Genomic DNA, 55,971 nt, shown 5'->3' on the forward strand with positions numbered 1-55,971 from the left:
GCGCGGCGCCGTGGCCCGAGCGGCCCGGTGCGAAGCACCGAGAGCGGAAATAATGGAGATGCTGCGCTTTGCCACGGCAGGCTCCGTCGACGACGGCAAGAGCACGCTCATCGGCCGTCTGCTGCTCGAGACCAAGCAGATCTTCGAGGACCAGCTCGAAGCGGTCGAGCGCACGAGCCGCGACAAGGGCTTCGACTACACGAATCTCGCGTTGCTCACCGACGGCCTGCGCGCCGAACGCGAGCAGGGCATCACCATCGACGTCGCTTACCGCTACTTCGCGACACCGCGCCGCAAGTTCATCATCGCCGACACTCCGGGCCACGTGCAGTACACGCGCAACATGGTCACGGGCGCGTCCACCGCCGATCTCGCGCTCGTGCTCATCGACGCGCGGAAGGGCGTGCTCGAGCAGTCGCGGCGCCACGCGGTGATCGCGTCGCTGCTGCAGGTGAAGCACCTCGTGCTGTGCGTCAACAAGATGGACCTCGTCGACTACGCGCAGGAGCGCTTCGACGAGATCTGCGACGACTTCACGGAGTTCGCCGGGAAGCTCGAGATCGACGACCTCACGTTCATTCCGATCTCGGCGCTGCACGGCGACAACGTCACGCAGCACTCGCCGAACACGCCCTGGTACGAGGGCCCGACGCTGCTGCACCACCTCGAGCACCTCTACATCGGATCCGACCGCAACCTGATCGACGTCCGCTTCCCGGTGCAATACGTGATCCGCCCGATGAGCCACGAGTATCACGACTACCGGGGCTACGCGGGCCAGGTGGCGAGCGGCATGCTCAGGCCCGGCGACGAGGTCGTCGTGCTCCCGAGCGGGTTCACCACGACCATCGCGGGCATCGACGAGTTCGGCGGGCCGATCGAGCAGGCCGCCCCGCCGATGTCGGTGAGCGTGCGCCTCGCCGACGACGTCGACGTGAGCCGCGGCGACATGATCTGCCGCCCGCACAACATGCCCATCGTCACCCAAGACGTCGACGCGATGCTGTGCTGGTTCCACGAGCAGCCGCTCCGCGAAGGCGCGACCTACGCGGTGAAACACACCACTCGCACCGCGCGCGCGCGCGTGCAGAAGCTCAAGTACCGGCTCGACGTGAACACGTTGCACCGCGACGAGAGCGCGGGCGCGCTCGCGCTCAACGACGTCGGGCGCATCACGCTCCGCACCGCCGTGCCGCTCTTCGTCGACGAGTACCGGCGCAACCGGGCCACCGGGAGCTTCATCCTGATCGACGAAGCCACGTTCGAGACCGTGGGCGCGGGGATGGTCCTCGGCGGCACGGCCGCATGAGCTCGTCGAGCCCCGACGTCGTCTGGCACGACAGCGGAGTGTCACGCGCCGACCGTTGGCGTACGCGTGGTGTGCGCGGCGCGACCGTGTGGTTCACCGGATTGTCGGGTTCGGGGAAGTCGACGATCGCGTCGGCCGTCGCCGTGGACCTCACCCGGCGAGGCGTGCTCACCTACACGCTCGACGGCGACAACCTGCGCCACGGCCTCAACGCTGACCTCGGGTTCTCGGCCGACGACCGCACCGAGAACGTCCGTCGGGTGGCGGAGGTGGCCCGGCTGTTCGCCGACGCGGGTGTGGTGGGCCTGGTGCCACTGATCAGCCCATACCGTGCCGGTCGTGAGCACGCCCGCGCGTTGCACGAGGCGGCCGGCCTCGTGTTCCTCGAGGTGTTCGTGGACGCGCCGCTCGACGTGTGCGAGGCGCGAGACCCGAAGGGCCTCTACGCCAAGGCGCGGGCCGGCGAGCTCACCGGCTTCACGGGGATCGACGACCCCTACGAGCCACCGGCGGCGCCCGATGTCGTGATCGCGGCCGACGTGGTGCCTCCCGATGCCGCGGCGGCCCTGGTGATCGCGCGCCTGGACACCTGAAGGTCGTCGAGGCCCCGAGCTTGGTCCCAGAGGGCGATGACCATCGGCACGATCACGATCACGTTGTAGGCGAAGTGGAGGTAGGGCCGCCCCAGGGGTGAGCCGATGATCCCGCCCGACCCCATGATCCCCGCGAAACCACCCGACGCGTAGACCGCTTGGTGCGCGTGGTAGATCCAGAAGAGATACAGGTGCTCGACCTCATGCAGGCCGGCGGCCGCGAACGCTATCCACAGCCATCGGTTCGCACCCCGGAAGACGACCAGGAACACTCCGAGGCTGAGCCACACCATGGTGTCAGCCACGAAATGAACCAGCTCGAAGTCGAGCTGCCCGAAAACCCCGTGTGATCGGGCGAGGTTCCCGTCCGTCGCCAGCAGTTGCAAGACCTGGACCGTGTGTTCTCCCATGTGGAGCGTCTGGAAGAACACGACGGCGAGGAAAACGGCGAACGCGCCGTAGTGCTCGTGTTTCCAGGCCGCTTCGAACACGAGCAGCGGGAGCCAGGGCAGGAGAGCCCCGAGGCCGACGATCCACAGCGGGTAGTCGCTCAGCAGGGCTCCCGCGCCCAGCAAGAACGAGACCCCGACGGTGATGAGGACCACTCGACGGGGAACCCGCTGCCAAACCAGCGCTCGTGGCAGGTGGAATCCTGCGCGCGGCGCCGCGTGGTCGGAAGCGACGAGCGGCGCGCGTCGGCGGCGCAGGACAGCACCGCTCACGACGGCGACGACACCGGTGACGATCAGCGCCCCGATCGCCGCAGCCGGCCAGTAGCGCACGGCCTCCGATCGGGGAAGCCTCGGTGCCACGATCGGGACGTTCCGAACCATGTAGCCGAGGAAGATGCCGACCGCGACCACCACAACCAGCAGCCCGGCGGCTCGCGAGCCGACGACCGCTTGGCTGCGCCCCGCGACCTCGCCGGGCCGCGTCGCGACCGGCAGATCCGCCCGGGCCTCCCCGCCCCAATCGCTCGAAACGGCACCGGTTCCCACCGTTGCGCCGCCTTCCTGGTTCTTGTTCAGCGGAGCCTACGCCGCGATCTCCGGAACCGGTGCCCGTGTCGACGCGCGCGCGGCGTTCTTGAGAGCATGACGCTCGTGATCCGGACCCGCGCTGTTCTCGATCAGATCCCCGCCTACGTACCTGGCCGCTCCGTCGAAGCCGTGGCGGCCGAGCACGGGATCACCGACGTGGTGAAGCTGGCGTCGAACGAGGCGCCCTTCGGCCCGCTGCCGGCGGCGCGTGCCGCGGTTGCCGACGCGATCGCGGGCGTCAACCGGTATCCCGACGACCGCAACGCGGCGCTCACCGACGCGCTCGCGGCGCGCTACGAGGTGGACCCGTCGCAGGTGCTCATCGGCGCGGGCTCGGTCGACCTGTGCCGGCTCGCGTTCGCGGCCACGATCGATGCGGGCGACGAAGTGGTGTTCGCGTGGCCGTCGTTCGAGATGTACCCGATCCTGGCGCAGCAGGTGGGCGCCGTTGCCGTGCGCGTCCCGTTGCGCGACCAGACCCACGACCTCGACGCAATGACCGATGCGCTCAGCGAGCGCACACGGCTCGTGTTCGTGTGTAACCCGAACAACCCCACCGGTACGGCTGTGGATCGTGCAGCGATGACGCGCTTTCTCGAGCGCGTTCCGTCGGACTGCTTCGTCGTGCTCGACGAGGCATATCGGGAGTTCGTGACGGCTGCCGACTTTCCCGACGGTCTCGACATGCTCGCGGCGCACGACAACGTCGCCGTGCTGCGCACGTTCTCGAAGGCATACGGGCTGGCGGCGCTGCGCGTGGGCTACGCCATCGCGCATCCCGATGTGATCGGCGTGCTGCGGAAGGTCGCGATGCCGTTCCGGGTGAACGGGCTCGCACAGGTTGCCGCGCTCGCGTCGCTCGGCGCGCACGACGAGATGCGCGAGCGCGTCGACGGCGTGATCGCGGAGCGAGCGCGGCTCGCGCGCACGCTGGCGCACCTGGGGTTGACGGCGTCGCCGTCGGAAGCGAACTTCCTGTGGTTGGACGTTCCCGAACAGGCCGCCGCGCTCGGCGAGTTCTCGGAACGGCGGGGCGTGGTGTTGCGCGTGTTCGCCGGGGTGGGCGTGCGCATCACCGTGGGAACGCCAGCCGAGGACGACCGTGTGGTGAAGGTGCTCGAAGGGGCCATTGCGGAGGGTGTTGTCTGATATTGCGTGTGGAAATTGTCTCGGCACCCTGGGGGCACCGGCGCAACGGGCAGTGGCGTGCCCTCCGTTCGGTGCTCAATCGACACACGAGGTGGCAGGCATGAAACGGGTTCGAGGAACTCGAGGCTCACGGCGAACACCGCGAACAACAATGTTCCGAACGACGCGTCATTCCTGAACGGCGGGATCGTCGTGATCTCCGGGGCGACCTTCGGCGGCGCGGACCCGACCTACCTGCAGATCGACAACAACGCGGCCACCGGCAACTTCCCCGTCGACCTGCTGTGGGACGGGACCGGCCACCACGTCACGTTCTTCCACAACACGTGCGGCACGTCGGCGCCGCCCGGGTTCTGCTGACGCCTTCCGAACCGCGGTCAGGGCATCTCGGGGACGCAGGAGTTGACGAGCTCCCCAATGCCCTCGATCGCGGTGCGCACCACCTCGCCGGCGTGCAGGTACACGGGTGGGTCCATCGCGTTGCCCACTCCGCCGGGTGTGCCGGTGAGCACGAGGTCGCCGGGCCTGAGCGACACGACGTTGCTCAGGTAGGCGACGACCGCGGCAGGGCCGAACACGAGTTGTGAGGTTCGGCTCCGTTGACGGACGACGCCGTCGACCTCGCAGGTGAGCTCGAGGTCGGGCGCGGTGCCGCCTACCTCGTCGGGCGTGACCATCCACGGGCCGACCGGCGTGGCGTGCTCGAAGGTCTTGCCCTGGAGCCACTGGAGGGTGCGGTTCTGGAAGTCGCGCATGGAGATGTCGTTGGCCACCGTGAAGCCGGCGATCGCGGCTGCGGCTTCGTCGGGTGACGCGTGGCGCACCGTGCGGCCGATCACGACCGCGAGCTCGACTTCCCAGTCGACCATGTCGGACACACCCGGCAGGACGATCGCGTCGCGAGCGCCGATCAGCGCATCGGTGAACTTGGCAAAGAGCGTCGGGAACTCCGGCGCCTCGCGTCCCATCTCCGCGATGTGGTCGGCGTAGTTCACGCCCACGCACACGATCTTTCCGGGATCGAGCACGACCGGCGCGAAGTCGGCACCGGCGAGCGGATGCTCCGCGCCCGTGACGTGCTCGCCGCGCTCGGCGCGCTCGAGCGGATCGTGACCCGACCGTAAGAGAGCGCCGACGTCGGGGTACTCGAGTTCGACCAGCGTGTTCCCGTCGACACGAGCGGCGTGCGTCCCGTCGCCCGTCCGGATCGTCGCCAGTCGCATCCGGGCATGTTGGCACACCACTTGGTTAGTGTTCGGGCGATGCGGATGGGACTCGATGTCGCGCAACAGCGGATGCCGTTCGCCGAGGTGGTGTCACGGGCGCAGTTCGCCGAGGGCCTCGGCTTCGACGGCGTGTGGGGTTTCGATCACTTCAAGCCGATGTACGGCGAGGGCGTGGGTGAGTGCTTCGAGGGCATGAGCACGCTTGCCGCGCTGTCGGGTGTGACCGAGAGGGTGCGCCTCGGCTTGCTGGTGGCCGGTTTCACATACCGACCGATCGGATTGTTCGCGGCGCAGGCCCTCACCATCGACCACGCGTCGAACGGCAGGCTCGAGCTCACGCTGGGCGCGGCATGGTTCGAGCAGGAGCACAAGGCGTTGGCGCTGCCGTTCCCGCCGACGGGCGAGCGCGTCGCGATGTTCGACGAGGCGCTGACCGTGCTGCGCGGGCTCCTCACCCAAGAGAACTACTCGTTCGAAGGCGCGTTCTACACGATCGAAGACGCGACGCTGTACCCACACGGCGTGCAGCAACCGCACCCGCCGATCTGGGTGGGCGCGACGCAGCCGCGCATGATCGGCATCGCGGCTCGGCACGCCGACGTGTGGCACTCGTTCGGACCGGCGGAGTGGCTGGCCGACAAGGCGCAGTTGCTCAGCGAGCGAGCAGAGCTTGCGGGACGCGATCCGGCGTCGATCATGCACGCGGGGTCTCTGTCGATCGAAGGCGACTGGGACGACGTACGGAAGGCCGCCGGCGCGTTCCGCGACGGGGGCTTCGGTTACCTCGTGGTGGGCTGGCCGGGCGAAGGCCGTACGCGCGTCGAGGAGTTCGTGCGTGTGGCGATGCCCGACTTCACCAGTTGACGCGCCTCACCAGTTGACGCGCCTCACCTGCAAACCGGCGTCGTTCAGGGTCGCTCTACAGCCTTGAACGACGCAAGTTCGGGTTTGGGGGTGAGAGCGCGTCGATCACGAAGTCGATGCAGCGCGTGAGCGCGGCGACGTCGTCGGGTTCGATCGCCGGGAACAGCGCGATGCGCAGCTGGTTGCGTCCGAGCTTTCGGTAGGACTCGGTGTCGAGGATGCTGTTGTCGCGCAGTGCGACGGCCACGGCCGCGGCGTCGACGGTGTCGACGAAGTCGATGCACGCGATCGTGCGGCTTCGCTCCGACGGCTTCGCCACGTAAGGGGTGGCGTGCGCGCTCGCCTCGGCCCAGCCGTACACGATCTCGGCAGACTGGTCACAGCGCGACGTTGTCCACTCGAGGCCGCCGTTGTCGAGCATCCAGCGCACCGAGTCGGCGAGCAGGAAGATCGAAGCGAGCGGCGGCGTGTTGTAGGTCTGGTCGAGGCGCGAGTTCTCGAGCGCGATCGGGAGACTGAGCGACGGCGGCACCCAACGCCCCGTGGCCGCGACGCGCTCGATGCGCTCGATCGCGGCCGGAGAGCAGAGCGCGACCCAGATCCCTGCGTCGGCGGCGAAGGCCTTCTGCGGCGCGAAGTAGTACGCGTCGAACTGCGTGGGGTCGACGCGCAGCCCGGCGGCGCTTGAAGCGCCGTCGACGAGCATGAGCCCCTCGGCCTTGGCCGGGCGGCGTACATCCATCATGACGCCGGTGGACGTCTCGTTGTGCGGGAACGCGTACACGTCGACCGAGCCGTCGACCACCAGATCGGGATGCGTGCCCGGCTCCGACTCGATCACGAACGGGTCGTCGAGGAACGGCGCGCCGGCGGTGACGGCCGCGAACTTCGACGAGAACTCGCCGAACACCAGATGCTCGGCGCGGTGCACGACCAGACCGAACGCGGCCGCGTCCCAGAACAGCGTGCTGCCACCGGTTCCGAGCAGCACCTCGTAGCCGTTCGGAAGCGCGAAGAGCTCGGTGAGCCCTTCGCGCGCCGCGCGCACGACCGCGCGCACGCCCTCACGGCGGTGGCTGGTGCCGAGGTAGCCGGCGCCGGCGTCGGCGAGCGCGCGTACGGCTTCGGTGCGCACCTTCGACGGCCCGGATCCGAACCGGCCGTCGCCGGGAAGCAGCTCGGGCGGGATGCGCACGGTCACCGCGCGAGGTTAGGGCCTGCCCTCTGCTGCCCCGTGTTGTTTGCCGCGAGCTCGGCGAGGAGGTGTATCTCGCTGCGGATGAGAGAGTGCCAGTCGCCGAGGTGGAGGCTCTCGTCCTCGCCGTGGATGCGACTCGACGGGTCGGCCGGGCCGAGCAGCAGCGCGGGGATGCCGCCGAACGCGTCGGCGAACGGGCCGACGAACGGGATGGTTCCGCCGACACCCATGCACACCGGGTCGACACCGAAGCCGGCGCGCAGCGCGCGCGTCGCCGCGTCGAACGCCCAACCGGTGGGATCGCAGTGCCACGCGGGAACGGCTTCGATCGGGGTGACCGAGAGCTCGAGCCCGAGGGGAACGCGTCGCTCGAGGTGCGCGCGCAGCGCGTCGTTGAGCCGGTTCGGGTCTTGGCCGCGCCCGACGCGCACGCTGATGCGGGCCGCGGCAACCGCTGTGATCTGGTTCGACGACCCCGCGATCGGGTGGCCGTCGATCCCGATGACGGTGATCGCCGGGCGCAGCCACAGGCGTTCGAACACATGCGTGTCGGGATCGCCCGCGAGCTCGACGCTGTCGCGCACGCCCCAGTCGGCGCGCAGCCGGTCGATGTTGTGGGGGAGGGCGTCGAGGCGCGCGCGTTCGGCGCGGCTCGGTGGCTCGTAGTCGTCCCAGCAGCCGTCGAACGCGGGATCGCCGCGCTCGTCGGCGAGCGTCGCGAGCATGCGCGCGAGCGCGAGGATCGGGTCGGGGACGAGCCCGCCGGCCATGCCGCTGTGCACCGGACCGTCGAGCGCGCGCACCCGCACGTCGACCCCGGCCAGGCCCCGCAACGAGTAGGTGAGCCCCGGGACACCCACCTTCCAGTTGCCCGCGTCGGCGAGCAGCAGCACGTCGGACTGCAGCTCGGCGACGTGGTCGGCGAGGAACCGGCCGAGGCCGGGTGAGCCGATCTCCTCCTCACCCTCGGCGAGCACCTTCACGTTGCACGGCAGCGCGCCGGTCGCGCCGAGCCAGCCGCGCACCACGGCGAGGTGCGCGACCACGCCTGCCTTGTCGTCGGCGGTGCCACGCCCGAACAGGCGGCCGTCGATCTCGCGGGGCTCGAACGGATCGCCGGTCCAGCGGTCGACGTAGCCCGGAGGCTGGACGTCGTGGTGCGCGTACAACAGCACGGTCGGGGCGCCGGGTTGGTTGGTCCACTCGCCGACGACGTACGGATGCCCACCGTCGACCACGATCTGGCGCACGGACTCGAGCCCCGATTCCTCCATGAGCACCTCGACCGCGTCGGCGCTCGCGCGCACGTCAGCCGCGTGCGCGGGATCGGCGCTGATGCTCGGGATTCGTACGAGGTGGTCGAGCTCGCGGCGCGCGCGCTCGACGTCGACGTCGGCGTCGGCGTCGGGGATCATCGGGTGAGCTCCTCGTACCAGAGCGGTGCCTTCTTGCGCGCCCACTTGGCGGAGATCTCGCCGCCGAGCATGGCTTCGAGCGAGTCCTGGTCGCGGAGCGCGAAGAAGATGTGGCCGAGCACCGCGACCCAGATGCCGAGCGCGAACCAGTCGTGCGCGAACGTCGCGCCCGTGCGCCAGTCGAGCGGGAACGCGTCGAACCAGTGCATGATCGAACCGGTGCCCAACATCACGACCCCGGCGCCGACGACGAACGCGGTGTTGAGCTTCTGCCCGGGGTTGAACTTGCCGAGCCGCACATCGTGTCGCCGCTTGCGACGCAACCATCGTGCGTCGTCGCGACTCCATCGGTTCAGACGGCCGAGGTCGGTGCGCAGGCGCGCGCCGCGCCGTCCGGCGATCGCCATGAGGACCGGGATCGGGAGGAACAGCCCCGAGTACACGTGCACGTTGCGGACGAACTCGCGGTGTCCCACCAACGTGGAGATCGGCCCGGCGTAGAGCGCCGCACCGGTGAGCATGAGGATGCCGAACAGCGCTGCGTTCACCCAGTGGAGCGTGCGCTCGACGCGATCGAAGCGCAGGAGTGTGGTGGGCGGCGGTCGCTCGACCACGATGCCCGCGATCTCGATGTCGGGATTGGCGTCAGGTGGCATCGTCGTCGCGCCCGTTGGACTTGCCGACCCAGGCGTCGACGGCGTAGCCGCGCGTCTCCCAGTAGCCCTCTTGGACGTGTTTCGTGAGCACGATGGTGTCGAGCCACTTCAAGGACTTGTAGCCGTACATCGGCGCGACGTAGAGGCGAACGGGGCCGCCGTGCTCGTCGGAGAGTGGTGATCCTTCGAGCTCGTACGCGACGAGCACGTCGCGGCGGCGTGCCTGTTCCATCGTGAGGCTCTCGGAGTAGGCGCCGTCGAACGACGTGAAGTGCACGGCGCGGGCCTCGGGTTGCACACCCGCGCGGTCGAGCACGTCGCCGAGCCGCACGCCCTTCCAGGCGACGTCGTGCACGCGCCAGCCGGTGACGCACTGGAAGTCGCGGGTGAACGCCGTGGGTTCCATGGCGGTGATATCGGCGTAGGAGAGGGTGATCTCCTCGTCGACGAGGCCCTTCACCCGGAGCCGGTACCGGTCTCGCGAGCGGGAGGGCAGGTCGCCCGTCACCGTGTAGATACGGAACCGCCCGATGGGGAGGAGCGAGGCGAGGCCGGTGCCGTCCTTGGCGATCAGGGGGCCCACCGCCCGTTCGAGCCAGTCCTGCGCTCGAGCTCCGAGCAGCACCCCCACGGCACCGAGGCCCACCAGGCCGACGAACACCCGCCGCCCGACTGGGGTGCCGCCTGTCTCACTCATCACACTGAGGATACGGAGCAGAGTGGCTCCGAGATGATACGCGGCAGGAAAGCCTGCGAAGATACGCCGGAAGCGCCCCCACCAGAGTGGAGGACCATGGCGACGACCGGTACTGCGACCTACGAGCTCCCGGGTTTCCAGGGCGAGCTCTTCTACCCCGGTGATGCGGGCTACGACGACGCCCGCGCTCTGTTCAACGGGATGATCGACCGATCACCGGCGCTGATTGCCCGCTGCTCGTCGGATGACGACGTGGTTGCAGCCGTGAATCTGGCGCGCACCCAGGGCATCGCGCTGTCGGTGTTCGGCGGTGGTCACGGCGTGACGGGTTCCGCGATGGTCGACGGTGGGATCTGCGTGGACTTGCGCGGGATGAAGGGCATCAGCGTGGACCCGAAGGCGCAGACGGTGCGGGCCGAGGGCGGCCTCACCTGGGGCGAGTTCGACGCTGCGACCGCGGAGCACGGGCTCGTGGTCACCGGAGGGCGGGCGACCACCACCGGTATCGCCGGTCTCGCGCTCGGCAGTGGGAGTGGCTGGATCGAGCGCAAGTTCGGGTTCGCGTGCGACAACCTGATCGAGGTGGAGCTCGTCACCGCCGACGGCCGCAAAGTGCGGGCGTCGGAAACCGAGAACGCCGAGCTGTTCTGGGGCCTGCGCGGTGGGGGCGGCAACTTCGGCGTTGTCACCGCGTTCCACTTCCAGCTTCACCCGCTGCCGCCCCTGATCCTTGGGGGCATGTTGATCTACCCCGCGGCGGTCGGAAACGACCTGCTCCGCTTCTATCGCGCTTTCATGCTCGCGGCACCCGACGAAGTCGGAGGCGGCGTGGCCTTCATCACCGCGCCGCCCGCGCCCTTCGTCCCGCCAGAAGTGCAAGGCCATCCCGTCATCGGAATCGTGGTGTCGTACGCGGGCGACGTCGACGAAGGCGCGCGCGTGTTCGCACCGTTGCGCGAGTGGGGCCCGCCGGCGATCGACCTCGTGGAGCCCATGCCCTACGTCGCCGTGCAGCAGCTCGTCGAGGCCGGGTTCCCGAAGGGTTTGCGGAACTACTGGACGGCCGACTTCTACGACACGCTCCCCGACAAGGCAATCGACGTGCTCGTCGAGCACGCGACGAATCCGGTGTCACCGCACAGTCAGATGTTGCTCATACCCGGCGGCGGCGCGATCTCGCGCGTGCCGGAGGACGCCATGGCGTTCGGCCAGCGTCACGCGGAGTGGAACATCCACTACCTGTCGATGTGGGAGCAGCCCGCCGACGACACCAAGAACATCGAGTACACGCGCGCGATCTCCGGAGCGATGAAGCCGTGGGCGTCGGGGCGCGTGTACCTCAACTTCATCGGCGACGAAGGTCAGGAGCGGGTCGAGTCGGGGTTCGGACCCGAGACGTATCCGCGCCTCCAAGCCCTCAAGAAGCAGTGGGACCCCGACAACCTGTTCCGCCACAACCAGAACATCAAACCCGCGTAGCCCTCAGTGCGAACTTGCGTCGTCTGTGGGCGCTCTACGACCTCGAACGACGCAGGTTCGGTGGTGGATTAGGCGCCGTACTTGGCGAGGCGGCCCGCGTTGGCGAGCATCAAGGCCATCAGGTCTTTGGTGGGGCGGATGCCGAGCATGCCGTGACGGCACCAGCGCTCGCCGAAGCGGTCGGTGTCGTCGCGACCGCAGCGCTCGCTCCACAGCAGTGTGGGTACCGGGTGCCACGAGTGCGCGGCCATCTGCGACGGCGTGGAGTGGTCGCCGCTGACGACGATCACATCGGGGCCGAGCGCGCGCAGCTCGGGTACGACCGCGTCGAACGTCTCGATCGCGGCGATCTTGCGCGCGCGGTCGCCGTCTTCACCGGCGGAGTCGGTGTACTTATAGTGCAGGAAGAAGTAGTCGTAGCTGCTCCACGCGTCGAGCAGCAGCCCGAGCTGCGCAGCGAGATCCGCGGGCCGACCGAGCACGTCCATGCCGAGCAGGTGCGCGATCCCGCGGTACATCGGGTATACGGCGACCGCGGCCGCGTGGAGTCCGTAGCGCTCCTCGAAGCTCGGGAGCTCCCGGTGCGTGTCGAAGCCGCGCAGCAGCACGACGTTGGCGCTGGCGTCGCTCGCGAGTGTGTCGCGGATTTGCGCGTCGAGCTCGACGACCAGATCGGCGGTGCGTTTCGCTTCGGGCGCGAGCGACGACGGCGCGAGCGGCGGCACGCCGGTCTGCTGCGGGTCGGTGTCGCCCAGGCGCGCGTCGAGCCCGTCGCCGCGCAGCACGACCAGCAGCCGGTGCTCGCGCTCGTGCCGGAAGAACACCTCGACTCCCGGGAGGTGCACCGCGGCCTGCAGCCGAGCGACGACGGCCTGCGCTTCCGCGTCGGGGATGCGCCCGGCGCGCCGGTCGGTGACGACGCCGCCGGGCCCGAGCGTGGCGAGATTGCCGCGCGCCGCGACGTCGCCCGCCTCGAGCTCGAAGTCGAGACCGGCGGCCGAGAGCGCGCCGCGCCCGAGCTCGAACTGCTCCGGGTCGTAGCCGAAGAGGCCGAGGTGGCCGGGCCCCGAGCCGGGCGTGATCCCGGGGCCGACGGGCTCGCAGAGCCCGGTGATCCCCTCGGCCGCGAGCCGGTCGAGGTTGGGGGTGACGGCCTCCTCGAGCTCGGTGCCGTGCTCCGCGTCGGCGTAGCCGCCGAGGCCGTCCATCACGATGAGCAGGATCTTGGTGTCGGCGGGCTGGATCAGATCGGACGGGTCCATTCGCTCCACGCTACTTTCCACGCCGTGCCCGACACTCTGCCCGAGTCGATCTTCCATCTCGACGGCGACGTCGCCGTCCCGACCGAGCTCGCGCGCGGTCCCTGGTCGCCGCACGCACAGCACGGCGGTGCGCCGTCGGCGCTGCTCGCGGGCGTGCTCGAACGCGTCGACGCGGGTCCGCCGGCGTTCACCGTCCGCCTCACGGTCGACCTCATGCGTCCGGTGCCACTTGCGCCGTTGCGCATCGCGACGCGCGTCGTGCGTCCGGGCAAGAAGCTGCAGATCGTCGAAGCCTCGCTCTACGACGGCGACATCGAGGTTGCGCGCGCGACCGCGCTCAGGTTGCGCACGTTGGACGACGAGCTCGACACGAGCTGGCAGGCGCCCGACGTGGCGGTGCTCGCGCCTCCGAGCGGACCGTCGGCGTTCCCGCGGATGGAGAGCGGGCAGCTCGGGTACTGGAACGCGGTCGAGATGAGCCCGATCGTCGGCGAGCTCTTCGTGCCCGGGCCGGCAGCCGTGTGGTTCCGCCTGCGTGTACCCGTGGTGGCGGGCGAGGAGCCGTCGCCGCTGCAGCGGGTGGCCGCGGTGGCGGACTTCGGGAATGGCGTGGGATCGGGCATCGACCGCAGCCGGCTCTCGTTCATCAACGCCGACGTCACCATCACGCTGCACCGGCTCCCGGTAGGCGAGTGGGTGGCGCTCGACGGCGTGATGTTCGCCGAGCCGACCGGGATCGGCGTTGCCGAGACCGTGCTGCACGACCAGCGTGGCCGAATCGGGCGTGGCGTGCAGGCCGTGATCCTCGAGGAACTGAGGGGCGCCTGACTCTGGGTCGCTCGCTTTCGAATCGGGGATACCCCGATTCGCGGCCGCTTGCTCCCGGCTAGCGACGGCCGGAGTTGGGCCGTTTGCCGTGGTTGGCCTTGTTGCGCCGTGAGCGCAGCTTGCGCTTGGTGGTCTTCTTGCTCATGTGCGAGTGACTCCCCGGTGTCGGCCGATGCAGGGTAGCGGATCGATTCGGATCGGGGGTCGCCGCGTAGGCTCGACCCCCTTGGAACGTCTCGGGCTCGTCGGCCTCCCCAACAGCGGCAAGTCGAGCCTCTTCAACGCGCTCACGGGTGCATCGTCGGTGGTTGCCGCGCACCCCTTCTCGACCACCGAGACCACCGTGGGGATCGCGCACGTGTCCGACGAGCGGGTCGATCTGCTGGGCGAGATGTCGCACTCGAAGAAGCTCGTGTACACGAGCTTCGAGATCCTCGACATCGCCGCGCTCGTGAAGGGATCGAGCGGCGGGGAGGGGCTCGGAAACTCCTTCCTCGGCTCGCTGCGCGACTGCGACGCCATCCTGTTCGTGCTGCGGGCCTTCGAGGACGACGCCGTCCCCGGCGACACCGATCCGGCGGCGGCGCTCGACACGCTCGAGCTCGAGCTCGTGCTCGCCGACCTCGCGTCGGCTGAGGGCCGGCTCTCCCGGCAACAGCGGGCGGCCAAGGGCGACAAGACGCTGGCGGGCGAGGTCGCGGCACTGGCGCGGGCCGTGGCCGTGCTCGGCGACGGCGTGCCGATCTACCGGTCGGATCTCACGGGCGACGAGCGGGAACACCTTGCCGCCGCGTTCCTGCTCACCGACAAGCCGGTGCTCGTGGTGGTGAACATCGGCGAGGACCAGCTCGACCGGGCTGACGAAGTCGCGTCGAGCGTGTCGAGGGGTGACGACGTACTCGCAGTGTGCCTGCAGCTCGAAGCCGAGGCTGGGGCACTCGACCCGGATTCGCGCGCCGAGATGCTCGAGGGGCTCGGGCTCGGCATCGGTGTCCTCCCGCGCGTCGCGCGGGCGGCGTATCACCTGCTCGGCCGGCGCACCTTCCTGACCACCGGCGACAAGGAGACGCGCGCGTGGACGTTCCGCGCCGGTTCCAAGGCACCCGAATGCGCAGGGGTGATCCACTCCGATCTGCAACGCGGCTTCATCCGCGCGGAGGTGATCGAGTGGCGCGAGCTGCTCGAGATCGGGTCGTGGGCGAAGGCCAAGGAGCAGGGTCGGCTCCGCGTCGAGGGGAAGGACTACATCGTCCTGGACGGCGACGTACTCGAGATCCGCTTCAACGTGTGACCCCCTGCTATGTGGCTCGTGCGTGAGGGTGACGTGCTCGCAACCGCCGAGGTGACGCGCGACTCGCGCGCGCGCCGTCGCGGCCTACTCGGCCGCCGTCGAAGGTGTCCTCGTGCTGCGGCCGTGTCGACACGTGCACACGTTCGGCATGCGGTTTCCGATCGATGTCGCCTTCTGCGCGGTGACCGGGGTCGTGCTGCGCACGTGCACGCTGCCTCCGCGTCGACTCTCGCCCGTCGTGCCTCGCGCCGCGTTCGCGATCGAGGCGGCGGCGGGAGCATTCGACAGGTGGAAGCTCCGGGCCGGCGACCGGGTCGAGCTCCGCGGATGACCGACGCACCGCACGATCCATTGGGCGGCGCGCTGATCCTCGTTGCCACGCCGATCGGGAACCTGGGCGACCTCCCGCCGCGCGCGGTCGAGGCCTTGCGCGCCGCGGATGTGATCGCGGCCGAAGACACGCGACGCGCACGCGCGTTGCTCACCCACGCGGGCGTGCCGGCAGCCGGCCGTCTGCGCGCAGTGCACGCGCACAACGAACGTGAGAGCGCGCTCGTCGTCGTCGACGCGGTGATGTCCGGTCAGCGAGTCGCGTACGTGACCGACGCCGGCATGCCCGGAATCTCGGATCCCGGCGAGCGACTCGTGCGCGCGTGCCTCGACGCGGGACTCGCGGTGGAAGTGGTCCCGGGCCCGAGCGCGGTGCTCACGGCGCTCGTGCTGTCGGGCTTGCCCACCGACCGTTTCGTGTTCGAGGGCTTCCTGCCCCGGCGCGGCCCCGTGCGCCGCGAGCGCATCGCGGCGCTCGCGGGCGAGCGACGAACGTCCGTGCTGTTCGAAGCTCCGGGCCGAGTCCTGGGCACCTTGTCGGACCTGCTGGCCGCGTGCGGGCCGTTCCGCGAGGTGGCCGTCGCCCGTGAGCTCACGAAGATCTACGAGGAGGTGTGGCGCGGCGCGCTGTCCGAGGCGGTGGCGCACGCAGCGTCGACCGAGGCCCGCGGGGAGCATGTGATCGTGCTCGCACCCGCGCCGGAGCCGCCCGCCGCGAGCGACGACGAGGTCGATGCCCATGTGGAGGCCGCGCTCGCCGAGGGACTGTCGACGCGCGACGCCGCGGCGCGGGTGGCGCGCGACCTCGGTGTGTCGCGGCGACGCGGCTACGACACCGCGACCCGTCTGCGCCAGAAGAAGAAGGACCGGTCGCAGAAGGAAGAGAAAGAGAGCCAATAGATAGAGTTGGCTGCCATGCCGCGCCCGTTCTACGTGACAACACCGATCTACTACCCGAACGACGCGCCCCACATCGGTCACGCGTACACGTCGGTTGCGGCCGACACGCTGGCCCGCTGGCGGCGCCTGTGGGGCGACGATGTCGTGTTTCTCACCGGCACCGACGAGCACGGCACCAAGATCCAGCGGGCGGCCGAGGCGCAGGGCATCACTCCCCAAGAGATGGTCGACCGCACGAGCGCGCAGTTCCGTGAGCTCACGCCACTGCTCGACCTCACGAACACCGACTTCATCCGCACCACCGAGCCGCGGCACGAGCGCGCGGTGCAGCAGTTCCTCCAGGCGGTCTACGACGCCGGCGCCATCGAGCTCGGTACCTACGAAGGGCTCTACTGCGTCGCGTGCGAGGCGTACTACACCGAGGACGAGTTGGTCGACGGCATGTGCCCGGTGCACGGCACGCCGGTCGAGCGCGTCACCGAGGAGAACTACTTCTTCAAGCTGTCCCAGTACGAGCAGCGACTGCTCGATCACTACGACGCGCATCCCGGGGCGGTGCAGCCCGCGACGCGGCGCAACGAAGTGCTGGGCTTCATCCGTCAGGGCCTCACCGACTTCTCGATGAGCCGCAAGTCGGTGTCGTGGGGGATCCCGCTGCCGTGGGATCCGAACCACACGTGTTACGTGTGGTTCGACGCGCTGTTCAACTATTGCAGCGCGATCGGGTACGGCAGCGATCCCGAGCGGTTCAATCGCTACTGGCCGGTCGACTACCACCTGGTGGGCAAGGACATCCTGCGGTTCCACGCGGTCTACTGGCCCGCGATGTTGATGGCGGCCGACCTCGCGCCACCGAAGTGTGTGTTCGCGCACGGGTGGCTGCTCGTCGGTGGCGAGAAGATGTCGAAGACGCGCGCCAACCAAATCGCGCCGGCGGAACTCGTTACCGAGTTCGGTGTCGACGGGTTCCGTTATCACTTCCTGCGCGACCAGCACTTTGGTCCCGACGGCGACATCAGCTACGAAGCCGCGGTCACGCGCTACAACGCCGACCTCGCAAACAACTTCGGCAACCTCGCCAGCCGCGTGCTCAACATGGCGATGAGCTACTGCGACGGTGTCGTCCCCGGTACGCGCGACGACGGCCCGCTGATGCCGTCGGCCGAGAGCGCGTTTGCACGCCTGTCCTCGAGTATGGAGAAGCTCGACTACTCCAACGGTTTCGGCGCGGTGTGGGACCTCATCCGCGACACGAACTCGTACATCGAGGACCGTCAACCGTGGGCACTCAACAAGGCGGGTGACTCCGCGACGGCAGCTGCGGTGCTCGGCGACTGCCTCGAGGCGCTGCGCGTGGTGGCCCTGCTGTCGTCGCCGTTGATCCCGCGTGCGTCGGCCGAGCTGTGGCGGCGGCTCGGGCTGCCCGGCCACCCCGCCGACCAGCGGCTCCCCGACGCGGCGGCGTGGGGGCTCCTTCCCGCGGGGTCCCCGCTGGAGAAGGGCGCGCCGCTGTTTCCCCGCATCGAGACGTGACCTGGGTCGACAGCCACTGCCATCTTCCGTCGCTCAGCGGCGGAGCCGACGCCGCGCTCGAGCGCGCCCGGGCCGCAGGCGTGGAAGCGGTTGTGTGCGTGGGCACTGATCTCGTGGCGTCGCGGGCTTCGATCGAGGTCGCCGCTCACCACGACGACGTGGTGGCCACCGTTGGCCTGCACCCCCACGTTGCGTCGAAGCTCGCAGTCGTTTGGGACGAGCTCGAGGAACTGGCGCGCACGCGGTCGGTCGTCGCGGTCGGTGAGACCGGGTTCGACTTCTATTACGGGCACTCGCCGGCCGAAGACCAGGAGGCCGCGTTCCGGGCGCAGATCGCGCTGGCCCATCGGCTCGGACTCGCGCTCGTGATCCACACACGCGACGCGTGGGACGACACGTTCCGCGTGCTCGCCGACGAGGGCGTGCCCGACCGCACCGTGTTCCACTGCTTCACGGGTGGTCCCGACGAGGCTCGCCGTGCGCTGGCGCTCGGCGCGTACCTCTCGTTCAGCGGGATCGTGTCGTTCAAGAATGCGGACGACGTGCGCGCCGCCGCCGCGCTCACGCCGCTCGACCGCATGCTCGTCGAGACCGATGCGCCCTACCTCGCGCCGGTCCCACACCGCGGACGCGAGAACGAACCCGCGTGGGTGGCGGACGTCGGCGCCGCGCTCGCGGCCGCCACGGGCCGTTCGGCTGACGAAACCGCGGCCTCGACCCGGGAGACCGCGGCCGCGGTGTTCGGGCATCCTCGGGCGCCGGCGCACCCCGTCTGACCTGCCCGGATGCGGAGGGTGTTGGCCGAGCCGAGACCCGTTGGCTACGTTCCCAGTGTCCCCACGCCTCGCCGGGAGGGCGGACCCGATCGCCGAGCACGCCAGCCGCCACGCGAGCCGGACACCCGGTTCGCGTCCACATCGTCAGCAGGTCCGCCGCACGCGGATGCCGCGCTTGGGCGCGCATTCCGTCCGGCCGTCACCTGCGCGCGCCGTGCCGTACGACCCCGATTCGTGGCTTCCGGTCCCTGATCCGTCGGCTTTGCCGTCGCTCGAGGACCTCTCGCTCGACGCGTTGGTATCGCCATCGCCGGCCCGGGCCGAACCTCACGACCCCGCCGCGTGGCTGCCCCTCCCCGACGACCTCGGGGCGCTGCCATCGTTGGACGAGCTGCTCGCGCCGTCACCCGAAGTCCGTGCCGCTGTCATCGAAGACGCCGAAGCCGTCGTGCGCGAGGCCGCGGCGGCGGCCGAAGCGGTGGTGGCGCCGTCTCCCGCGCGCGCCGAGCCGCACGACGCCGCGGCGTGGCTGCCCGTGCCCGATCCTCACACGCTCGTCACCATCCCGGAGCTCGCAGCCGGGTTCGGCCCGCCGGCGCGGCCCCGCGAGCGCCGTCGCGTGGCCCGAAACTTGGCGAGCCTGCGCTCGCTGCTGCTCGTCCTGCTCGTAGCCGCGACCATCGCGGTGGGAGTACAAGTGGTCAACGGCAACGGTGCTCCGGCCGTGCGCGCCGCGTCCTTCCGGATCACCGTCGACGTCGACGGTGTGGTCCGCACCGTGAGTACCACCGAGCGGAGCGCGCAGGGTCTCATGCGCACCCTGCACGTCGGCAAGCTGGTCGCGGTGCGGAACATCCCGGGGCGTCTGCACGTGGGGTCGGAGGTCGTGCTCCGCACGCGTCACAACGGCGTCCTTGCGGTCGACGGCCAGATGCTGCGCTTCGACTCCGCGTCGCGCACCGTCGACGAACTGCTCGCTTCGTACAAGGTCGTGCTGTCCGGTGACGACTACATCCAGCCCGCGCACGACGCGCTGCTCGCCAACGGGCAGACGATCACGGTCACGCGCGTCGGCGACGACACGAAGCAGCGGTTCGAGAAGATCCCGTTCACCGAAGAACAGCAGCCCGATCCGAACATCAACATCGGCGAGACGAGTCTACTGCGCGCCGGTGTGAACGGAACGACGACGATCACATACCGCGAGCGGATCGAGAACGGTGTCGCGGTGGCCACCACCATTCTCTCCAAGGTTCGGTCGCGCGAGCCGGTGTCGCGGATCGTCGGCTACGGCACCAAGGCCGACTGGCACTGGGACGCGCTCGCCGCGTGCGAGTCGGGCGGGAGGTGGAGCACCATCGACGGTGCCCCGGGCGGCTACGACGGCGGGCTCGGTATCGCGCGCAGCACATGGGCCGTGTTCGGCGGGCGCGAGTTCGCGCCGATCGCGGGTCAGGCCACCCGCGAGGAACAGATCACCGTGGGGGAGCGGATCTACGCCGCCCACGGCTGGTCCGCGTGGGGCTGCGCACGCAACGCGTTGCACTGGTAGTTCGCGGGTGAGGGTGTTCGGGCTCCGATAGCTTGTGCGCCCCATGGACATGCTCACGCCGGCGACAGTCCGCGCGCTGCTGACGGAGCACGGGATCCGTCCGAAGAAGAGCCTCGGACAGCACTTCCTCGCCGATCCCAACACCGCGCGGCGGGTGACGACCCTCGCCGCGGTGCAGCCCGGCGATGCCGTCCTCGAGATCGGCCCCGGCCTCGGCTCGCTGACCCTCGCGCTCCTCGAGCGCGGCGCGCGCGTACTCGCGCTCGAGGTGGATGCCACGCTCGCACGCGTGCTCGAGTCGGTGCTCGATCGGGCAGGGGTCGGGCGTGACACGGTCGAGGTGCGAGTGGCCGATGCGGCGTCCGTCGACTGGTCGGCGGTGTTGATGGACGGCTCCGAGTGGTCGTGCGTGTCGAATCTCCCCTACAACGTGGCGGTACCCGTAGTGGTGCGGCTGCTCGAGGGGGCGCCGGCCGTCACTCGGATCGTGGTGATGGTGCAGCGAGAGGTGGGGGAACGACTTGCGGCGGGGCCCGGCGATCCTGAATACGGAGCGGTGTCGGTGAAGGTTGCCTACTACGCCGCTGCCTCGTTGCTCGGCACCGTGCCGCCGACGGTGTTCGTCCCGCGACCGAAGGTGGAGTCTGCGCTCGTGGGCCTGCGCCGGCGGGAGGCACCGCCGGTGTCGGTGCCGTCGGAGGCCGAACTGTTCGCGCTCGTCCGCAGCGGGTTCGCGCAGCGGCGCAAGATGCTCCGCAGCTCGCTGCGTCCGGTGCTCGGCGCGCAGGCCGCGCAGGTGCTCGAAGCTGCCGGTGTGGCGCCCACTGCGCGTGCAGAGACGCTCGGCCTGGAGGAGTGGGCGGCGCTCGCTCGGAGCGCGGCAGCAGCATGAGGCTCGCACGCGTGCGCGCCACCGCGTACCCGAAGCTCACGCTCTCGTTGCGGGTCCTCGGGCGGCGTCCTGATGGCTTCCACGACCTCGACGCGCTGGTCGTGTCGCTCGGCCAGCCGCACGACGTGCTCGAGGCGTACGCGGTACCGGCGCCGGGTGGCGTGCAGGTGGAAGTGGTCGGCGACGACGCGGCGAAGGACGTGCCCACCGACCATCGAAATCTCGCGTTCATCGCGGCGGAGAAGCTCCTGGTGCGCGCGGGTCGCTCGGGGCACGGCGTCCGCCTCGTCGTGCGAAAGCAGATTCCTCCGGGCGCCGGGCTCGGCGGTGCGTCGGCGGACGCCGCGGCCGCGCTGCTCACGGTTCGCCGGCTCCTCGACGTCGACGTCGACGACGCGGGCATCGCCGAGCTCGCGGCCGAGATCGGTTCCGACGTGTCGTTCTGCGTGTGGGGTGGCGCGGCCTGGATGCGCGGGCGCGGCGAAGTGATCGAGGACGTGTCGCTGCCGCACGGTATTGGTTTCGTCGTCGCGATCCCCCCGTTCCGCCTGTCGACGCAGGAGGTGTACCGCACGTGGGACGATATGGGCGGCCCGCGCGCCACGCGCACCGTGCCCGCACCGCGTCGGGTGAGCGCGCTCCTGCCCGAGCTTGCGAACGATCTCGAGCCGGCGGCCGAGGCGCTCGAGCCACGCCTGGTGGAGTTCCGCACCGCGCTCGAGGCAACCACCGAGCGTCCCGCGTTGCTCGCCGGGAGCGGATCGGCCTATGTGGTGCCGGTGCAGGACGCACGCGCGCTCCCGCGCCTGGCCGAGGAAGTGAGCCGTCGCCTGCGTGTCCCCGTGGTCGGCACCACGACCGTCTCGCGCGGCGTGCGCCTCGCCTGATCTCGCAACGAACCTGCGTCAGCAGAGGGCGTATAGCGCCCACAGCTGACGCAAGTTGGAGGTCGGGTGCCTCAGCGGCCCTGCTGGCGGCGCTGCCAGCGCGTGCGCTTGAGAAGCTTCTTGTGCTTCTTCTTCCGCATTCGCTTGCGGCGCTTCTTGATCAGGGAGCCCATGGCGGCGTGAACGCTAGTCGCGCAACGGCTTTGCGCCACAACCGTGTCCAAAACTCCGGCCGGTCGAGAGTAGGGTCGAGGGAACGATCGGGGGTGGTGTAACGGCAGCACGGGGTCCTTTGGAGTCCCAAGTCGAGGTTCGAGACCTCGCCCCCGAGCCACGACCACCTCGTGAGGGAAAGCGCAACGAGCGAGCCAGAACGAGTGAGAAGGGGAAGGAAAGCACGAGAGATGCCCGGTCAGCACCGTCGCCCGCTCTCTGCTGTCGTGCCCGCCGCAGGCGAGGGCACGCGCATGCGGTCCGGCACGCCCAAGATGCTGCACCCGCTGTGCGGCCGTCCCATGGTCCTGCACGTGCTCGACTCCCTCGCCGCGCTCCCGCTCGACCGAATCGTGGTCGTCGTCGGTCACGGCGCCGAAGACGTGGCGAAGACCATCCAGGAGAACCTCGTCACCGACGTGCCGGTCGAGTTCGTCGAGCAGACCGTCCAGCGCGGCACCGGCGACGCGGTCGCGGTGGGACTCACGGCGTTCGCGGACGAGCTCGACGGCGAGGACGACGTACTCGTCGTGTTCGCCGATGCACCGCTGCTCCGCCCCGAGACGCTCGCGATGCTCGCTACCGAGCATCGTCTCGGCGACGCGGCAGCAACGCTGCTCACCGCGCGACTCGACGACCCGTCGAGCTACGGGCGTGTGGTGCGTGACGCGAGCGATCACGTCGAGCGCATCGTCGAAGAGCCGGACGCCACGCCCGAAGAGCTCGCGCTCGACGAAGTCAACCCGTCGATCTACTGCTTCCGGCGCGGGCTTCTCGCGCCCGCTTTGCGCCGTCTCGTTCCCGAGAACGCGCAGGGCGAGTACTACCTCACCGACGTCGTCGCCGTGCTGCGCCAGGCCGGGCACGTCGTCGACGGCATCGAGGTCGACGACCCAATGGAGGTCTTGCAGGTCAACGACCGCGCGCAGCTCGCGGTGGCCGAGGCCGAGCTGCGGAGGCGCATCAACGACCGATGGATGCGGGCCGGCGTCACGATGGTCGATCCCAGCCACACCTACATCGACGCATCGGTCGAGCTCGAACCCGACATCCGCTTGCTGCCGGGCACGATCCTCGAGGGGCACACCGTCGTGCACGGCGGCTCGGTGATCGGGCCCGACGTACAGCTCGTCGACACCGTCGTCGGGCGCGACGTCGTGATCCGCCAGTCGGTCGCGTTCGAGTGCGAGATCGGCGACCGGGTTACCTGCGGCCCGTACGCGTCGTTGCGTCCGGGCACCCGAGTGGCCGACGACGCGCATCTCGGGACATTCGTCGAGATCAAGAACAGCGAGATCGGTACCGGCGCCAAAGTGCCGCACCTCTCCTACGTGGGCGACGCCGACGTAGGAGAGCGCACCAATATCGGGGCGGGCAACATCACCGCGAACTACGACGGGCGCCGGAAGCATCGCACGAAGATCGGCAAAGACGTACGCAGCGGGTCGAACACCGTCTTCGTTGCACCGGTCGAGGTAGGCGACGGCGCACACACGGGGGCGGGCGCGGTGGTGAACCGTGACGTGCCGCCGGGTGCGATGGCCAAAGGTGTGCCGGCGAGGATCGAGGAAGAGTGGGTGGCGAAGCGCGACAATGACGAGGCGGACGACGGAGAGAACGGCGAAGGGGCGTAACCCGATGGAGTTGGTCTCGAAGAAGCGGTTGCTGCTCTTCGCGGGTCGTGGCCACACCGCGCTCTCCGAGGAGATCGCCGAGAACCTGAAAGTTCCGCTCGCGCCGGTGACGCTCTCGAGCTTCTCCAACGGCGAGCTGTACTGCCGCTACGACGACAGCATCCGCGGTGCCGACGTGTTCGTGCTCCAGACGCACTGCGAGCCGATCAACGATCGCATCATCGAGCAGCTCATCATGATCGACGCCGCGAAGCGCGCGTCGGCGCGCCGTATCACGGCGGTGTCACCGTTCTACGGCTACGCGCGTCAAGATCGGAAGGCAGAGGGACGCGAGCCGATCACCGCGCGTCTTCTCGCCGACTTGCTCACCGCCTCGGGTGCCGATCGCGTCGTCACCGTCGACCTGCACACGGGGCAGATCCAGGGGTTCTTCGACTTCCCGGTCGACCACCTCACCGCGGTGCCGCTGATCGCCGACTACGTGGGCCGCGAGATCACGGGCGAAGCCGTCACTGTTGTCGCTCCCGACGCGGGTGGCGGCAAGCTCGCCCGCCGGTTCGCGAACTGCCTCGTCGAGACCGGCACCGCCGCCGAGCTCGCGTTCGTCGACAAGCACCGCCCGAAGGGCACGCATAACGTCGCCGTCGCCACCGAGGTGGTCGGCGCGGTCGAGGGGCGCACCTGCGTGCTGATCGACGACATGATCGACACCGGCGGCACGCTCACGAGCGCGGCGCAGCTCCTCGTGGAGCGCGGCGCGGAGTCGATCATCATCGCCGCCACCCACGGCCTGCTGTCCGGCCCCGCCGTCGACAGGCTCAAGAACGCTCCTATCCGCGAGGTCGTCGTCACGAACACGCTGCCGATCCCCGACGACAAGCACTTCGACAGCCTCACGGTGCTCTCGATCGCGCCGATCGTTGCCGAGGCGCTCGACGCCGTGTTCTGCGACACCAGCGTCAGCGAGATCTTCCGGGGCGACAACCTGTAGACTGACGGGCCTTCCGACCGCCCTATCTCCCGGCCCTTCCTCGGCTCCGAAAGGTTCCGCGCGCCATGCCCGACATCACCCTCGCTGCAGTTCCGCGGTCTGACCTCGGCTCCCGCCCTGCCGGGCGGCTGCGCCGCGAGGGCTTTGTGCCGGCCGTCGTGTACGGCCTCGGCAACGACACCGTCACCGTCACCGTGCCGTCGCGCGACCTTGGCCGCATCCTCTCGGGGGAGAGTGGCGCCAACACGTTGATCAACCTCGAGCTGGGTGGCGACTCCATGCTCACTCTCGTCCGGCAGATCCAGCGCCACCCCACGCGGGATGAGCTGGTCCACGTCGACTTCATCCGTATCCGCCGCGACGTCGCGGTGGCCGCCGATGTGCCGCTGCACCTCCTGGGCGAGCCCGCGGGCGTGCGCGACGGCGGACTGCTCGAGCAACTCGTGTTCAGCGTCACCGTGGAAGCCATGCCGGGGAACATTCCGGTGGTGTTCGAGCTCGACGTGTCGGAGCTCGTGATCGGTGACCAGCGCCGTGCGTCCGACCTCTCACTCCCGGCCGACGTCACGACCCAACTCGATCCCGAGACCGTCGTCGCACAGGTCGCGGCACCGCGCGTCGTGGTCGAGGAAGAGGTCGAGGAGGAGCCGGTCGAGGGCGAAGAGGGCGAGGCCGTCGAAGGCGCCGCTGCCGAGGCGCCGAGTGGGGCGCCGTCCGAGGGCGGCGACGGCGGCGAGTAGCTCGCCGTGAGACTGCGGCGGCCCGGTCGCGCGCCGCGCTCGGGCACGCGCGCCGACCTGCTCGTCGTGGGGCTCGGCAATCCGGGCGACGAGTACGCACACACGCGGCACAACGTCGGCGCGGACACGGTCGAGCTGCTCGCCAAGCGTCAGGGCGCGTCGCTGCGCAAGAGCAAAGAGCGGGCGCGGACAGTCGAGGTCACGATCGGCGGCAAGCGCGTCGCGCTCGCGGTGCCGCTCACGTTCATGAACGACTCCGGCCTCGCGGTCGCCGCGTTGGCGCGCCGGTTCGGCGTGGAGCCCACCCAGATCGTGATCGTGCACGACGAGCTCGACCTTCCCACTGCCGTGCTGCGGGTGAAGTCGGGTGGCGGGCTCGCGGGCCACAACGGCCTCCGTTCGATCTCGTCGCACCTGCACTCCGACGACTATCAGCGCGTGCGCATCGGCGTCGACAAGCCGCAGTCGAAGGAGCGTGGGGTCGATCATGTACTGCGCCGGTTCTCGAAGCGGGAGCGCGGCGAGATCGCCGTGACGATCGAACAGGCTGCGGATGCGGTCGAGTGCATCGCGACCGACGGCGTCGATGTCGCGATGAACCGCTTCAACTGACGCCTGATCGACGCGTAACATGGTGCTCTGACCCGGGTACCGCGCGGTATCCGGGCCTTCGTCGCGTCCCTATGCCTTCACCTTCCCCCGCTTCCCTCCCGCTTGCCACGCTCCCGGCGATGCTCGCCGAGGAGCCGGCGGTGCGCGCCGTCATCGCCCGCGCCACCGCGGTGGCGGTACCGGAAGCGGCCCGGGCGCTGTTCGTCGCCGCGCTCGCCGGGGCCACCACGCGCCGGCCGCTGCTCCTGGCCGTCCCGACGGGCGCCGAGGCCGAGCGCCTGGCTCGAGACCTTGCGCAGTTCCTCGGCGCCGAATCCCCGGGATTTGGCGCGGTCGAGCTGTTCCCGGCGTGGGAGACGCTGCCGTTCGAGCGGGTGTCGCCGTCGCTCGAGACGATGGGCCGCCGCCTCCGGGTGCTCTGGCGGCTCCGGTCCGCAGACCACGCACCGACCGTCGTGGTCGCTCCGGTCCGGGCCCTCGTGCAGCGGCTGGGACCTCACGTGGAGGAGGTGGAGCCGGTCGTGGTGTGGCCGGGCGAGCGGCTCGACCGCGACGAGCTCGTCGCCACGCTGGTGGCGAGCGGCTACCGGCGCGAGTACCAGGTGGAGGCGCGCGGTGAGGTTGCCGTGCGCGGGTCGATCGTCGACGTGTATCCCTCCACCGACGACCATCCCGTGCGGATCGACCTGTGGGGCGACGAGGTCGATCGGCTCTCCGCGTTCGCGGTGGCCGACCAGCGCTCCACGCACGACGTCGACGAGGTGTGGATCTTCCCCACGCGTGAGCTGCTCCCGACCGACGCGGTCCGTGAGCGCGCGGCACAGCTCGTGCGCACACATCCCTGGGGACGCGAGCAGTGGGAACGCTTAGCCGAAGGACAGGTGTTCGACGGCATGGAGTCGTGGCTGCCGTGGCTGTCCGAGCGCGAGCACCTCCTCCCCGATCTGCTGGCCGACAGTGCGCTCACGTTGCTCGTCGAGCCGAAGCGCATGCGCGACCGCGCGCAGGAACTGCTCGACGACGAGGCCGCGCTCGCGGCGACACTCTCGGTCACTTGGGACGCAACCGACGACGGTGAGCTCAAGCGCTTGTCGCTCGATTTCGACCGCCTCCTCGCGCACACGAAGGCGGGCGCGGTGTCGTTGCTCGCAACCCCCGAAGGTCCCGACACGCCGAGGGTCGCGGCCACCGCCTTCGACCCCGTCGTGGGTGACACCGACGCGTTGGCGCGCCGGTTGCGCGCGCTCGCGGGCGAGGGATACCGAGTTGTGCTCGCGGCGGAAGGTACCGGTTCTGCGCAACGCCTGCGTGATGTGCTCGCGTCGGAAGGCGTCGACGGTGTGCTCGACCTCGTCGTTGCGCCGATCGGGCGCGGGGTGGTGCTGCCGGGCGCGCGCCTCGCGCTCGTCGCCGAGGCTGACCTCACGGGACGTCGGCGAGTGCACCGTCGCGCGCGCGGCGCGCGGCGCGGCGCCGATTACTACGACGATCTTCATCCCGGCGACTACGTCGTGCACTACGTGCACGGCGTCGGCCGCTATCTCGAGATGAAGCCGCTCACGATGGGCGGCGTCGAGCGCGACTACCTGTCACTGCGGTTCCGCGACGGCATGGTGTACGTGCCCACCGACCAGGTCGGCTTCGTGCGCAAGTACACGGGTGGCGAGTCGCCGTCGCTGAACCGCATGGGCGGCGCCGACTTCGAGCGCCAGCGGGCGAAGGTGCGCAGCGCGGTGCAGGAGATTGCCGAAGAGCTCGTGGTGCTCTACCGGCAGCGGCTCGCCACGCCCGGTCACGCCTTTCCGCCCGACACCCCGTGGCAGCAAGAGGTGGAGGAGGCGTTTCCCTTCGAGGAGACGCCCGACCAGCTCCGCGCCATCGACGACGTGAAGGGTGACATGGAGCAGCCGATCCCGATGGACCGCCTTGTGTGCGGCGACGTCGGGTACGGCAAGACCGAGGTCGCGGTGCGCGCCGCGTTCAAAGCGGTGCAGGACGGCAAGCAGGCGATGGTGCTCGTCCCCACCACGCTCCTGGCGAGCCAGCACGGCCAGACGTTCCGTGACCGCTTCGCCAACTACCCGGTGCGGGTCGAGGTGCTCTCGCGCTTCCTCTCGCCGCGAGAGCAGTCGGCCGTCATCCGCGACCTGGAAGCGGGCTCGGTCGACGTCGTCATCGGCACGCACCGGCTGCTCTCGGACGACGTGAAGGTGCCGAACCTCGGCTTGCTGGTGGTCGACGAGGAACAACGCTTCGGGGTGCAGCACAAGGAACGCATCAAGCACCTGCGCGCCAGCGTCGACGTGCTCACGCTCACCGCCACGCCGATCCCTCGGACCTTGGAGCTGTCACTCACCGGGATCCGCGATCTGTCGCTCGTGAACACGCCACCGGAAGACCGCCAACCGATCCTCACCTACGTCGGTGAGTACGACGACCATGCCGCGGCCGAGGCGATCCGCCGCGAGCTGCTCCGCGAGGGCCAGGCGTTCTACGTGCACAACCGAGTGCGCGACATCCAGCTCGTCGCCGAGAACGTGCGGGCGCTGGTGCCCGAAGCGCGCGTCGCGGTCGCGCACGGCCAGATGGACGAGAGTCGTCTCGAGCGCGTGGTGCAGGACTTCTGGGAACGCGAGTACGACGTGCTCGTGTGCACGACGATCATCGAGAGCGGCCTCGACATGCCGACGGTCAACACGCTCGTCGTCGACCGCTCCGACCTGCTCGGGCTCGCGCAGCTCTACCAGCTCCGCGGGAGGGTCGGTCGTCGTGGGCAGCGCGCGTACGCGTACCTGTTCCATCCGCCCGACCGCGTGCTCACCGAGGAGGCCTACGAGCGACTGAAGACGATCGGCGAGTTCACCGACCTCGGCTCGGGGTTCAAGATCGCGATGCGCGACCTCGAGATCCGCGGCGCGGGCAACCTGCTCGGTGCGGCGCAGTCGGGGCACATCGCCGCGGTCGGCTTCGACCTGTACTGCCAGATGGTCACCGAAGCCGTCGGCGAGCTCAAGGGTGAGCCCGTGCCGGAGCCGCTCGAGATCACGGTGGATCTCCCCGTAAACGCCAACCTCCCGCGTGACTACGTCGCGCGCGACGACGTGCGCATGGAGGCGTACCGGCGCCTCGCCGCGGTCACCGATCCAGCCGACGTCGAAGACATCCGCGCCGAATGGGAGGACCGCTACGGCCCGCCGCCCGCGCCCGCGATCGCGCTGCTCGACGTGGCGCGCCTGCGCGCCGAGTGCGCGCGCCTCGGTATCCGTTCGATCACGGTCCAGCGCAACACCGCGCGCGTCGCGGGGCTCAGCCTGAAGGAGTCACAGAAGGTCCGGCTCCGGCGATTGGTGCCGAATGCCGTGGCCAAGGACGACGGTGAAGTTGCCGTTCCACTCGCCGTAGCGCCCACCGCCGCGGCGTCCACACTGGTCGCGCTGTTCGGGAAGCTCGTGCCTCCAGCGGCAGTAGTCTCCGCACCGCGATGAAGCGGTACCTGTCCACCAGCCTGGTCGTCGTCGTGGTGATCGCCCTCGTCGTGGTCGTGGGCGCCGGAATCGCCGTGACGGCCACCGATCTCTCGCCCACCGGGCTCCAGGTGAACAGCGACAAGACGTCCCAGCAGGACCTCGACTCCGAGCTGAAGGGCTTTGCCGACAGCGCGTATTTCGCGAACTCGTACTCGCAGGGCGGCGCGACGTTCAAGACCACCAGTGGCGCGCTCAACTCGATCGCCGGCGCGCAGTGGATGGCGTTTCGAGTGGAGACCGAGCTGTCGGACCAGATCCTCGAACGCCGGGGTACCCCGGTCACGAGCAAGCAGCTCGACGCGGCCAAGAAGTCGCTGAGCTCGCAGGGTGTCTTCGACGGGATGTCCGACTCGGCGATCACGCAGCTCGCGCAGCTCCAGGCGTCGCTCTCCAACCTGATCAAGGAGCTCGGTTCGGTGTCGGCCGCCCGTACGGCCATGACCAAGGAAGCTCGCACGTCGACGATCGTGCTCGACCCTCACTACGGCACATGGAACGCGCGCAAGCTCGGGATCTGTCCTCCGACTTCGTGTCGAAGGGTCGTGCCGGTGCTGCCACCCGAGCAGTAGCGGTGGGCCGCCTGATCGTCGTCGGGCTCGGTCCCGCGGGGACGGGCTACCTGCTCCCGGCTGCTCGGGAAGCGCTCGAATCGGCGACGGTCCGCTTCGTGCGCACCCGCCGTCATCCGGCGGTTGCAGAGCTGGAGGCCGTCGGCATCACCTTCACGTCGTTCGACGACGTCTACGACGCCGCGCCCGACCTGGAGTCGGCGTACACGCGTATGGTCGACGCGCTCGTCGAGGCGACGTCGCGACAGGGCGTCGTGTACGCGGTCCCCGGGAACCCTGCCGTCGCGGAGCGAACTGTTGTGCTGCTGCGCGAGCGCGGCGTGGACCTCGACGTCGTTCCGGGGCTGTCGTTCGCGGACCTCGCGTGGGCGCGGCTCGGCGTCGACCCGATGGCGCGCGAGGCGCGCGTCGTCGACGCTCGCGTGATCGATGACGTCGAGCTCTCGGGTCCCGTGCTCATCGGACAGTGCGACCACGTGCTCGTGCTCTCGGACGTGAAGCTCGCGCTCCTCGAACACCTCGATCCGGAAACGCCGATAACCGTGCTCCAGCGTCTCGGCCTCGCCGAGGAACGCGTCGAGCGGGTTCCACTCGTCGAGCTCGACCGGGTCATCGAGCCCGATCACCTGACCTCACTGTTCGTCGACGTGGACACGAGCGCAGTCGGCGCTGCGCACGAGGTCGCCCGCTTGCTGCAACTCACGAAGCGCCTGCGTGATCCGGAGGGTTGTCCGTGGGACGCGGAGCAGACCCACCAGTCGCTCACCCGCTACCTGCTCGAGGAGTCGTACGAGGTCGTGGAGGTGGTCGACGCGCTCCCGGATCCCGCCGCGTACACCGCGCTGGCCGACGAACTCGGCGACCTCCTCTACCAGGTCGTGTTCCATGCGGTGATCGCGGAAGAGACCGACGAGTTCACCATGGTCGACGTCGCGCGCGGCATCCACGACAAGCTCGTGCGCCGGCACCCGCACGTGTTCGGCGACGTCGTCGCCGACGAGTCGGCAGATGTCGTGCGCAATTGGGAACAGATCAAGAAGGCCGAGTTGGGCAGCACGTCGATCGTCGAGGGAATCCCTCCGGGGCTGCCCTCGCTCCTCTACACGCACAAGCTCTTCAGCAAGGCCGCGTCGGTCGGCCTCGATCCGGGCGCCCTCGACGAGGCGCTCGACCGCGTCGACACCGCGGTCGCACGCTTGCGCGCCGACGACAGCACCGTCGAGCGCGATCTGGCGCAGATCCTCGCGGCGGCGGTCGTGGTCGCGCGCGCCGGCGGTATCGACGCCGAGTCGGCGCTGCGCGGTTGGGCGGCGCGCTACCGCGGGCGCTTCGAGGCGATGGAACGGCTCGCCGTCGACCGCAACCTCGATCTCGCCGCGCTCGACGAAGCCGGCGTTGCCGCCCTCTGGTTGGAGGCCGCCGCCCCGGCCTGAGCTACGCAGGTGCCGCGACCGTCCAACCCATGGCCTCCGCCGCGGCGGCGAGACGGTCGTCGTACGTGACGATGCGAGCAACTCGAAGTTCTTCCGCGGTTGCCAGGTGAATCGCATCGAGTGATCGCAACTCGGAGGGAAGGAGTTCCCCGGCGGTCCGCAGGACGCGGTCAGTGATGCGCACGAGCTCTACCCGAGCAAGTACGACTCGACCGCGTTCCAGCGCGGGTACGCCGAGAGGCAGTAGCGTACGCGCGACCTCGACGCGCGCGAGTGCACTCGACACGTACGGCGCGCGCCGACGGAGATATTGCCGGAGCACGCGAGACTCTTGCTCTCGCAGCGCGAGCTTCACGATCGCCGACGAATCGAGGTAGGTGACGCGCTCAGCGCTCATCGCTCCGCATCCGAGCAAGAATCTCCGATGGAAGCGGCATACCGGGCACGGGCTCGATCGGCTCTGGCAAATCATCGAGCGAGCCTTCTGCCTCGGACACCTCGCCCGCAGCCCGCAGCCGGTCGAGCGGCGAGAGGTCGGGCAGCGGAGTGAGCAGCGCGACGGGCCGGCCACGGTCGGTCACTTCGAACGTCTCTCCGGCCTGCACCAGCCGCAGGAGCTCGCTCGCCCGCTGCCGGAGCTCCCGGATCCCCACGGATCGCATCATGCTACTTGTAGCACATTGTCGGTTCACGGGGGAGCGCGTTTCTTGCGCTGGCCATTGAGGAGCCCGGCTTGGCGGTCGCGTTCGGTCTTCTCCACGTGGTGGGGAGAGCAGAGCGGCTGGAGGTTCACAGCGCTGGTGGGCCCGTGGTTCGCGACCGGGTCGACGTGGTCCCATTGAAGGCCAAAGTGCCGGTCGCAACCCTCCTCCGCGCACGTGACGCCGTCGAAATGCGGCGGGTCACCGAGACCGAGGACGGTCTGCAACAGCGCGGGGCGCCGGCGGCCGTAGCGGATGACGGTGTCGACCTTGGTGCCGTCGTGCAAGACGACCTTGACGAACGCGTCCACCGCAAGTTTGCGCGCCACGGACACCGGGCATGGTCCGCCACCGAGGATGTGGCCGACCTCACCAGGATGAGTGTGCCCCCGCACCCATCCGTTGAGGTCGTAGACCAGCATGAGGTCGGTAGAGCTGACAGTGCCGTTCCCCTTCCCCTCGAACAGCCGCTCGAACGCGTCAGCCGCGCATTGCGCCCGGGTCGGGGCGCGCCCCTCACGACGGGCTTCGCGCCAGACACGATCGGTTTCGGCGTCCAACTGGTACGCGAACCGGGTCCCGAACTCGGGAGTGAACGCGAACACGCCGCGGCGCATCCCGAGCTCGTCGGTCCAGTGCCGGACCTCGCGACGGCGGTGTTGCTCGGCGTGGAGCTTCTCGGGATAGATGCCCTCGAGGTGCTTGCGCCGCGCCTTGTCTTTCAACGCGCGCAGGCTCTCGGTGCGCGCCACTTCCAGCAACTCGGCTTCACAGCCCGGTACCCGGACGATCTCGGCCGCCTGCGCCAACGACACCTCACCCGCTGCCACTGCTTCCTTCGTCGCGGGACACTCCCCGAGCGCGGCGACCGTGGCCAACTCGCTTCGAGCCTCTCCCGTGGACGACCCCGCTGACCGCGCCACCCAATCGGGACCGCTCGCGAACCCACGCTTGCGATGCTCCCCGCACTCCACCGCCCGAGCCGCATATCGCACGCGTGCCGCCGTGCACGCCTTCTCCGTGACCGCGAGCTCCTCGGCGATCTCCGCGCACACCTCGCCGGCGCTGAGGCCCGGATCAGACGACACCAACGCGGCGCGCAACTGAAGAGCGAGTTCGCGGATCCCGGCCATGAGCACCTCCTCTCGACCACAGACGTCGGGACTCGAAAGGAGAGCCATGCACGCCAGGCTCTCGAGGCGTATCCGCATCATCGCACGAGGGTGTGACACCTACCCGCTGACCGAGGTGACCGAGATACTCCAAACGGAGTAGGAAGGCGAGGTGCAGATCGCGCCCGCGCGGTTGGTCCCGTCGATGTTCCGGGTTCGGCCTGGGTTCGAGGAAGTCGACTACGACGAGCGGGTACACGAGGTTCGCCGAACCGGTGCGGAGTGGTTCGTCGCCTGGGAAGACGACGAGGAAGCGATCGGTTGGGTGATCGTCGAGTGGAGCGGGACCTCGAGGCAGCCCGGCTACCCGAACCTCCGCGACCTCTTCGTGCGCGCCGACCGGCGCAACGATGGCATCGGCACGGCGCTGATCGCACATATCGAGGCGCTCGCGGTCGACCGTACGTGCCGCCAGATTGGTCTCGCGCTGAATCCGACACTGAATCCCCGGGCGCATGCGCTCTACGTACGTCTCGGCTACGTGTACGACGGTGGCGAGGCATACCTCGACGGCGTCTACGGTGGCGCCGAGGATTGGGTGATCGACCTCCACAAGAACCTGATGCACGACAGGGAAGAGCTCCGGCCGTTCGTGCGTGACGGGAAGCTCGTGATCCCCAAGAAGCACACCAAGCGGCTCGTGCTCCTCGACCTGCTCGCCCAGGAGTTCGAGCCGGGTCGTCACTACGCGGAGCAAGAGGTGAACGAGCGGCTGCGCGCGCACTCCGGCGACTTCGTGACGCTGCGCCGCTACCTCGTCGACGAGGGCTACCTCGACCGGCAGGCCGGCGAGTACTGGCGCGCCGGCGGTTCGGTCACCTGAGCGCGCCGGCACACGCGACCCACCGCGCCCACTCCTCGGGCTGCTCGGTCGCGAACGCGAGCAGCTCGACGAAGCGGCCGACGGGTGGCCGACCCCAGTTCTGCGCCTCGGAATTGACCGTCCGGGTCGCGTAGTAGCACGCGGTCATGACGTGGTCGTAGAGGATGCGCGCTTCGGCAGTCTCGTCGCCGTCGAGTGGTGCGACCTCGCGGTAGCCGGCCAACACCCGTGGCACCGCGCGGGTAGGGAGGCAGCAGAACTCGAGCGCCGGATCGCCCCACCCCGCGTCGCCCCAGTCGATGAGCGCGGCGAAGCTGCCGTGGTCGACCATGACGTTGGCGGGGCTTACGTCGTCGTGCAGGAACCGTCGGTAGCCACGCGCGTCCTGCACCGCCGGCACGAGCCGCACCATCAACGACCGCAGCCACGCATGGAGGTCGTCGTTCACATAGCCGCCCGCGCGAACTTCCTCGAGGAACCCTTCCGGAGCGTCTTCGCGGCCCGGCTGGTCGAGCCAGCCGTTCGGATCCGGGCACTCCTCGACGCGCTGGTGGAGGACGGCCAACTCGCGGCCGAGCGAGCGCAGCACGCCTGCACTCGACGCGTCGACCGACGACGAAAAGCCGAAGCTCGTACCCGGGACGCGCTCGTACACCGTGTATGCGACGTCGAGCAGGTCACCCGAGTCGTCGAATGCGACCAGTGCAGGTGTCCGCACGCCCGCCGCGTGCACGATCGGCACCGCAACCGACTCGGTGCGCGTGTCGCGCAAGCCCTCGTCGATCGCGCGCGGCACCCGCAGCACGTAACCCGACCCGAGCGCGTACACCGAGTTGATGATCCCGGTCGACGGCAAACGCTCGATCGTCGCGAGGTCGACATCCAGGCCGTGCCGCGAAACGATCGCCGTCAGCTCGTCGCGCGACAACTCGGGGAAGGGAACCTCTGCGTCCACGCGACCAGCTTGGCCGAAGTGGGTCAGCCCCTGACGTCGATCGCGGGGATCGTTCCCATGCGGCCGGCGTTGAAGTCGTCGATCGCCTCGAGGATCTCGTCGCGCGTGTTCATCACGAACGGGCCGTAGTGCGCGATGGGCTCGTGGATCGGGAGCCCGCCGAGCAACAGCACCTCGAGGGCAGACGACGGACCGTCCTGACGGTCGGCCGCCCGCAACGTGAGCGCATCACCGGGACCGAACGCCACGAGATCGTGGTCGCTCACGGGACGCCCCTCCCTTCCGGCGTATCCCTGACCCACCAGCGCGTACGCGAGCGCGTTGAACTCCGGGTTCCACGGCACCGACAGCTCGGCGCCGGGAGAGATGGTGGCGTGCGCGTAGGTGATCGGGGTGTGGGTCGAGCCCGGGCCGGGATGACCCGCGAGGTCGCCGGCGATCAGTCGAACCAGCGCCCCACCGTCGGGCGACGACAGGAGCACGAGGTTGTCACCCGTGACCGCCTGGTACCGCGCCGGCGTGAACTTGAGCTTGGCGGGGAGGTTCACCCAGAGCTGCACGCCGTGTGACGGTCCGCCTTCGCGCAGCGCGCGCTCACTCGGCAGCTCGTCGTGGAGGATTCCGGCGCCGGCCGTCATCCACTGCGTGTCGCCCTCGGCGATCGTCCCACCACCACCGTTCGAGTCGTGGTGGGAGATCTCGCCGTCGAGCACGTAGGTGACGGTCTCGAAGCCACGGTGGGGGTGCCAGGGCGCGCCCTTCGCCTCGCCCGGCGCGTACGAGACCGGCCCGAGCTGATCCAGCAACAGGAACGGATCGGCGAGGTGCAGGTCGACGCCTCCCGGGAACGGGCGCCACACCTCGAAGCCGGCGCCCTCGACCGCGTGATGCGCGGGCACGACCTGCCCCACGGGTCGGGCAACCGAGGTCTGGAGGTCGGGCCGAGCGATCCTCGGCAGGACAAGCGGGTTCTCGACGGTCACAGCAGGCATGCAGGTGCCAACCTCCTTGCGTGCGCAACTATTCCGCACTCGAGTATTCGGTCAGGCCGAGGCGATGACGCGACGGATGAGAGCCTCGTAGTCCTCGACCGCGCCGGGGAGGAGGAGTCGGAGAAGGACGATCCGCCCGGAGGGCTTCTGCACGATATCGACAACTTCGGCGACGGCCGCCGTGTCGGGATCTCCTGCTCGCGCGGCAAAGACGGAGATTCCCACACGGGTTCGCCGCGGAGTGGAAACGCGCGGCTCGTGAGGCGAGCGTGCGCCCTCGACTTCGCGGTGGTGCCCGGACCGCGTCGCACCAACATCGTGGTAGGCGCCGGCGTGGGATCGGTCCGTCGGTGCGACGAGAGTTCTTGCCGGGTGGGTTGCGGCACCAGTCGATCGTGCATCCGCGGTGTGACATCAACGCGGGCATGTTCTCGACCTGGCGTCAGCCCAGCGCCACCGGGAGCTCGTCGAGGCCGCGGAGGACGAGCCGGCCGTTCCACTCGAGCTCGCTCGTGGCCAGCTCCATCCCCGGGAAGCGCTCGACGAGTGTGCCGAGCGCGATCCGCCCTTCGAGGCGAGCGAGCGCGGCGCCCAGGCAGTGGTGGATCCCGCTGCCGAACGCGAGATGCTGCGCAGCTCCGCTACGGGTGAGATCGAGGGTGTCGGCGTCGTCGCCCCAGTGCGCGGGGTCGCGATTGGCCGAACCGAGCACGACGAACACGAACGTGCCTGCGGCAATCGTGCGACCTTCGATCTCGACGTCGGCGGTGGTGACGCGCCGCGAGAACTGCACCGGCGAGTCGTAGCGCAACAGCTCGTCGACCGCGCTCGCCGCGATCGACGGGTCACGCTGCCACCGTTCGAGCTGCGCGCGGTTGCGGAGCAGCGCGAGCGTTCCGTTGCCGATGAGGTTGACGGTGGTCTCGTGGCCCGCGACGAACAGCAGCACCACCTGGTCGACGAGCTCGTCGGCGGTGAGCCGCTCGCCTTCGTGTTCGGCGTCGATGAGCGCGGTGAGGAGGTCGTCGGCCGGGTGCGCGCGCTTCCACTCGATCGCTTCGAGGACGTGGTCTGTCATGTGATCGGACGCTTCCATGATGTCGTTGATGTGCAGCTGCGCGAGGACAGGTTCGAGGCCGAGCGTGAGCGTGTGCGCCCAGCCGCGGAGCTCGTCGCGGTCGGCATCCGGCATCCCGAGCATGTCGGAGATCACCTGGAAGGGGAGTGGGAACGCGAGGTCGCCGACGACCTCCATGTCGGCATCCGGCTTGCCGTTCCCGCGCGTGACCACGGCATCGAGTGCGTCATCGACCAGTTCCTGCACGCGCGGTGCGAGCCGTTCGATCGCGCGCGGGGTGAAGACTCTCTGCACGATCCCGCGGATCCGCGTGTGGTCCGGGGGGTCGATACTGAGGATGCTGCGGGTGCCGCGCCGGGCGCGATCGCCGAGCACCTGCGCCCGCAGCTCGGCGCGCGGGTTGACGCCCTCCACGCTCGCGTCTTCCACGCTGAGCGTCGGGTCGCGCAGGAACCGGAAGCAGTCGTCGTACCGGAAGAGCATCCACGGGCCGAACAGGCTCCGCTGCACGGGGTTCTGTTCCACCATCAGCCGGTACTGCGGGTAAGGGTTTGCCGAGAAACCGGGGTCGAGCGGATTGAAGGTGGGCGGATCCGCGGAGCCGGTGGGGATAGGATCACCAGTCACAGGAGCAACACTACCGACGGTTGCGGGCACCGTCTGTCGACGAGGGAGCGTTCGGCGGTGAGCACGATCGTCGAGGTCATCGGCCGCGAGGTACTCGACTCGCGCGGCAATCCCACGGTCGAGGTCGGGGTGGAGCTCGTCTCGGGCGCCCGGGGCCGCGCCATCGTGCCGAGCGGTGCCAGCACCGGTGCCCACGAGGCGGTCGAGCTCCGTGACGGCGGTGAGCGCTACGGCGGCAAGGGCGTGCGCACCGCGGTCGCCAACGTCAACGGCGAGATCGCCGACCTGGTGGTGGGCCTCGACGCCACCGACCAGCGGCTCGTCGACGACGAGCTCGTCACCCTCGACGGCACCGATGGCAAGTCGCGGCTCGGTGCGAACGCGATCCTCGGGGTGTCGCTCGCGGTGGCGAAGGCCGCGGCCGACGAGCTGGAGCTCCCGCTCTACCGCTACGTCGGCGGCGCCAACGCGCACGTGCTGCCCGTGCCGTTCCTCAACGTGTTGAACGGCGGCGCGCACGCCGACACCAACGTCGACCTCCAGGAGTTCATGCTCGCGCCCGTCGGCGCCGCGAGCTTCGGCGAGGGGCTGCGCTGGGGCGTCGAGACCTACCACGCGCTCAAGGCGCGTCTCCACGAGCGCGGACTCCCCACCACGCTCGGCGACGAAGGCGGCTTCGCGCCGAACCTGCCGTCGAACGAAGAGGCGCTCGTGCTGTTGCTCGGCGCGATCGAAGCTGCGGGCTACACGCCGGGCGACGAGGTCGCGCTCGCGTTCGACGCCGCGGCCACCGAGTTCTATTCAGACGGCCGGTACGTGCTCGCGGGCGAGGGCGCCGAGTACTCGTCGGAGGAGTGGGCCGATCGGCTCGTCACCTTGTGCGACCGCTACCCGATCGTGTCGATCGAGGACGGCATGGCCGAGGACGACTGGGACGGCTGGGTTGCGCTCACGCAACGCCTCGGCGGACGCGTGCAGCTCGTGGGCGACGACATCTTCGTCACCAACGTCGACCGTCTTCGCCAGGGCATCGAGCGCGGCGTGGCCAACTCGGTGCTGATCAAGGTGAACCAGATCGGCACGCTGTCGGAGACGCTCGACGCGATGCGCCACGCGAGCGCGAACGGGTACACGCAGATGATGTCGCACCGCAGCGGCGAGACCGAAGACACCACGATCGCAGACCTCGCGGTGGCAACGAATTGCGGGCAGATCAAGAGCGGTGCGCCCGCGCGCAGCTCGCGGGTCGCGAAGTACAACCAGTTGCTCCGGATCGAGGAGGAGCTCGGTCCGGTCGCGGCGTACCTCGGGCGCGCGGCGTTGGCTCCGAGGCCCGGCGGTGCCTGAGCGCCGGAAGCCCAAACCGGCCGCAAAGCCCGCGACCAAGCCGAAGCCGAAGCCGAAGCCGAAGGCGAGGGCGAAGGCGAATCGGGAAGCGGGGCGCCGGCGCGCGGTCGTGAGCGCGGCGATCGGCAGCGTCGTGCTCGTGGGTCTGCTCTTCGCGTTCGTCTACCCGACGCGCACGTTCCTCGACCAACGTGACGACACCAACCGGGCTCGCGCCCAGCTCGAGCTGCTCAAGTCGGAGAGCGCGAAGCTCGCACGCGAAACGAAGCGGTTGAAGAGCGACGCCGAGATCGAGCGTCGCGCGCGTGGGTACGGGCTCGTGAGGCCGGGGGAGCAGCCGTTCGTGATCATTCCCGCGGCCACCACCTTGCCACCCGCGGAAACGGCGAATCCGGCCCCGTAGACTGCGGCCGATGGAGCGAAACGTCCGCGAGCCGGGTATCCCGGCGCGCAGTTGAGTGACCCATCAGGATGGTCGCCTCTCCCGACGACGTCGCCGCGCTCACCGCGCTACTCGGCCGTCCACCGAATGCGGAGTTCGAGGTCGTGGTGCGCGGTACCACGGGCGAGCCGATCGTCATCCGCAACGCGCCGCTCACCCGTGACGGCACGCCGATGCCCACGCGCTACTGGCTCGTCGACCGCGACCTCTCGGCGGCGGTGTCGCGGCTCGAGTCCGCGGGTGGTGTGCGCGCCGCCGAGACGGCCGTCGATCCCGACGCGCTGCGGGCCGCGCACGACGCCTACGCGGCCGAACGTGACGCCACGCTCCCACCCGGTTATGCGGGCCCCCGCCCCCACGGTGGCGTGGGCGGCACCCGCAAGGGCGTGAAGTGTCTGCACGCCCACTACGCGTCGTTCCTCGTCGACGGCACCGACCCCGTCGGCGCGTGGGTTGCCTCCCACCTCCAACCTGCGTCACCTGTGGGCGCTATATGCCCTCTGCTGACGCAAGAACGCAAGGATGGACGGTGAGCCGGCTCGGGGCGGTCGACATCGGGACGAACTCGGTGCGGTTGCTCGTCGCGGAGGTCGACGGCACGGGCGGCGACGCGAAGCTGCGCACGCTCGACCGGCGGATGCGCATCACCCGGCTCGGCCAGGGCGTCGATCGCGCCCGTGCGCTCGCGCCCGACGCGATCGCACGCACCGTCGACGTGTTGCGCGAGTACCGCACCGCGCTCGACGAGCACCACGTGGACGGCGTACGCGCGACGGCCACGAGCGCGGCGCGGGACGCGAGCAACCGCGACGACTTCTTCACCGCCGCGCTCGATGCCCTCGGTGTGACCCCCGAGCTCCTTTCGGGCCAGGAGGAGGCGGCGCTCTCGTTCCTCGGTGCCACCGCCGAGCTCGACGCGCCGGCGCCGTACCTCGTCGTCGACATCGGTGGTGGTTCTACCGAGTTCGTGTTCGGCACCCACGAGCCCACCGGGCTGGTGTCGCTCGACATCGGGTGCGTGCGGATCACCGAGCAGTTCCTCACGTCGGACCCGCCCGCGCCCGAGGAGCTGGCGAACGCGGTGGGCAGCGCGCGCGACCTCGTGGCCGACGTCCCGCGCGTCGTTCCGGGTGCGGCGGAGGCCGCCACCCTCGTGGGGCTCGCCGGCACCATCACCACCGTCGCCGCGATCGAGCAGGGCCTTCCCGAGTACGACCCCGAGCGCATCCACCACTTTCATCTCACGCGCGCGGCCGCCGAGGACGTGTTCCGGACTCTTGCGACCGAGAGCGCCGCGCAGCGCGCCCACAATCCCGGCCTCGAGCCCGGTCGTGTCGACGTGATCGTCGGCGGCGTGATCGTGCTCGTGAGCATCCTGCGCGTGCTCGGCTTCGACGAGGTGCTCGTGTCGGAAGCCGACATCCTCGACGGCATCGTTCGCAGCCTCAGCTGATAGGTCCTGCTACGTAACGGTATGTGCCTCTCGTCACGTGGAATTTGCGCTCGGGAACCGCGAAATCCCCCAACTCGTTCACCGTTTGTGCCGAGAATAGCCGTCATGGCCAATTCCGAGTTCGCCGAAGCGCTGAGCAGGCTCACGCCCGACGACGTGCACGCGATCGCGCGTTCGCTCGAGACCGACACCGCAGGTGACGAAGTCGACGCGTGGCGAGCGACGATCGCGATCGACCGAGCCCTCCGTCACACGCACCGCACGCGCGAGGCCGCGCACGCCGCGTGGGAGGCAGCGCAGACAGTCCAGCGCACCGCGGCGGCACAGGGAATGGTGCTCCCCGACGCCGACGTCACGCACGTGGCGCGCGCCGCGGCGGAGGTCGCGCGTGGCCTGGTTGCCGCGGACGGCGTCGAGAGCGAAGTGAGCCGGCTGCTCATGCACTGGTTCCCGCTCGCCGTGCGCAGCTAACGCGACCGGCTCTAGCCTGCGGCGCGTGCCGATCACCGACCGTCTGCTCCTCGGCCCCGGCCCCTCGAACCCGTACCCGGAGGCCACCGCCGCGCTCGCCCGACCCCTGCTCGGGCACATGGATCCCGAGTTCCTCGCGATCCTCGACGAGACGATGGCGCGCCTGCGCACGGTGTTCCGCACCGAGAACTCGCTCACACTGCCGATCTCGGGCACCGGTTCGGCGGGGATGGAAGCGTGCTTCGTGAACCTCGTCGAGCCGGGCGACACCGTGATCATCGGGGCCAACGGTGTGTTCGGCGACCGCATGTGCGAAGTGGCGCGCCGCAGTGGCGCGGAGGTCGTGCGCGTCGAGGAGCGTTGGGGACTGCCGCTCGATCCGCAACGACTGCTCGACGCGCAACGGGAGCATCCGGGCGCGCGCGTCGTCGCGGTGGTGCACGCCGAGACATCGACCGGCGTCGAGAACGACATCGACCCGCTCCGCGCGCTGCAAGACACCGATACGCTGCTCCTCGTCGACACCGTCACGTCGCTCGGCGGCATCCCGGTGGAGGTCGACGGGTGGGGTATCGACGCGAGCTATTCCGGCACGCAGAAGTGCCTGGGCGTACCACCGGGGCTGTCGCCGCTCACCTTCTCCGACCGCGCCGTCGCACGGCTCCAGTCACGTGAGCACCCGCCGCAGTCGTGGTACCTCGATCTGTCGTTGATCGCCAACTACGTCGCGGGCGCGTCGCGCGTGTACCACCACACCGCGCCGGTCGTGACGATCTTCGCGTTGCACGCCGCGCTCGGTGCGCTGCTCGACGAAGGCCTCGAGGCCGCGTGGGCGCGGCACCGCGCCGTCGGCGCGCGGCTCCAAGCGCAGCTCCCCGAGCTCGGCTTCCGGCTCGTCGTGCCGGAGGGCCACCGGCTTCCCGAGCTCACCACCGCGTGGTTGCCCGACGGCGCCGACGACGCCACACTGCGCAAGGCGCTGCTCGAGACGTACGGGATCGAAGTGGGCGGCGGCCTCGGCGAGTTCGCGGGCAAGGCGTGGCGTATCGGGCTCATGGGCAACTCCGCGCGCGAGCGCTCCGTCACCACACTGCTCGGCGCGCTACGCGACCTACTCGCCTGACAGGGGCGCCGGGTCGGCCGGTCGCAGCATCGCTTCGCGGTAGTAGCGCAATTCGGCGATCGACTCGTTCACGTCGGCGAGCGCGCGGTGCGTCTCCACCTTTGCGGGGCGCTTGCGGTACACCTCGGGATACCAACGGCGGCACAACTCCTTGAAGCTCGAGACGTCGATGCTGCGGTAGTGCAGGTACTGGTCGAGCGCGGGGAGCTGCGCGTCGAGGAAGCGGCGGTCGACGCCGATCGAGTTGCCGCACATGGGTGCGGTGCCCGGCTCCGGTACGTGCGCGCGCAGGTACTCGAGGACCTGCGCGCCGGCCTCGTCGAGCGTGACGGTCGACGCCTCGATCGCCAGGGTCAGCCCCGATCGGGTGTGCATCTTCTGCACCACGTCGTCCATCTCCGCGAGCGCCGTCGCCGGTTGGTGGACGATCACGTCGATCCCCTCGTCGAGCGGCTCCAGCGCGCTGTTCGTGACGAGGGCGGCGATCTCGACGATGACATGACGCCGGATGTCGAGCCCGGTCATCTCGAGATCGAGCCAGACGAGCCGGTCGTCGGCGGGGGCCTCGGCCATCTGGCCACCCTAACGAATCGATGCGTAGTGTTCGCGGCCGTGAGGAGTTGCGGGTGAGGGCGCGACGCGAGGTATCGCTCGCGGGGCCGCGCGTGATGCTGCGCGCGCTCGAAAGCGGTGACTTCGACGCCTGGCGCGACATCCGCACTCGGAGCCGGGACTGGCTCGAGCCGTGGGAGCCGCTGCCCGAGGTCGGCTCACCCGACCCGGTCGCCGACCGTGACGCGTTCCGCGCGCGCTGCGGTGCATGGGAACGTCAGCGGCAGTTCGACACTGCCTATGGATTCGGTCTGCTGCTGCGCGACGGCACCTTGCTCGGCGAGGTGAGCCTCGGCAGCGTGCTGCGCGGGCCGTTCCAATCGAGCTTCATCGGGTACTGGATCGACGAGAAGCAGGCCGGGAACGGGTACATACCCGAAGGGGTCGCGCTCGTCATCCGCTACGGATTCGAGACGCTCGGCTTGCATCGGATAGAGGCGGCGATCGTGCCGCGCAACGAGAAGAGCCGGCGGGTCGCGGAGAAGCTCGGTTTGCGGAACGAGGGAACTGCGCTGCGCTTCCTCCAGATCCGCGGGGTCTGGGAAGACCACGTGCGCTACGCGATCACGCGTGAAGACTGGGACGCGCGCAAGGACGACCTCGAGCGCGCGTTTCTCATGTGACGCGCACGGCGCCGGTCACCTGCCAGCGGTCGGTGCGGTAGCGCGCCACCATGCCCACCAGCCGGGCGATCATCCAGAGCGAGATCGCGCCCCACAACCACAGCAACCCGGCGTCGAGTGCGGCCACGACCAACGCCGCGGGCAGATACACGGCCAGCGTTGCAACGAGCATCGCGATCGCGAGATAGCCCGCGTCGCCCGCACCGATGAGCACGCCGTCGAGAACGAACACGACCGCAGCCGCCGGCTGCAACGCGGCGACGAACCAGAGGAGCTGCTCCACGAGGGCGCGCACGTCGCCGTCGTCGGTGAAGAGCGCGGCGAGCCACGGCCGCGTGACCGCGACCGCGATCCCGAGCACGACTCCCGCCATGACCCCCCATTCGAGGAGGCGGCGCGCAGAGGCGCGCGCGTCGGGCGCGGCGTCGGCGCCGAGGAACCGGCCCACCATCGCCTGCGCCGCGATCGCGAGCGCGTCGAGTGAGAGCGCGAGGAACAGCAGGATCTGCATCGCCACCTGGTGCGCGGCCACGTCGTCGTCGCCGAGGCGTGCCGCGATCGCGGTGGCGGTGAGCAGGGTGACGAGGAGCGCGGCGGTGCGGATCACGAGGCGGCTGCCCACCGCCGCGTTGGCGCGGATGCCCCCAGGACGGGGCCGGACCGACGCTTCCGCACGCCGGGCGGCACGACCCACCACCACGAGGTAGGCGGCCGCGGCGGCGAACTGGGCGGTGACCGTGCCCCACGCCGAGCCCGCGATGCCCAGGTGGAAGGCGTACACGAACGCGAGCTCGAGGAGGAGGTTGAGGGTGTTCGACGCCACCGCGATCACGAGGGTCGTGCGCGTGTCCTGCATGCCGCGCAGGTAGCCGGCGCCCGCGAGCGTGAGCAGCAACGCCGGCGCACCGAGGATGCTGATGCGGAGGTACGTGACCGCGAACGGGTGCACGGTGCTCGACGCGCCCATCACGTCGACGATGACGGGCGCGAGCGCGAGGCCGAGGACGGTCAGCACGAGTCCGAGCCCGATCGCGAGCCAGCAACCGTCGATTCCGAACTCGGAGGCGGCCCGCTGGTTTCCGGCGCCCACCTGCCGCGCAACTGACGCAGTGGTGGAGTACGCGAGGAAGTTGAAGACCGAGAAGGCGGCGGTGAGCACGGTGCCGGCGACGGCGAGACCGGCGAGCGGGCTGGTGCCGAGGTGGCCGACGATCGCGGTGTCGGCGAGCAGGTAGAGGGGCTCGGCCGCGAGCGCCCCGAGCGCGGGCACCGCGAGTCGGACGATCTCCCGATCGTGGGGACTGCGGCGGATGACCTGCATCAGGGGATAAGTGTCACAGCCCGGCGCGATGATGTGTGAGTGGAACACCTCCCCGCGCTGCGCTTCGCCGATGCCGCCCGCCGCCTCGGTGCCGCCGCGCACGCGGCCGGGCTCGCAGTGCCGGCGTTCCGGTGCCCGCCCCGTATCGCCGGTGCCACCCGCACGATCCGGCGCTACCCGGGCGGCACCGTCGTATCGGTGCGGCTCCGTGGCCGCCCGTTCGAGGCCGCGCTCGACGACATGGTGGAGGGCGTGCTCGTGGCGAATCGGGTCGCGCCCGTCGATGCCGTCCGGATCCGGGCCGCGCTCGAAGACGCGGTCCACGGCGAAGCCCCGGCCCAGGCGGCGTAGCCTTTCGGGGCCCGAGCCCGGGTGGCGGAACGGTAGACGCAGGCGGCTTAAACCCGCCGGCTCCTCTGGGAGTGTGAGGGTTCGAATCCCTCCCCGGGCACCTTTCTGATCTGCCGAAACGCGAATCCGGCTCGATTTGGCTGTCGTCGCCTGACCAGCCGTTTCCGCTCGGATCACTCGGACTCGCGACCTTCGGAGAAGCGATCGAGGTGCTCGAGATCCTTGGCGCGGCCCGATGTCTGTTCGAGTCGTTCCCAGGTGGCGACCGAGATCACGAGCGCGCGACTGCCGGGTGACTCGACTTGTTGCTCTTCAGCGGACCCCTCGAGGTCGCTGAAGCCGCCGGGTGCGCCGTCGGGAGTGAACACGATGTCGAGCGGCCCGTATTGCGTCATCAGGTGCAGCGTGTCGTAGTGCGCCCGGTTCTCGATCGGGTGGCGGGGAACATGGCGGTGCGCCGTATCGGTCGCGCGACGATCTCGACCTCGAGCACGTCGGCGAGCGAGTGCCCGGACCAACTCGTCGACCCGACGGATCCGGCGGACGCTCCGCCTGACGCTCGGGTGTGATGGCCCGGGACGAGGGCGAGCGGGGTCACTCAGATCGGTCAGCGGATTGGTCCATTGCGCGTTCGGTGGATCGATTTGCCGTCGCGTGTATCGGGCGACGTTGATCTCGGCCGAGCGCGGTCGCAGCGACGAGGAAGACGGTCATGACCGCCGCCGTAGCCCCACTCACGGCGAAGCGTCCCGCGTGCTGGTAGAGGTAGCCGGCGAGGAGACCGGTGAGCCCTGCGGCGGCGAGTCCGGTGGCGCCGAGTAGCCCTTGTGCGGACGATGCCTGTTCGGGCGGGCTTGCCAGCGCTGCGGCTACCTGGTTGCCGGGCATGGTGAACGAGTCGGCGACGGCGTGGATGACCGAGACGGCGAGGAGCATCCAGAGGCTGGGCAGCACGCCGTACGAGAACGTGCAGACGGTGGCCACCGTCAGGCTCACCGATACGACGCGGAGCGGCCCGCGGCGTTGCGCGATGCGGCCGCCGACGGGGGCCAAGAAGATCATCGGCACCGTGAACAACGAGAGAGTGAGGCCGATGAGCCAGGTCTCCGCGCCTCGGTCGCGCAGCAACACGGCCCATACCGCTTCGAACATGCCGATCGTGACGTAGAACGCGACGCCTGCGGCCAGCGTCGCCTGCATCGCCGGCATTCTGAGGAGCCCGCGGATCACCCGACGGTCACTGCTCACCGGTCCCGAGGCGAGGTCGAGCCGCGCGGTGAGCGCGAGGACCGCCAAGAGGACTCCGGCGAGGATGAGGAAGGGAGCGCGGATCCCGAACAGCTCGGCAGTCACCGCAGCAACGAGCGGGCCGAGGACGAACCCGGAGACATCGAACGATGCGAGGCGACCGAGGTTGGCTCCGACACCGTCAGGGTCGCGTGTGATCACGATCCTGCGAATCGCCGGGCCGACCGCGCCGCTTCCGAGCCCGAGGAGGAGCCTCGCGAGCACGAACGCCCAGAACTGTGTGGCGACGGCGCTGCCCAACATGGCCAACGCGGCAACGATCACACCGCCGCGCACCATGAGTGCGATATGGCCCCGGTCGGCGTAGCGCGCCAGGAAGAGCTGGGCGCAGAACCCGGCCAAGAAGCCCGCGGCGACGATGAGTCCGAGTTGGGTTCCCGAGAAGCCGAATCGATCGCGCAGATCGGCGAGCAGGGTGTAGATCGATCCGTACCCGAGGGTCATGCTGCCGGACACGAGGAAGTACGGGAGCAGCCGGCGCTCCATCGCCCGATTGCCTACTACTCGAGCTTGCGGTAACGCGCGACGAGGAACATCGGAACGGGCTCCGCTTCGGGCAGCTGCCACTCTGCCCCTGGCTCGGGTTCGGAGACTGCTTCGAGTACGAGGCCCACGCGCACGAACGTATTGAAGTAGGTGGACACCATCCGGTGGTTGGTGCCGACCGTGTGGCGAGGATCGATCGCGGGTCCGGCCGTGGCTGCCCACCAGCACTCGTTGAAGTAGCCACCATCGGGTGGCGAATCGCCGGGCAGCACGTCTCCCCAGCCGGGGAAGCACGGGTGCATGATCGAAAACACGAACACGCCTCCGGGCTGGAGGACGCGCGTGAACGTGGCGAGGATGCCGTCGAAGTCGTCGATGTCCGACAGCCCGAAGTTGCAAACAACTCTGTCGAAGCGTTCACCCTGCAGCGCATCAGGCTTGGTGCCGTTGGCCAGAACGTACGTGATGCCGGCGGGGTCGTCGCTCTCGAAAGCGCGCGCTCGATCGAGCATCGCCGCTGACAGGTCGACGCCGACGACGCGAGCGCCGCGCCGCGCGAGCTCCCGCGCGACTCGTCCTTCTCCGCACGGAAGATCGAGGACCCGCATTCCCGACACCTCGCCCAGCAGTTCGAGGAGCGCGGAGGTTCCCGGATCCTCCACCGTGTCACCAAGCATCGCCGCGTACGCGTCCGCGATCTTGTCGTCGTACCTGATGACCTGTTCCATTTTCACGCTCCTGGGTTCGACGGTCATGCACGCGCAGCTCATGGCACGCGCTTGGCGACGAGGATCCCCGTGCGGCCTCCGAGATTTGCCAGCGTCTCGATGTAGCCCCCGAGCACCGTGAGACCTACATCACGCTGCCGACGCGCCGGGACATCGGATGTCGGTTCCGGAGGGTCCCCGAGCAGTGCTCGCATCCGGAGGAAGTACTCGAGCACGATGTGGGTTGTGTCCCGCCACGTGAGCACTCGCAGGCCGGCGCCCTCGACGTAGCGGATGAGTTGCGGAAACGACGGCGCGATGTAGGGCGCCCGTCGCCTCACCGGCAGCATCGCCTTCGGTAGCGGACCCGTCTGCTCGTGCATCACCAGCAGTCCGCCCGGTTTCAGCACGCGTGCGATCTCGCCGAAGAGTGTCTGCTTGTCGCGGATGTGCATGCTCACGTCGAGCATCCAAACCTGCACGAACGACTCGTCCTCGAGTCCAAGGTCCGTCGCGTCGGCCACTCGGTACGAAATCTGCTCGCCCATGCTTGTCAGGTCGGTCAGAACTTGTGCAAGATCGATGCGAAGGGGGAGCAAGTCGACACCCACCACCGAACAACCGAACTGGTCGACCAGGAAGCGCCCGGGACCTCCCAACCCGCAACCAAGATCGAGGAGCATGTCCTCGGGAGCCGGTTCCCCGTACTCGGCCGCGACATCTTTGAGCACCTCCAACATTCGGTGCATCCCGAGGTTGTGGCAATCGAGATCACGTCGGTAGAGGTCACTCGCCTGCAAGTGATCCGTGTCGACGCCCGCGGCCGAGAGCGCCGACATGACCGTGTCGAGCGAAGGTGACATCTCCCCGTAGAACTTGGTCAAGCGGGTCGTGCTGGCCGATGTCTCTGCCACGCTGCTCACCTCGTTCGTCGAGTCTTGGGTACCGGGCCGCCCGTTTGCGCTGCCCGGATGACCGCTTCGACCGCCTGACCGATCCGCTCTGCTGCCTCGCCGGGATCGGGTTGTTCGACGTCGAGCCAGGCGATAATCCCCTCGATTGCTACCGTCGGACACAGTTGCGCCGCCCAACGCGCCCACGACGGGTCGGTCACCCGAGCGGCGAGCTCGGCGTGCGCGATGGCAGTCATGCCGGCTCGAAGTTCGCTCACTTCGGTCTGGAACTCCGGTTCCCGGGCGGCGTGCTGGAACATCAGCCGGAATCCGTCGGGGTCTTCGGCGGCGACTTCGACGAGAGCGGGAATCGCGTCACTGGTGAAGCTGTGGTCGCCGCACGCAGCGAGCAGCCGAGTACAGACCCGGTCGAGCACCGCGCGGTAAAGGTCGGCCTTTGAATCGAAGTGCCGGTAGAGGATCACCCGACTCACCCCGGCCGCGCCCGCGACGTCTTCGAGGCTGGTCGCCGCGAAACCGGAACGCGCGAACGCCCGCGTGGCAGCGATCACGATCTGCTCCCGCCGCTCCGCGCGGTGCAGACGCCGACCGGTCGGAGGGGGGTCGAGGTCGAGTTCTGTGTGGGGCTCGGGATCAGACGCCAATCGTCCCTCCGCCGTTGTTGCCTCGGTTCCCTACACGCGCTTATGTTTACGGAGAAGTATACAAAGAGTCCCAGGCACGCCGTCAAGCGCGCGAGTCGAAGGAGTGGTCGTGGGCTTCTACGGTGAGCAAATCCGGCCGCGCGTCGTCGACGTCGCCCTGGGGACTCGAGAGTGCACACGACTTCGGGGACGCGTCACCGCGGACCTACCCCCCGAGCGTGACACACGTCCGTGCTAGTCGACCCTGCCACCATCGGACGCAAGCTCGCGGAGAGACGGGTCACCGCGAGCACGATTCCGGTCGAGTACGTCGGGCTGGACGGCGAGGAGCTCCCGATCACTTTCAGCTGGCCAACAGCGGTCTGATCTGCAGAAATGCAGAGTCGCTGCGACTTGCAGCTCATCATGGTTTGGTCGCCAGGAATGAGTACCCGTACACCTCGTAGGCGCGGGCCTTTTCCTCGCCTTCGGCGCCACCGAACGTGTCCACCTGCGCGCCCGCCCGCACGTCGACGAAGCCGGCCTGCTGGATCATCTGCTGCCAACCTGACAGCGGGAGGCCACCCGCGATTCAGCCCGTCCAGAGGTCGATGTCGCGCAGCGCCTCGGGCGGGACCGGCCTGCCGTTCGCGATGTCGGCCAGCTGGAGGTGACCGCCTGACCGCAAGACCCGCAGCGCCTCGCCGAACACGGCTCGCTTGTCCGGGCAGAGGTTGAAGACCCCGTTCGAGATGACGACGTCGGCCCATTCGTCCTCGACCGGCATCGCCTCGAGCAGCCCCTCGCGGAACTCGACGTGCACGTAGCCCAGCGCGTCAGCGGTCGCGCGCGACCGGTCGAGCATCTCGGCGGTCATGTCGATCCCAACGACCTGGCCCGCCGGACCGACCAGCTGCGCGGCGACGAAGGAGTCGAAGCCCGCGCCCGAGCCCGCGTCGACCACACGCTCACCGGCCTGCAGCGTGCGCAACGCGAATGGGTTGGCCACGCCGGCGAACGACTCGACCGCGCGATCGGGGAGCCGATCCACGGTTTCGGCGTCATACCCGCAACGTCGAGCCGCGACGCGCCCGGTATGGAAGTGATACGTGGCGGACGGTGCGAGCGCCACTTCCCGGTACTTGTCCCGAACCTGGGCGCGCAGCGTCTCCGGATCGACCGGCGAGATGTTCGAACCCATCAGGCGTCCTTTCCAACTCTCGAGGTCGCGGTTACACGAAGGTGAAACCTTCCGGGCCGGCCGCGATGATGGCTTCGATCACCGTGGCCCACCCGGTCGCGGCGGCCGGTACCCAGCGCTGCGGAGTTGCCCATCATCTCGGTGTACGCGTGCGCGACCTGGCGGTCGCATCTGGCCGGGCGTTCCGTCGTCATGTCTTGGTAGCCACGCCCTCGAACGTGTAGCCCATCGGTTTCGGGCCTCGCGAGTAGAAGTTCTCCATCCGCGTCACCAGGAGCCCGGCGTCGACCAGCAGCTGGTCGATGGGCCGGTTCAGGTGGCAGCCACCCGCGATCCGCCGCTGGATCGGGGTGAGGCGATCCTGCCAGCGAACAACCTCCGGGTCGGGCGATCGACCGTGCTCGACAAAGTGAAGCGTTCCGGTCGGGCGTAACACGCGGTGGATCTCGGTGAGCGCGCGGTGGACATCGGGGATCGTGCAGAGCGTCCATGTGGTGAGCACGTGGTCGACGCTTGCGTCATCCATCGGCAGATCTTGCCCGTCGAGGCCGACGTACTCGACAGGGACAGGACTCGCGGCGATTCGCTTCGCCGCGAGCTTCCGTCCCACAGTGGCAGGATCGACCGCTCGCACCCTCTTGACCGTCAGCGGGTAGTGCGGGACGTTGCGGCCCGAACCGAACCCGACCTCGAGCACCTCGCCGTCGAGCTCGGAGGCGACCCGTGCTCGGAGCCGGGTGAACTCCCGTCCGCTCAGGGCCACGTCGACAACGCGAGGGAGGATCTGCTCCTCGTAGAAACCCACCGGGTCATTCTCCTCGCTGTCGCTCGCTCGCGGGTGACGAGCTGATGGCTACCTCGGTGGTGTCGGCATGTCGGACTGCTGCCGCGATGGCGAGCGCATGATCGAGGTCGGCCCAGAGATCGTCGAGGTCTTCACATCCGACGCTGAGGCGGAGCAGTGCCGGAGGCGCCTGTTCCCCGGGCCACTTCGCGCGGCGTTCCATCGTCGTTTCGACGCCGCCGAGGCTCGTGGCGTGGACGATCAGGCGCGTCGAGCGCGCGAGCGCCTCGGCTGCGCCGGCTCCGCCGTAGACCTCGAACGCGAGGATCGTCCCGAAGCTGTCCATTTGTGCGCGGGCACGTTCGTGTCCCGGGTCCGACGGTAGGCCCGGGTACCGAACCCGTTCGACGCCGGGGTGTTGCTCGAGACGGCACGCGAGTGCCTCGGCACTTGCCGACGCGCGTTCGAAGCGCAGCGGCAGCGTGCGGATACCGCGCAGCGCGAGGTAGGTCTCCATCGGGCCGGGCACGGCGCCGGCGAGTGACCGGCGCTGCCGGAACGTGTTGCACAAGTCGGCATCGCGACTCGTGACCACCGCACCCAAGACCACGTCGGAGTGGCCGGCGAGCAGCTTGGTCGCGCTGTGCACGACGAGGTCGGCGCCGAACTCCAGTGGCCGTTGGCCGAGTGGCGTCATGAGGGTGTTGTCGACCGCCACGACGAGCCCTCGAGACCGCGCTGCTTCCGTGAGCGCGGGGATGTCGGCCACGTCGAGCATCGGGTTCGTGGGCGACTCGATGAAGAGCAACGCCGCGCCGTTGCACGCGGCGACGGTCGCGTCCGTGTCGGCGATGTCGACCGGTCGCATCTCCCACCGACCGGCAACGGCCGCGTCGAGGAACGCGCGCGTGCCGTAGTAGCCGTCTCTCGGCACGACGATCGCGCCGCCGATCGCGACCTGGTCGAACACCGCTGCGGTTGCGGCCATGCCGGACGCGAACGCGACGGCAGAGCCGCCTTCGAGGTCGCCGAGGACGTCCTCGAGCGCGGTCCAGGTGGGGTTGCCGTCGCGGGCGTATGCCACCGGCCCCCCGGCGTGGTAGGCGGAAGCGAACACCGGTGGTGGGTTCAAGGGCGCGTCGGGCGCGCGCGCCGGGCGGCCGCTCACGATCGCTCGGGTGGTGCGCGACCAGTCTGGATGCGCGGCGGGAGGAGAGGTCGGGGAGGAGAACGGGGATCTCGGGATGTCGGGTTGCTCGCTCATCTGTTCGCGATCGCCTGCGAGGGTGCGGCCCGCGGGACATCGGGCGGCACCCGATGAGTCTCGTACATCCGGAACGCGACAACCAGACCCGACACCGCGGTGAGCACAGCGACGGTCCAGATCGCTGCAACGAGGCCGAGGGCGTCGGCGACGATGCCGGCGAGGAGCGCGCCGACGGCGAAGCCCGCGTCGCGCCAGAGTCGGTACACACCCACGGCCGTCGCCCTCCACTCGGGGTGCGCGACGTCGCCGACTGCCGCGAGCAGCGTGGGGTAGACCATCGCGGTGCCGGCGCCCAGCAGCACCCCGCCGGCTGCCCACGGTCCCAACCCCCGCGTGGCCGCGATGAGCCCGATCGCGGCGGCCTGCACCCACATGCCGCCGGCGATGAGCCACTTCCGGCCGACACGGTCCGACAGCGCGCCGGTGAAGAGTTGCCCGAGGCCCCACACCGCGGGGTAGAGCGCGACGAGCACGCCGATGCGCCCAACCGAGAGACCCGCGGCCTGCACGAAGAACAGCGGGAAGATTCCCCACGCGAGCCCGTCGTTGAGGTTGTTCACGAGCCCCGCCTGACTGCACGACGAAAGCGCGCGCTCCTTGAAGCTCGTGAGCACGAACACCTCGCCGGTCGAGAGCCCACCGTGGAGATGGGGCTCGCCGACGTGATCGCGTGCCTCCTGGCGCGCGTGCCCGCGAGTCTCGCGGACGAAAAAGCTCGAGAGACCGAGGCCGAGCGCGGCGTAGGCAACGCCGAGGAAGAACGGCTCCGGTCGCAACCCGTACCGGGCGGCAATGAGCCCGGTCGCCAACGCGGTGATCGCAACCGCGCCGTAGCCGGCAGCCTCGTTGAGGCCCATCGCGAGCCCGCGACGCTCGGGCCCGACGAGGTCGATCTTCATGATGACGGTCGTCGACCAGGTGAGGCCCTGGTTCACCCCCAGCAACACGTTGGCGACGATGATCCAGCCCCACGACGGCGCCCACATCAACAGCAAGGGGACCGGCAGGCCGATCAGCCAACCGGAGACGAGCACCGGTTTGCGGCCGACGCGATCGGAGAGCGTTCCTGCGAAGAAGTTGGTCACTGCCTTCACCGCACCGAACGCGACGATGAAGGTGAGCGCCGACGTGAACGCGGTGAGACCGAACACGTTCGTCGCCAGCAACGGCAGGACGGTCCGCTCCTGGCCGATCATCCCGCCGACGAGTGCGTTGACCGCGACGAGCAGCGCGAACTGCGGAAGGTTCGCGCGCAGCCCGAGCCGAAGGTCCGCGCCTCGGCCGTCGCTCTCGGTCATTCGCCGACCGAGAGGTCGTGCCCCGTTGCAGACTTCCAGTCTTCGGGTCCGCCGATCACGACGGCGAGGTCGCTCCGGCCGGTACGTTCGAGCAGGCTCGCACCGGTCATCGCGCGCTCGCCGTGCCCGCACATGACGGTGATCCGACCCGCGACGGGGAGGTCGGTGGTCGTGGTGAGTGCTCCGAGCTCGACGTTGCGCGCGGCGGGAACGTGCCCTGCGACGAACTCGTCGCGCTGGCGCACGTCGACCAGCAACCCGTCCACGCGGTCGGCCGGTACGAGCGCGGTCGAGACGGAGGCCAGCCCCGCGCGCTGCCATGTCGACATCCCACCGGTGAGCTCGCCGGCGATTTCCTCGACGCCGACGTCGAGACATTGACGAACGAGTTCGTGACGATCCTGTTCGTCGTCGAGTACGAACACCACTGGCCGCGACGCGTCCACGAGCCAGCCCAGCCACGTGGCGAACACCGGACGTAGCTCGATCGAGAGCGCATTCGGAATGTGTCGCGCCCCGTAGTGCGCGATGGGGCGAGCGTCGACGAGTTGCGCACCGGAGTCGAGCAGCGCCCGGAAGTCGTCGAGTTCGAGGCGCTGCAGTTCCGGAAGTGCTCCATAGACGCGCGGACCACGCCGGTTCACTTCGGGGAGGCGCCGGAAGTATGCAGGGAAGGAGCCGAAGCCCTCGAGCAAGGCGTGCACGAACGCGGCCTCGTCGGTGAGCGCCAACATCGGGTTGCGGGCTCGTTCGCGGCCGATCGTCGTCGTGCGCTCGTTGCCTCCGGGCGCCGCGCAGAACGACCCTGCGCCGTGGGTCGGATACACCGGGAGCTCGTCGGGGAGGCGCAGGATCCGATCGTGGAGCGAGTGGAACTGCTCGTGCGCCAACCCTTCGGCCTGCTCGGGTCCGAGGAGGTCCGTGCGCCCGACGGTTCCCACCATGAGTGATCCACCGCTGAAGAGGGCGAGTGCCGTTCCGTCGCGGGTGCGAAGGACGTAGGCGAGGTGGTCCGGGGTGTGTCCCGGGGTCGCGATCGCGTCGAGGATGAATGGCCCGACCTCGGTTCGTTCTCCGTCGCGCATCCCGCGGTGGGGCACTTCGAGCCCGCCGGTGGCGGGGGCGAGGAAGGTGGCTCCTTTCGCCACGAGCTCGGGGCTTCCCGACACGAAGTCGGCGTGCGAGTGCGTGTCGGCGGTGAACGCGATCCTGAGGCCGCGCGCCGCGGCCTCGGCTTGTTCGACGTCGGGGATGCGTCGCGGGTCGACGACGAGTGCGGTGCCGTCGCCGAGGTCGACGAGGTACGAGGAATGCCCGATGCCCTCGTCGACGAAGGCGACGACGTCGGGGCGCGCGTCGCGGGTCATGCGGGCTTCGTCGCGCACACGACGATGTAACCGAGGTAGGGCACGGCCTTGGCCATGCGTGGCATGAGCCACGCCATCTTGCGGATGTTCGCGGGGCGCGTGATCACCCGGCCCATGATGCCCACACTGTGCGCGAGTCCCTCGTCGGCGAGGAACCCACGCGGGGTCATCATCTCGAATGGACCGGTCTCGGTCTGGATGTCGGACAGCCCGCCGGCTCGGTAGATGCGCACCCAGTCGTCGATCGTGTCGAATTCGAGGCCGGGACAGACCTCGCCGAGGAAGATCTGTCGTGCCTCCGCGGTCGGCGGCCGGCGCCAGAAGAACTC

60 protein-coding genes and 2 tRNA genes (1 of these 62 only partly in view) are annotated in these 55,971 nt (G+C 69.5%); 33 read left to right on the forward strand and 29 right to left on the reverse strand.

Going from position 1 to position 55,971, the window contains the following annotated elements:
* Positions 1-52: 52 nt before the first annotated feature.
* Both WD271_05560 and cysC read left to right on the forward strand, forming a co-directional pair.
* The gene (locus WD271_05560; protein MEX1007294.1) at positions 53-1,309 is read left to right on the forward strand and encodes a GTP-binding protein; all 1,257 of its coding nucleotides are present in this window, start codon (positions 53-55) and stop codon (positions 1,307-1,309) included.
* The gene (gene cysC, locus WD271_05565) at positions 1,306-1,902 is read left to right on the forward strand and encodes an adenylyl-sulfate kinase (GenBank protein MEX1007295.1); all 597 of its coding nucleotides are present in this window, start codon (positions 1,306-1,308) and stop codon (positions 1,900-1,902) included. Before WD271_05560 ends, cysC begins: the two co-directional genes overlap by 4 nt.
* Here the strand turns inward: cysC and WD271_05570 are convergent.
* Positions 1,806-2,900, reverse strand: coding sequence for a hypothetical protein (locus WD271_05570; GenBank protein MEX1007296.1), 1,095 nt, complete (start codon positions 2,898-2,900; stop codon positions 1,806-1,808). The two genes, cysC and WD271_05570, sit on opposite strands and share 97 nt — an antisense overlap.
* 96 nt (positions 2,901-2,996) lie before the next feature.
* On the opposite strand from WD271_05570, the gene hisC reads away from it, so the two are divergent.
* Together hisC and WD271_05580 are read left to right on the forward strand one after the other, a co-directional pair.
* Complete coding sequence (hisC, locus tag WD271_05575) at positions 2,997-4,091, forward strand: histidinol-phosphate transaminase (protein MEX1007297.1); 1,095 nt, start codon at positions 2,997-2,999, stop codon at positions 4,089-4,091.
* Between the two features lie 192 nt (positions 4,092-4,283).
* On the forward strand, positions 4,284-4,451 hold the full coding sequence (locus WD271_05580) for a hypothetical protein (GenBank protein ID MEX1007298.1): 168 nt from the start codon (positions 4,284-4,286) through the stop codon (positions 4,449-4,451).
* A 17-nt stretch (positions 4,452-4,468) separates the two neighbouring features.
* Here WD271_05580 and WD271_05585 read toward each other — a convergent pair whose 3' ends face one another.
* Complete coding sequence (locus WD271_05585) at positions 4,469-5,314, reverse strand: fumarylacetoacetate hydrolase family protein (protein MEX1007299.1); 846 nt, start codon at positions 5,312-5,314, stop codon at positions 4,469-4,471.
* 39 nt (positions 5,315-5,353) lie between these two features.
* On the opposite strand from WD271_05585, the gene WD271_05590 reads away from it, so the two are divergent.
* Positions 5,354-6,181 (forward strand): LLM class flavin-dependent oxidoreductase, encoded by an 828-nt coding sequence (locus WD271_05590; protein ID MEX1007300.1) that lies wholly within the window; start codon positions 5,354-5,356, stop codon positions 6,179-6,181.
* A gap of 55 nt (positions 6,182-6,236) precedes the next feature.
* Here WD271_05590 and serC read toward each other — a convergent pair whose 3' ends face one another.
* The 4 genes from serC to WD271_05610 are packed head-to-tail and all read right to left on the reverse strand — an operon-like array spanning position 6,237 to position 10,147.
* Positions 6,237-7,382, reverse strand: coding sequence for a phosphoserine transaminase (gene serC / locus WD271_05595; protein MEX1007301.1), 1,146 nt, complete (start codon positions 7,380-7,382; stop codon positions 6,237-6,239).
* Positions 7,379-8,794 carry a M20/M25/M40 family metallo-hydrolase gene (locus WD271_05600; protein ID MEX1007302.1) on the reverse strand — a complete coding sequence of 472 codons (1,416 nt, stop codon included), beginning with the start codon at positions 8,792-8,794 and terminating at the stop codon, positions 7,379-7,381. Before WD271_05600 ends, serC begins: the two co-directional genes overlap by 4 nt.
* Entirely contained in the window at positions 8,791-9,450 is a 660-nt protein-coding gene (locus tag WD271_05605) for a cytochrome b/b6 domain-containing protein (GenBank protein MEX1007303.1), read from the reverse strand. The genes WD271_05600 and WD271_05605 overlap by 4 nt, the downstream gene beginning before the upstream one ends.
* The gene (locus WD271_05610; protein ID MEX1007304.1) at positions 9,440-10,147 is read right to left on the reverse strand and encodes a molybdopterin-dependent oxidoreductase; all 708 of its coding nucleotides are present in this window, start codon (positions 10,145-10,147) and stop codon (positions 9,440-9,442) included. The genes WD271_05605 and WD271_05610 overlap by 11 nt, the downstream gene beginning before the upstream one ends.
* A gap of 96 nt (positions 10,148-10,243) precedes the next feature.
* On the opposite strand from WD271_05610, the gene WD271_05615 reads away from it, so the two are divergent.
* A complete protein-coding gene (locus tag WD271_05615; GenBank protein MEX1007305.1) occupies positions 10,244-11,626 on the forward strand; it encodes an FAD-binding oxidoreductase in 1,383 nt (460 codons plus the stop codon).
* A gap of 68 nt (positions 11,627-11,694) precedes the next feature.
* On the opposite strand, the gene WD271_05620 is transcribed toward WD271_05615, so the two are convergent.
* Positions 11,695-12,888 carry a 2,3-bisphosphoglycerate-independent phosphoglycerate mutase gene (locus tag WD271_05620; GenBank protein ID MEX1007306.1) on the reverse strand — a complete coding sequence of 398 codons (1,194 nt, stop codon included), beginning with the start codon at positions 12,886-12,888 and terminating at the stop codon, positions 11,695-11,697.
* 24 nt (positions 12,889-12,912) lie between these two features.
* Here WD271_05620 and WD271_05625 point away from each other — a divergent pair, with 24 nt between their 5' ends.
* From WD271_05625 to WD271_05665, 9 genes are all read left to right on the forward strand, one after another.
* Positions 12,913-13,716 carry a thioesterase family protein gene (locus WD271_05625; protein MEX1007307.1) on the forward strand — a complete coding sequence of 268 codons (804 nt, stop codon included), beginning with the start codon at positions 12,913-12,915 and terminating at the stop codon, positions 13,714-13,716.
* 226 nt (positions 13,717-13,942) lie between these two features.
* Positions 13,943-15,007 (forward strand): redox-regulated ATPase YchF, encoded by a 1,065-nt coding sequence (ychF, locus tag WD271_05630; protein MEX1007308.1) that lies wholly within the window; start codon positions 13,943-13,945, stop codon positions 15,005-15,007.
* Between the two features lie 112 nt (positions 15,008-15,119).
* The gene (locus WD271_05635; protein ID MEX1007309.1) at positions 15,120-15,338 is read left to right on the forward strand and encodes a DUF192 domain-containing protein; all 219 of its coding nucleotides are present in this window, start codon (positions 15,120-15,122) and stop codon (positions 15,336-15,338) included.
* On the forward strand, positions 15,335-16,237 hold the full coding sequence (rsmI, locus tag WD271_05640; GenBank protein MEX1007310.1) for a 16S rRNA (cytidine(1402)-2'-O)-methyltransferase: 903 nt from the start codon (positions 15,335-15,337) through the stop codon (positions 16,235-16,237). The genes WD271_05635 and rsmI overlap by 4 nt, the downstream gene beginning before the upstream one ends.
* A 15-nt stretch (positions 16,238-16,252) precedes the next feature.
* The gene (gene metG / locus WD271_05645) at positions 16,253-17,770 is read left to right on the forward strand and encodes a methionine--tRNA ligase (GenBank protein ID MEX1007311.1); all 1,518 of its coding nucleotides are present in this window, start codon (positions 16,253-16,255) and stop codon (positions 17,768-17,770) included.
* Entirely contained in the window at positions 17,767-18,546 is a 780-nt protein-coding gene (locus WD271_05650; GenBank protein ID MEX1007312.1) for a TatD family hydrolase, read from the forward strand. The genes metG and WD271_05650 overlap by 4 nt, the downstream gene beginning before the upstream one ends.
* A 214-nt stretch (positions 18,547-18,760) precedes the next feature.
* Entirely contained in the window at positions 18,761-20,098 is a 1,338-nt protein-coding gene (locus WD271_05655; protein MEX1007313.1) for a transglycosylase family protein, read from the forward strand.
* A gap of 43 nt (positions 20,099-20,141) precedes the next feature.
* Positions 20,142-20,990: a 16S rRNA (adenine(1518)-N(6)/adenine(1519)-N(6))-dimethyltransferase RsmA gene (gene rsmA, locus WD271_05660; protein MEX1007314.1), complete on the forward strand. Its 849-nt coding sequence runs from the start codon at positions 20,142-20,144 to the stop codon at positions 20,988-20,990.
* The gene (locus WD271_05665) at positions 20,987-21,877 is read left to right on the forward strand and encodes a hypothetical protein (protein MEX1007315.1); all 891 of its coding nucleotides are present in this window, start codon (positions 20,987-20,989) and stop codon (positions 21,875-21,877) included. Before rsmA ends, WD271_05665 begins: the two co-directional genes overlap by 4 nt.
* Positions 21,878-21,948: 71 nt before the next feature.
* Here the strand turns inward: WD271_05665 and WD271_05670 are convergent, their stop codons facing one another.
* Positions 21,949-22,050 carry an AURKAIP1/COX24 domain-containing protein gene (locus WD271_05670; protein ID MEX1007316.1) on the reverse strand — a complete coding sequence of 34 codons (102 nt, stop codon included), beginning with the start codon at positions 22,048-22,050 and terminating at the stop codon, positions 21,949-21,951.
* Positions 22,051-22,137: 87 nt separating this feature from the next.
* Here WD271_05670 and WD271_05675 point away from each other — a divergent pair.
* From WD271_05675 to mazG, 8 genes are all read left to right on the forward strand, one after another.
* A tRNA-Gln gene (locus WD271_05675) sits at positions 22,138-22,211 on the forward strand.
* Between the two features lie 70 nt (positions 22,212-22,281).
* Complete coding sequence (glmU, locus tag WD271_05680; GenBank protein MEX1007317.1) at positions 22,282-23,724, forward strand: bifunctional UDP-N-acetylglucosamine diphosphorylase/glucosamine-1-phosphate N-acetyltransferase GlmU; 1,443 nt, start codon at positions 22,282-22,284, stop codon at positions 23,722-23,724.
* A gap of 4 nt (positions 23,725-23,728) precedes the next feature.
* Positions 23,729-24,715: a ribose-phosphate diphosphokinase gene (locus WD271_05685; protein MEX1007318.1), complete on the forward strand. Its 987-nt coding sequence runs from the start codon at positions 23,729-23,731 to the stop codon at positions 24,713-24,715.
* Between the two features lie 65 nt (positions 24,716-24,780).
* Positions 24,781-25,455, forward strand: coding sequence for a 50S ribosomal protein L25 (locus WD271_05690; GenBank protein MEX1007319.1), 675 nt, complete (start codon positions 24,781-24,783; stop codon positions 25,453-25,455).
* Positions 25,456-25,461: 6 nt separating this feature from the next.
* A complete protein-coding gene (gene pth, locus WD271_05695) occupies positions 25,462-26,067 on the forward strand; it encodes an aminoacyl-tRNA hydrolase (protein MEX1007320.1) in 606 nt (201 codons plus the stop codon).
* A 119-nt stretch (positions 26,068-26,186) separates the two neighbouring features.
* A complete protein-coding gene (gene mfd, locus WD271_05700; protein ID MEX1007321.1) occupies positions 26,187-29,552 on the forward strand; it encodes a transcription-repair coupling factor in 3,366 nt (1,121 codons plus the stop codon).
* Positions 29,549-30,163: a hypothetical protein gene (locus tag WD271_05705; GenBank protein MEX1007322.1), complete on the forward strand. Its 615-nt coding sequence runs from the start codon at positions 29,549-29,551 to the stop codon at positions 30,161-30,163. The genes mfd and WD271_05705 overlap by 4 nt, the downstream gene beginning before the upstream one ends.
* A gap of 2 nt (positions 30,164-30,165) precedes the next feature.
* Positions 30,166-31,596 (forward strand): nucleoside triphosphate pyrophosphohydrolase, encoded by a 1,431-nt coding sequence (mazG, locus tag WD271_05710; protein MEX1007323.1) that lies wholly within the window; start codon positions 30,166-30,168, stop codon positions 31,594-31,596.
* 1 nt (position 31,597) lies between these two features.
* Here mazG and WD271_05715 read toward each other — a convergent pair whose 3' ends face one another.
* Genes WD271_05715 through WD271_05725 form a run of 3 tightly spaced genes read right to left on the reverse strand, consistent with a single transcriptional unit; the run spans position 31,598 to position 33,478 of the window.
* A complete protein-coding gene (locus WD271_05715) occupies positions 31,598-31,993 on the reverse strand; it encodes a type II toxin-antitoxin system VapC family toxin (protein MEX1007324.1) in 396 nt (131 codons plus the stop codon).
* Complete coding sequence (locus WD271_05720; protein ID MEX1007325.1) at positions 31,983-32,258, reverse strand: type II toxin-antitoxin system prevent-host-death family antitoxin; 276 nt, start codon at positions 32,256-32,258, stop codon at positions 31,983-31,985. The genes WD271_05715 and WD271_05720 overlap by 11 nt, the downstream gene beginning before the upstream one ends.
* A 26-nt stretch (positions 32,259-32,284) precedes the next feature.
* Positions 32,285-33,478, reverse strand: a complete 1,194-nt coding sequence (locus WD271_05725; GenBank protein ID MEX1007326.1) for a hypothetical protein — start codon at positions 33,476-33,478, stop codon at positions 32,285-32,287.
* Positions 33,479-33,581: 103 nt separating this feature from the next.
* Here WD271_05725 and WD271_05730 point away from each other — a divergent pair, with 103 nt between their 5' ends.
* A complete protein-coding gene (locus WD271_05730; GenBank protein ID MEX1007327.1) occupies positions 33,582-34,292 on the forward strand; it encodes a GNAT family N-acetyltransferase in 711 nt (236 codons plus the stop codon).
* On the opposite strand, the gene WD271_05735 is transcribed toward WD271_05730, so the two are convergent.
* From WD271_05735 to WD271_05750, 4 genes are all read right to left on the reverse strand, one after another.
* Entirely contained in the window at positions 34,285-35,247 is a 963-nt protein-coding gene (locus tag WD271_05735; GenBank protein ID MEX1007328.1) for an aminoglycoside phosphotransferase family protein, read from the reverse strand. The two genes, WD271_05730 and WD271_05735, sit on opposite strands and share 8 nt — an antisense overlap.
* Before the next feature lie 23 nt (positions 35,248-35,270).
* Positions 35,271-36,239, reverse strand: a complete 969-nt coding sequence (locus tag WD271_05740; GenBank protein ID MEX1007329.1) for a pirin family protein — start codon at positions 36,237-36,239, stop codon at positions 35,271-35,273.
* A gap of 51 nt (positions 36,240-36,290) precedes the next feature.
* Complete coding sequence (locus WD271_05745) at positions 36,291-36,464, reverse strand: hypothetical protein (protein ID MEX1007330.1); 174 nt, start codon at positions 36,462-36,464, stop codon at positions 36,291-36,293.
* A gap of 217 nt (positions 36,465-36,681) precedes the next feature.
* Positions 36,682-37,944: a cytochrome P450 gene (locus WD271_05750; protein ID MEX1007331.1), complete on the reverse strand. Its 1,263-nt coding sequence runs from the start codon at positions 37,942-37,944 to the stop codon at positions 36,682-36,684.
* Positions 37,945-38,001: 57 nt separating this feature from the next.
* On the opposite strand from WD271_05750, the gene eno reads away from it, so the two are divergent.
* The 6 genes from eno (at position 38,002) to WD271_05780 (ending at position 42,780) form a co-directional block, all read left to right on the forward strand.
* Positions 38,002-39,291, forward strand: a complete 1,290-nt coding sequence (eno, locus tag WD271_05755) for a phosphopyruvate hydratase (GenBank protein MEX1007332.1) — start codon at positions 38,002-38,004, stop codon at positions 39,289-39,291.
* Positions 39,284-39,694, forward strand: a complete 411-nt coding sequence (locus WD271_05760; GenBank protein MEX1007333.1) for a septum formation initiator family protein — start codon at positions 39,284-39,286, stop codon at positions 39,692-39,694. The genes eno and WD271_05760 overlap by 8 nt, the downstream gene beginning before the upstream one ends.
* A gap of 68 nt (positions 39,695-39,762) precedes the next feature.
* A complete protein-coding gene (locus WD271_05765; protein MEX1007334.1) occupies positions 39,763-40,266 on the forward strand; it encodes a DUF501 domain-containing protein in 504 nt (167 codons plus the stop codon).
* Positions 40,263-41,186 (forward strand): Ppx/GppA phosphatase family protein, encoded by a 924-nt coding sequence (locus tag WD271_05770; GenBank protein MEX1007335.1) that lies wholly within the window; start codon positions 40,263-40,265, stop codon positions 41,184-41,186. The genes WD271_05765 and WD271_05770 overlap by 4 nt, the downstream gene beginning before the upstream one ends.
* Positions 41,187-41,291: 105 nt before the next feature.
* Entirely contained in the window at positions 41,292-41,657 is a 366-nt protein-coding gene (locus tag WD271_05775) for a hypothetical protein (protein ID MEX1007336.1), read from the forward strand.
* 25 nt (positions 41,658-41,682) lie between these two features.
* Complete coding sequence (locus tag WD271_05780; protein MEX1007337.1) at positions 41,683-42,780, forward strand: alanine--glyoxylate aminotransferase family protein; 1,098 nt, start codon at positions 41,683-41,685, stop codon at positions 42,778-42,780.
* Here the strand turns inward: WD271_05780 and orn are convergent.
* Positions 42,769-43,353: an oligoribonuclease gene (gene orn, locus WD271_05785; GenBank protein ID MEX1007338.1), complete on the reverse strand. Its 585-nt coding sequence runs from the start codon at positions 43,351-43,353 to the stop codon at positions 42,769-42,771. The genes WD271_05780 and orn overlap by 12 nt on opposite strands.
* 53 nt (positions 43,354-43,406) lie before the next feature.
* Between orn and WD271_05790 the strand changes: the two genes are divergently transcribed.
* A complete protein-coding gene (locus WD271_05790) occupies positions 43,407-44,015 on the forward strand; it encodes a GNAT family protein (protein ID MEX1007339.1) in 609 nt (202 codons plus the stop codon).
* On the opposite strand, the gene WD271_05795 is transcribed toward WD271_05790, so the two are convergent.
* The gene (locus WD271_05795; protein ID MEX1007340.1) at positions 44,008-45,336 is read right to left on the reverse strand and encodes an MATE family efflux transporter; all 1,329 of its coding nucleotides are present in this window, start codon (positions 45,334-45,336) and stop codon (positions 44,008-44,010) included. The genes WD271_05790 and WD271_05795 overlap by 8 nt on opposite strands.
* 39 nt (positions 45,337-45,375) lie before the next feature.
* Between WD271_05795 and WD271_05800 the strand changes: the two genes are divergently transcribed.
* Positions 45,376-45,687, forward strand: coding sequence for a hypothetical protein (locus WD271_05800; GenBank protein ID MEX1007341.1), 312 nt, complete (start codon positions 45,376-45,378; stop codon positions 45,685-45,687).
* A 15-nt stretch (positions 45,688-45,702) separates the two neighbouring features.
* Positions 45,703-45,787: transfer RNA gene (locus WD271_05805), tRNA-Leu, on the forward strand.
* Positions 45,788-45,860: 73 nt separating this feature from the next.
* On the opposite strand, the gene WD271_05810 is transcribed toward WD271_05805, so the two are convergent.
* The 12 genes from WD271_05810 to WD271_05865 all read right to left on the reverse strand — a co-directional run.
* Complete coding sequence (locus tag WD271_05810; GenBank protein MEX1007342.1) at positions 45,861-46,082, reverse strand: hypothetical protein; 222 nt, start codon at positions 46,080-46,082, stop codon at positions 45,861-45,863.
* Positions 46,083-46,281: 199 nt separating this feature from the next.
* Positions 46,282-47,481: an MFS transporter gene (locus WD271_05815; protein MEX1007343.1), complete on the reverse strand. Its 1,200-nt coding sequence runs from the start codon at positions 47,479-47,481 to the stop codon at positions 46,282-46,284.
* Positions 47,482-47,495: 14 nt separating this feature from the next.
* Positions 47,496-48,209 (reverse strand): methyltransferase domain-containing protein, encoded by a 714-nt coding sequence (locus WD271_05820; protein ID MEX1007344.1) that lies wholly within the window; start codon positions 48,207-48,209, stop codon positions 47,496-47,498.
* Positions 48,210-48,247: 38 nt separating this feature from the next.
* Positions 48,248-49,102, reverse strand: a complete 855-nt coding sequence (locus WD271_05825; protein ID MEX1007345.1) for a class I SAM-dependent methyltransferase — start codon at positions 49,100-49,102, stop codon at positions 48,248-48,250.
* Positions 49,103-49,107: 5 nt separating this feature from the next.
* Positions 49,108-49,746 (reverse strand): TetR/AcrR family transcriptional regulator, encoded by a 639-nt coding sequence (locus WD271_05830; protein ID MEX1007346.1) that lies wholly within the window; start codon positions 49,744-49,746, stop codon positions 49,108-49,110.
* 403 nt (positions 49,747-50,149) lie between these two features.
* Complete coding sequence (locus WD271_05835) at positions 50,150-50,281, reverse strand: hypothetical protein (GenBank protein MEX1007347.1); 132 nt, start codon at positions 50,279-50,281, stop codon at positions 50,150-50,152.
* Positions 50,282-50,317: 36 nt separating this feature from the next.
* The gene (locus tag WD271_05840) at positions 50,318-50,926 is read right to left on the reverse strand and encodes a methyltransferase domain-containing protein (protein MEX1007348.1); all 609 of its coding nucleotides are present in this window, start codon (positions 50,924-50,926) and stop codon (positions 50,318-50,320) included.
* 190 nt (positions 50,927-51,116) lie between these two features.
* Complete coding sequence (locus WD271_05845) at positions 51,117-51,731, reverse strand: class I SAM-dependent methyltransferase (GenBank protein ID MEX1007349.1); 615 nt, start codon at positions 51,729-51,731, stop codon at positions 51,117-51,119.
* Between the two features lie 4 nt (positions 51,732-51,735).
* The gene (locus tag WD271_05850) at positions 51,736-52,878 is read right to left on the reverse strand and encodes a PLP-dependent transferase (GenBank protein ID MEX1007350.1); all 1,143 of its coding nucleotides are present in this window, start codon (positions 52,876-52,878) and stop codon (positions 51,736-51,738) included.
* 92 nt (positions 52,879-52,970) lie between these two features.
* Complete coding sequence (locus tag WD271_05855; GenBank protein MEX1007351.1) at positions 52,971-54,275, reverse strand: MFS transporter; 1,305 nt, start codon at positions 54,273-54,275, stop codon at positions 52,971-52,973.
* Positions 54,272-55,642 (reverse strand): MBL fold metallo-hydrolase, encoded by a 1,371-nt coding sequence (locus WD271_05860; protein ID MEX1007352.1) that lies wholly within the window; start codon positions 55,640-55,642, stop codon positions 54,272-54,274. Before WD271_05860 ends, WD271_05855 begins: the two co-directional genes overlap by 4 nt.
* Positions 55,639-55,971: the 3' portion of a methyltransferase domain-containing protein gene (locus WD271_05865; GenBank protein ID MEX1007353.1), read on the reverse strand. It continues 240 nt past the right edge of the window; 333 of the gene's 573 nt are visible here — the last part of the coding sequence; its start codon lies off the right edge, out of view; its stop codon occupies positions 55,639-55,641. The genes WD271_05860 and WD271_05865 overlap by 4 nt, the downstream gene beginning before the upstream one ends.

The organism is Acidimicrobiia bacterium (assembly GCA_040880805.1).
Taxonomy (GTDB): Bacteria; Actinomycetota; Acidimicrobiia; order IMCC26256; family DASPTH01; genus DASPTH01.

Excerpts from the sequence above, each read along its gene's own strand:
- WD271_05740 (MEX1007329.1), bottom strand. The coding sequence starts at position 36,239 with ATGCCTGCTGTGACCGTCGAGAACCCGCTTGTCCTGCCGAGGATCGCT.
- rsmI (MEX1007310.1), top strand. The coding sequence starts at position 15,335 with ATGACCGACGCACCGCACGATCCATTGGGCGGCGCGCTGATCCTCGTT.
- WD271_05715 (MEX1007324.1), bottom strand. The coding sequence starts at position 31,993 with ATGAGCGCTGAGCGCGTCACCTACCTCGATTCGTCGGCGATCGTGAAG.
- WD271_05665 (MEX1007315.1), top strand. The coding sequence starts at position 20,987 with ATGAGGCTCGCACGCGTGCGCGCCACCGCGTACCCGAAGCTCACGCTC.
- WD271_05775 (MEX1007336.1), top strand. The coding sequence starts at position 41,292 with ATGGCCAATTCCGAGTTCGCCGAAGCGCTGAGCAGGCTCACGCCCGAC.
- WD271_05670 (MEX1007316.1), bottom strand. The coding sequence starts at position 22,050 with ATGGGCTCCCTGATCAAGAAGCGCCGCAAGCGAATGCGGAAGAAGAAG.
- WD271_05705 (MEX1007322.1), top strand. The coding sequence starts at position 29,549 with ATGAAGCGGTACCTGTCCACCAGCCTGGTCGTCGTCGTGGTGATCGCC.
- rsmA (MEX1007314.1), top strand. The coding sequence starts at position 20,142 with ATGGACATGCTCACGCCGGCGACAGTCCGCGCGCTGCTGACGGAGCAC.
- hisC (MEX1007297.1), top strand. The coding sequence starts at position 2,997 with ATGACGCTCGTGATCCGGACCCGCGCTGTTCTCGATCAGATCCCCGCC.
- WD271_05690 (MEX1007319.1), top strand. The coding sequence starts at position 24,781 with ATGCCCGACATCACCCTCGCTGCAGTTCCGCGGTCTGACCTCGGCTCC.
- WD271_05725 (MEX1007326.1), bottom strand. The coding sequence starts at position 33,478 with ATGGCTCTCCTTTCGAGTCCCGACGTCTGTGGTCGAGAGGAGGTGCTC.
- metG (MEX1007311.1), top strand. The coding sequence starts at position 16,253 with ATGCCGCGCCCGTTCTACGTGACAACACCGATCTACTACCCGAACGAC.
- WD271_05795 (MEX1007340.1), bottom strand. The coding sequence starts at position 45,336 with ATGCAGGTCATCCGCCGCAGTCCCCACGATCGGGAGATCGTCCGACTC.
- WD271_05720 (MEX1007325.1), bottom strand. The coding sequence starts at position 32,258 with ATGCGATCCGTGGGGATCCGGGAGCTCCGGCAGCGGGCGAGCGAGCTC.
- WD271_05815 (MEX1007343.1), bottom strand. The coding sequence starts at position 47,481 with ATGGAGCGCCGGCTGCTCCCGTACTTCCTCGTGTCCGGCAGCATGACC.
- WD271_05860 (MEX1007352.1), bottom strand. The coding sequence starts at position 55,642 with ATGACCCGCGACGCGCGCCCCGACGTCGTCGCCTTCGTCGACGAGGGC.
- WD271_05820 (MEX1007344.1), bottom strand. The coding sequence starts at position 48,209 with ATGGAACAGGTCATCAGGTACGACGACAAGATCGCGGACGCGTACGCG.
- WD271_05835 (MEX1007347.1), bottom strand. The coding sequence starts at position 50,281 with ATGATCCAGCAGGCCGGCTTCGTCGACGTGCGGGCGGGCGCGCAGGTG.
- WD271_05590 (MEX1007300.1), top strand. The coding sequence starts at position 5,354 with ATGCGGATGGGACTCGATGTCGCGCAACAGCGGATGCCGTTCGCCGAG.
- WD271_05810 (MEX1007342.1), bottom strand. The coding sequence starts at position 46,082 with ATGACGCAATACGGGCCGCTCGACATCGTGTTCACTCCCGACGGCGCA.
- WD271_05855 (MEX1007351.1), bottom strand. The coding sequence starts at position 54,275 with ATGACCGAGAGCGACGGCCGAGGCGCGGACCTTCGGCTCGGGCTGCGC.
- WD271_05560 (MEX1007294.1), top strand. The coding sequence starts at position 53 with ATGGAGATGCTGCGCTTTGCCACGGCAGGCTCCGTCGACGACGGCAAG.
- WD271_05765 (MEX1007334.1), top strand. The coding sequence starts at position 39,763 with ATGGTCGCCTCTCCCGACGACGTCGCCGCGCTCACCGCGCTACTCGGC.
- WD271_05605 (MEX1007303.1), bottom strand. The coding sequence starts at position 9,450 with ATGCCACCTGACGCCAATCCCGACATCGAGATCGCGGGCATCGTGGTC.
- WD271_05585 (MEX1007299.1), bottom strand. The coding sequence starts at position 5,314 with ATGCGACTGGCGACGATCCGGACGGGCGACGGGACGCACGCCGCTCGT.
- WD271_05610 (MEX1007304.1), bottom strand. The coding sequence starts at position 10,147 with ATGAGTGAGACAGGCGGCACCCCAGTCGGGCGGCGGGTGTTCGTCGGC.
- orn (MEX1007338.1), bottom strand. The coding sequence starts at position 43,353 with ATGGCCGAGGCCCCCGCCGACGACCGGCTCGTCTGGCTCGATCTCGAG.
- WD271_05620 (MEX1007306.1), bottom strand. The coding sequence starts at position 12,888 with ATGGACCCGTCCGATCTGATCCAGCCCGCCGACACCAAGATCCTGCTC.
- WD271_05840 (MEX1007348.1), bottom strand. The coding sequence starts at position 50,926 with ATGGGTTCGAACATCTCGCCGGTCGATCCGGAGACGCTGCGCGCCCAG.
- WD271_05615 (MEX1007305.1), top strand. The coding sequence starts at position 10,244 with ATGGCGACGACCGGTACTGCGACCTACGAGCTCCCGGGTTTCCAGGGC.
- glmU (MEX1007317.1), top strand. The coding sequence starts at position 22,282 with ATGCCCGGTCAGCACCGTCGCCCGCTCTCTGCTGTCGTGCCCGCCGCA.
- cysC (MEX1007295.1), top strand. The coding sequence starts at position 1,306 with ATGAGCTCGTCGAGCCCCGACGTCGTCTGGCACGACAGCGGAGTGTCA.
- mfd (MEX1007321.1), top strand. The coding sequence starts at position 26,187 with ATGCTCGCCGAGGAGCCGGCGGTGCGCGCCGTCATCGCCCGCGCCACC.
- WD271_05685 (MEX1007318.1), top strand. The coding sequence starts at position 23,729 with ATGGAGTTGGTCTCGAAGAAGCGGTTGCTGCTCTTCGCGGGTCGTGGC.
- WD271_05600 (MEX1007302.1), bottom strand. The coding sequence starts at position 8,794 with ATGATCCCCGACGCCGACGCCGACGTCGACGTCGAGCGCGCGCGCCGC.